This window comes from uncultured Alsobacter sp. (genome assembly GCF_945952055.1).
GTDB lineage: Bacteria > Pseudomonadota > Alphaproteobacteria > Rhizobiales > Beijerinckiaceae > Alsobacter.
This window is the reverse complement of sequence record NZ_CAMFHB010000010.1, coordinates 1-57,671: the sequence shown is the minus strand read 5'-3', so window position 1 is coordinate 57,671 and position 57,671 is coordinate 1. Positions and strand designations below refer to the sequence as shown.

The window sequence follows — 57,671 nt, the reverse complement described above, 5'->3', positions numbered from 1 at the left end:
GGCGGCGAGGATGCGATCCTCGCGCAGCGCCCAGTCCTGGATCTGCAGCAGGTCGATCCGCCCGGCGCCGAGCCGGTCGAGCACCTGCCTGCACCCGTCCTCGACGTCGCAGGGAAGGGTGAGCCGCCCATGCACGCGCGGCGGCGGCAGCCCGGCCTCGCGCCGTGCCGCGATGGCGAGGCGCAGCGCGTCGTCGACGTGCCTGTAGGTGTCCGAGGTCTCGAAGGTCGAAACGCCGGCCGCCATGAAGGCCAGGATGCGGCGGGCCTCGGCCGCTGGATCGGCCGACGTGCCGGCATGGACCTGCCACCCGCCCCGGACGATGCGGGAGAGTGCTGGCCCGTCCATGCGCGGCAAGCCCCGGCGGCCTATTTGGCGAGCTTCATGCCGCGGAACACCAGGTAGCCGTCGCCCGTCACGTCCACGTCCGTGACCTTGGCACTCAGCGCGAAGAGCGGGCGCTGGTGGTAGAGATAGATCACGCCCCGGTCCTTGCCGATGGCGGTGGCGAGGTCATGGTAGGCCTTGCGGCGCAGGTCGGGATCCGTCTGCGTGCGCGTCAGGGTGGCGAGCCTGTCCACCTCGGGATTGGCGTATTTGCCGACGTTGCGGTTGCCGGTCGAGTGCAGCGACATGAAGGTGACCGCGTCGGGATCGTTGGCATTCTGCGGCCCGATGGGACCCCAGGCCTGGAAGTCGCCGGCCTCCGTCATGCTGAGGGTCGTGGCGAACTCGACGACCTTCAGCTTCATGTCGATGCCGGCCTCCTGGACCATGGCCTGGATCATCTCGGCCACGCGCACGGCCAGCGTCCGGTTGGGCACGAGCATCTCGAAGGGCACGGGCTGCTTGTAGCCGGCATCGGCCAGGATCTTCTTGGCCTTCGCCACGTCGCGTGGCGGCAGGGGCACGGCAGAATTGTAGTAGGGCGAACCCGGCGCCACGGGCTGGTTGCCGGCCAGGTACAGGCCGGCGAAGACGACGTCGTTGATCGCCTGCCGGTCGAGGGCCGTCTCGAAGGCTTCCCGCACCCGCGGATCGCGCCCCATCGGGTTGTCCGCCTTGCCGGTGTTGCCGAGGTTCACGACGATGCTCTGGTAGTTCAGCGTGTCGGCGGCGACGACCTTGAACTGGGGCAACGCCTTGACGGTGGCCGCGTCGGTCGGCGGCAGCTTCTCGATGATGTCGAGGTCGCCCGAGCGCAGGTTGGCCAGCCGCACCGTGTCGTCCGGAATCACCCGGAAGGTGATCCGGTCGAAGAAATAGGCTCCCGCATCCCAGTGCTGCGGGTTGCGCTCCAGCACGACGCGGTCCTGCGCGACGCGCTCGACGAACTTGTAGGGACCGGAGCACACGGGGCTGCGCTGGAAATTCGCCCCGGCCGCCTCCGCGGCCTTGGGGGAGACGATGGCTCCGATGCGCTCGGCGAACTTGGCCAGCAGGGAGGCGTTGGCCTCCTTCATGGTCACCTTCACCGTGTCGCCTTCCACCTCGACCTTGTCGAGGCCGGCGAGGTCAGCCCGCCGCGCGCTGCCGGTGAGGGTCAGGGCGCGGTCGAGATTGTACTTCACGGCCTGCGCGTCCACCGGCGTGCCGTCGTGGAACACGGCGCCCTTGCGGATGGTGAAGGCCAGCGTCTTGCCCTCGTTCGACCACGCCCAGGCCGTCGCCAGCCCCGGGCGGAACTGCATGCTCTTGTCGAGGTAGATCAGCCGGTCGCACAGGGCGTTGATGACCGTCTCGGTCGCCGAGGTGCGGTTGAGATGCGGATCCAGCGCGTCCGGATCGTCGGACAGGCCGAACCGCAGATGCGCGCCCTGGGCGAGCGCCGCAGAGGTGAAGAGCAGCCCCATGGCCGCCGAGAGCAGAAGTCGTTTCATGGTCGTCCCCCAAGTCGGGGGGAGTTCACCAGATGGATGGGCGCAGGTCCATCCTTTCGAGGCCCTCGGCCTGCCTACCGTTCCTTCCCGCCGCGTCAGACACTCACCGGCAATCCCGGTGCGCCTCCCCGAGGCGGGGGAAGGGCGCTCTCCCTCCCCTGCAGGGGAGGGTGGCAGCCGCGAAGAGGCTGACGGGTGGGGGCAGCGGCGAAGAACGAGCCCGCAAACCCGGGGCCGGCGCTGGCGTCGGACCAAGTCCTGCGACATCGCCCCCACCCGTCTCGCGCTTCGCGCGATCCACCCTCCCCTTCAGGGGAGGGAGAACGCGCTCAACCATCGAGGATCATGTGTGTGCATGCCGAAGTGCCTGGCCCGAGCTGAACGCGGCCGTCGGGGTCGCCGAAGCAGTCCAGGCGCTATCAGCGCTCCCGCATGGCCCGGTTCACGTGGTCCAGGACGGGCTTCACCATGTAGGACAGGGCCGTGCGCTCCTGGGTGGAGACGTAGACCTCCACGGGCATGCCGGGGATCAGGGGCTGGTTGCCGAGCGGCCCGCGATCGCCGATCTCGACCTCGCCGGCATAGTAGGGCTGGCCCGTGGCGGGGTCCTTCATGGTGGCGGCCGAGATCTTGGCCAGCCGGCCGCGCAGTTCCGGCGTCATGTTCTGCTGGAAGGACGTGAACCGCAGGCGAGCCGACTGGCCGACGGCGAGCTGGTTGATGTCGTTGGGCGCGATGCGGATCTCGACCCGCAGGTCGCTGCCTTCCGGCACGATGGTCATCAGCCGCGCCGCCGGCGTGACCACGCCCCCGACCGTGTGCACGGTGACCTCGTTGATGGTCCCGTCGATGGGGGCACGGATCTCCATGCGCGACAGGCGATCGCCGATCGCCACGTTCCGCTCCGCGAGTTCGGCGATGCGGGCCTCCACCGTACGCAGTTCCTTCTGCGCCTCGACCCGCGCGTTCTGCTCGATGGCGAGGATCTGCAGGCGCGCCTCGTTGATGCGGGTCCTGGCGCGGGCGATGCCCGACTCGATCTCGCCGCTCGTGCCCTGCAGGCGGACGATCTCGCGGTTGACGGCATAGACGCGGTCATGGGCGATCAGCGCCCGCTGGTACAGGTCGAGCACCTTCACGCGCTCGGTGGTGACCAGCTCGATCTCCTCCTTCACCGCGGCACGGCGCGCCTCGCTGCCGGCGATCTCCTGCAGGATCTGGTCGATGCCGAGGTTGAGCTGCTGGATCTGGCTCGAGCGGGTGAGGCGATTGCCGTCGAACACCCGCTTCTCGCTCGCCATGAGGGCGTCGTGGCCTGACGAGAGGTCCGCCAGGTCCGTCGGGAAGGCGATCACCTCGGCATTGTCGCGCTCGGCCATGAGCCGGGCCTGCCGGACCAGCGCCTCGGCGAGCTGCGACCGCACGATCTGGTGTTCGGCGCGGGTCTGCACCTCATCGAGGCTCATCAGGACCTGACCCTGGCGAACCGTGTCGCCGGTCTTCACCCCGATCGCCCGCACGATGCCGCCGTCGCGGTGCTGGACCTCCTTGAGGTTCTGCTCGACCTTCACCGTGCCCGGCGCGATCACGGCGCCCTCGAGCCGCGCCACGGCGGCCCAGCCGCCCAGCCCGCCGAGCAGGCCGGCGCCCAGAACGATGCCACCCACGACCTGGGGCATGATCCGGAAGGTCCGGTCACGCGGGTCCCGCACGAAGGGGGAGTAGCTGTCCTTGCTCATGGATCGATCTCCGGACGCCTCGCCGCGCGGCGGCGTCATTGTTGTGCGTAGCTGTAGACGAGCGAGTGGAGGCCGCTCAGCGCGATCGCGTAGTTGGGATCGTCGACCCCATCCACGGTCACGTCGAGGACGGTCCGCTCCTCCCCGTCCCGTTCCTCGATGCGCAGGCGGAAGGGCTGCTGCAGGTCGAGCGTCTCGCCCGGCCCCAGCGGCTTGAGCTCGAAGCTGGCGCGGGCCTGGCCGTCGCGCGCGCGCCCGGAGATCTCCCCGTCGTCGCGCTCGATGGTCCATCCGCCGACCCGGATCCGGTCGCCCACGGTGAAGTCGAGGATCTCGTGGATGGCCATGCCGGCCTGGCCAGCGGCAGCCGCGGCTTGCGACGAGGACGGCGCCTGGAACTCGAAGACGTCGTTCCCCTCGCCGCCGAACAGCGACACCGGCGCCTCGCCGACCACGACCCGGTCGTCGCCCGCGCCCGCCCGAATGCTCTCGAAGCCGGAGATGCTGTCCTCGCCTGTCTCGGCGCCGTAGACGCGCCCCGCGGCAAGGTCGATCAGCAGCGCCGTCGTCGCCTCGCCATAGTCGAGGACATCATGCCCCTCTCCGCCCTGCAGCACGTCGGCGGCGGCGTCGATCTGCCCCAGGACGACGTCGTCTCCGGCGCCGCCGTCCACCGTGTCGGCCCCGGCCCCGCCGGACAGGACGTCGTGACCGGCACCGCCCGACAGGCTGTCGTCGCCCTCGTCGCCCAGCAGCATGTCGTTGCCGGCATCGCCCGCGAGGGTGTCGGCTCCCGTGCCGCCGGCCAGGAGATCCTCCCCCTCGCCGCCGGACATGAGGTCGTTGCCCTCCTGGCCGAACAGCACGTCGCGCCCGGCATCTCCCGACAGGCTGTCGGCACCCTGGCCGCCATAGGCCACGTCGGCCCCCTCGCCGCCCGCGAGACTGTCGTTTCCGTCCTCGCCGTAGAGCACGTCGTTGCCGGCCTGGCCGAAGACCGTGTCGTCGCCCTCCCCGGCCCAGACGATGTCGTTGCCCGTCCCGGCCCGGATGACGTCGTGGCCCAGGCCACCGAACAGGGTGTCGTTGCCGTCGCCGCCCTCGATGACGTCGTCACCGTCGCCGCCGGCGACGATGTCGTGGCCCGCCAGGGCGACCACCGTGTCGTCTCCGCCGAGGGCGTCGATACGGTCGTCGAAGGGCGTGCCGACGAGGCTGTCGTTTCCGTCCGTCCCAACGATCGGCGTGCGGTCGACGATCTCGCTGGTGGCGACCTGGCGCACCGTGAACTCGCCGTCGGTGACCCGGAAGGAGAAGCGCACGGGCCCGACCGCCTCGGAGGGGGCGGTGTAGAGGATGCCGTCGTCCGAAACCTGGAAGGAGCCCGCCGAAACCTCCAGACCGGTGACGCGCAGGGCGTCGCGGTCGGGGTCCACGGCGCCGGCCAGAAGGGCCGCGAAGGCGATCCAGACCGTCTCGCCCGCCGGCACGGAGCGCAGGGTGACCGGTCCGAACACGATGGGCGCGCGGTTGCGCGGCGACCCGTTGGCTTCGTTCTGATGCTGCGGCGCGAGCCGCGTTTCGCCGCCCCCGCCACCGCCACCTCCTCCTCCCCCGCCGCCACCGCCACCCGCGGAGGCCGACCGGACGTCCGGAACGCTCCAGTCCCGCTGGGGGGCCTGGCGACCGTCGGGAGCGGCCCCATCGTCGCGGGGCGCGGCGTGCGGCGAACGCTGGGTCGCTCTGAACTGGCCGAGCAGGTCGACCGGCTGTTCCATCTCGATCGGCGGCAGGCCGGAGGAGCCCTTCGCCTTGCCCACGGCGCGGGGCGTGAAGGGCATCACCTCGGCTCCGGCGTCCTCGTCGCGGGCCGCCGCCTGCTCGGCGGTGATCGTGTCCGCCGAAGTGGGCGCCTGGGCCGCCTCGTCCTGGCCGGGATCGCGCCGCTCGGGCTCCTCGGTCGCCTGGCCGCGCCCGAAGGCGGGGGCCACGAGCCCCTTCATGTAGAGCGCCATGGACACCAGCGCGATGCCGATGCCCGCCAGCCCCACCGGGGTCTTCTCGAGCCCCGCCTCGACGAAGGCCTGACGCGACGGGCCGGTTTCGACCTGCCGCTGCTGTGCCGCCTTGACCCGGATCATGACACCTTCCTCCTGGAAAGCTTGTCGGGGAGCGGATGCACCGAGGACCCGCTCCCGTGGGACAGGATTTCGTCACGCGGCCCCATGGCCGCGAGCCGTCCGTTCTGGATGACTGCGATGTGGTCGACGGCCGCCAGGGCGCTCGGGCGGTGCGCCACCACGATGGCGATGCCGCCCCGCGCCTTGACGGCGAGGATGGCGTCCTTGAGCGCGGCCTCGCCGGTGGTGTCGAGGTTGGAATTCGGCTCGTCCATGACGACCAGGAAGGGATCGCCGTAGAGCGCCCGGGCGAGGCCGACGCGCTGGCGCTGCCCGGCGGAGAGCACCGACCCCTGCGGCCCGATCGGGGTGCGGTAGCCCTGCGGCAGCTTCAGGATCAGCTCATGAATGCCGGCCGCGGTCGCCGCCGCGATCACCTTGTCGGGATCGGGGCTGGGATCGAGGCGCGCGATGTTCTCCTCGACGGTGGCGTCGAGCAGCGCCACGTCCTGGGGCAGGTAGCCGATGTTGCGGCCCAGCGCGTCTTCGTTCCAGTGCCCGAGTTCCGCCCCGTCGAGACGGATCGATCCCCGCAGGGTCGGCCACACGTTGACGAGCGCGCGCACGAGCGTCGACTTGCCGCCACCGCTCGGTCCGATGATGCCGAGAGCCTCCCCGGCCCGCAGCTCGAGCGTCATGTCGGTCAGGATCACCTGGCCGCTGGCCGGTGCCGCGACCGTCACGTTGGACACGGACAGGAAACGGCGCGCGCGCGGCAGGTCCATCGGCTGGACCGCGGTGGCCAGGGCCCCGATCGTCTCGCGCAGCCGGGCAAACGATGCCCGCGCGGCGACGAAGCTCTTCCAGTTGGCGATGGCCTGGTCGACGGGTGCCAGCGCGCGTCCGGACGCGACCGTCGCAGCCATGATGGCGCCGGCGGTGAGTTCGCCCTTGATGACGAGGAAGGCGCCGAGGCCGAGCACGCCCGACTGCAGCAGCATCCGCAGCACGCGCGACAGTGCCGAGAGCGTGCCGGCGATGTCGCTGGTGCGCGTCTGCAGGGTGAGGTGCTCGTCGTTGGCGGCCTTGAAGCGCGCCACCGCGTGGCCGGAGAAGCCCATGGCCCGGATGACGTCGGCGTTGCGGGCGTTGCTGTCGGCGATGGCATTGCGGGCGATGGCGGCGGCCCGGGTGCCCGCCGCGTGCCGGCGCGTCAGGAACTCGCTGGCGATGGTCAGCACGGCGAGAACGAAGGCGCCCGTCAGCGTCAGCACGCCCAGCCAGGGATGCAGGATGTAGACGAAGGCCAGGAAGACCGGGATCCACGGCAGGTCGAACAGCGCCGCCGGCCCCTGCCCGGCCAGGAAGCCGCGCACCGTGTCGACGTCGCGGCCGCGCTCCAGGCTTTCGGTGGTCGAGAAGCCGAAGCGCGGCATCTCGATCGCCACCTTGTGCGCGATCGGCCCGAGCTTGCGGTCGAGGCGGGCGCCGATGCGCACCAGCACCTGGCTGCGGATCGCGTCGAAGGCGCCCTGGAACAGGTAGAGCCCCAGCGCCAGGGCCGACAGGGCGGCGAGCGTGGGCACGCTGCCGCTCGTCAGGGCGCGATCGTAGACCTGCATCATGTACAGCGCGCCGGTGAGCGCGAGCAGGCTGATGAGGCCCGACATGATGAAGAGGAAAACGACGGTTCCGGAAATCCCGCGCGTCAGCTCGGCTGCGGCGCGTCGCCTTGCGGCACTGACGTCTCGTTCGTTCGCCACTGGAGTTCACCGCATCATGGGAGGCGCGACCGGCGCCGGAGGTTGACGGGTCGGGACGGGCCGCGGGGCCCGTCCCGTCATGGTCGTCAGAGGGTCACGGTGCCCGCGCCGAGGTCGTGGCGGCCGCCGATGCGCAGCGTGAAGTCGGCATCGGTGTCGCCGTCCACGTTGCCCTGCACCACGGTGACCTCGTCACCCTTCGTGTCGGTCTCGTAGGTCACCAGCAGCTGGCCTGCCGCGGTGAAGGCCGACCCGCTGAGGATCGTGAAGGCCTGGTCGCCGGAGGCACCCTGGTTGGCATCGATGGCCGACAGGTCGATCCGGTCGCCGGGCTCCAGGCTGGCGATGAAGTCGCCGTCCGCCGCGGAGGCCGACAGGAACCGGAACACGTCGTTGCCGGCGCCGCCGTCGAGCACGTTGGCCGCGTTCGAGGCCGTCAGCGTGTCGTTGCCGAAACCGGTGACGACGTTCTCGAACCCGTAGAGGATGTCGAGACCCGTGTCGGCCGCCACCGCGCTGCCGCGACCCTGGAAGCCCGTCCCCAGGTCCACCGTCATGTCCCGGGTCGAGGCCGAGGCGTCGTAGGTGTCGACGCCGCTCTCGCCCCAGTACACGTCGTTGCCGTCGCCGGCCTCGGCCATGACCCAGTCGTCGCCCGAACCGGCGAAGACCGTGTCGTTGCCGGCGCCGCCGGAGATGACGTCCGCGCCCTCGTCGCCGAAGAGGCGATCGGCCCCTGCGTCGCCGAAGATCGTGTCCGCCCCACGGCCACCGAAGGCCTGGTCGTCGCCGGCACCGGCGAAGACCGTGTCGTCGTCGTCACCGGCATGGACGAGGTCGGAGCCCTCGCCACCCGACACGTTGTCGGTGCCGCCGTTGCCGACGACCACGTCGTCCCCGCCCAGCGCCGTGATCGCCTCGCCGGTCGCCGTGCCGAGGATGGCATCGGTGGCCGCCGTGCCGGCAATCGCCGCCAGCGGAAGCGAGGGGGTGGGCGTTCCGGTCCCGTTGCCAGTGCCGTTGCCGGTGCCGTTACCGGTACCCGACCCGTTGCCGGATCCAGAGCCGTTGCCGGAACCCGTGCCGTTGCCGGAACCCGTGCCGTTGCCTGACCCGGAGCCGGAGCCGTTTCCGGAGCCGCTGCCGGCACCGTCGCCGTCATCGTCACCGTCATCAGTGCCGCCGCCCGTGCCGGCGCCGTCATCGTCTCCGTTGCCGGTATCGTCACCATTGCCGGTGCCGTCACCGTTGCCCGTGCCGTCACCGTTGCCCGTGCCGTCGCCATTCTGATCCGGCACGAGGAACGCATCGCCGGGCAGGGTCATGCCGGTGTTGCGGGCGATGATGTCCGCAAAGCGCACGTCCTCGATCTGCTGGTAGAAGTCGAAGTTCTCGAAGCGGTCGAGGTAGTAGAACCGATCGGCCTCCTGCAGCCGGTCGAACTGCTCGTGCAGCACGACCCAGAAGGTCTGTCCGACCATGCCACCGTTAATGTGCTTTTCGGCAAGGCCGCCGACCCACAGATCGACCCGGTCGATGCCCTTCACCGTGTTGCCGTTGACGAGCGCGATGTCGGGGTTGGCCGCGGTGAAGGCAGCAAGCTTCTCCGGCGTGTCGAGCACCAGGTCCGGATAGGCCTGGCGGAACTGGGCGATGACCGCGTCGGACAGGCCGTTGCGCTGCTGGAAGTCCTCCCAGGAGCTGTAGGGTGACAGGTTGCCGGCGTAGGACACCGCTTCGCGGACATAGCCGTTGGCGGAGGCCGCGAGGTCCGCGCGGACCTGGTTCAGGGTGCCGAGGCCCACGTCACGGCCACGGGCGACGTTGAAGGAGAACAGGTCGGCGTTGATGCGCACCAGGTCGTTGCGAACCGCGTCGACGATGTTGAAGTCCACCTCCTCCGCCGGCTGCTGCAGGATGCCGCCGAGGATGGAGTTGGCGCCGAGCTGCTCGTAGCCGGGCTTCGGCACGTATCCGTACTGGGCCAGCGTCGACAGCGGCGCGGTGAAGACGTCGGCGTCGTTGCTCGGGTTGAGGAAGGCGTCGAACAGCGGCACCTGCTGGGGCTGCCCGTCGGCGCCGATGACCGTGATGGTCTGTCCGATCAGCGAGTGGCCGACCCGGTACACGGCTGCGGCGAACTCATGAGAGATGCCCGCGTCCGCATCTGGGTTGTAGCCGTTCCAGCCATGGTCTCCGTCACCACGGATGCCGCCGATTAGGGCGTCGGCAAACTCGGTGAAGACGACCCGCTGGTACTCCGCCTCGTTCAGCGCCTTGGCGGCCTCGAACACCTCCTCCGCCGTGCCCTGGAAGCCCTGGGCGAGCAGGTTTTCGACGTGGAAGTTGTGGTTGCGGGCCCACACGGTGTGCATGGTCGTGAGCGTGATGTTTTCGTTCACGCGCCCGTCGCCGGCCACCACGTGGTCAAGCAGGTTGATGTAGGGGTTGGTGTCGAGCAGGAGGGCGTGGCCGGTGCCCATGAAGTTCCCGGCCATGGCCTTGACGACGTCGGTGTTGAACGAACCATCGCCGTTGAACAGACCGGCATAGTAGGTGCGGAAGGTCGTCTGGCCGCCCGCGAACTGTGGACCGCTGAAGACCGTGTCGTTGGCCCAGTGCTCGGCAATCAACTGACGCAGGGTCGGCAGCAGGTCGTGGTCCGGGTTGGACGGATCCACGCCGCCGAAGGCCAGCTTGGATCCGACCCCGCCGTTGCCGTCGGCCTGGCGCAGGAAGGTGCCGACCACCTCGTTGGAGCCATAGGCCTGATTCTGGTCGACATAGGCCGTGACTTTGTTGAGGTGCTGCGGCGTGCCCTCGCCGTCGACGAAGGCAACGCTGCCGCGGGTGAGGTCGGCGGGGTTGTTCGTCGTCGGGGTTCGGCCGGCGCCCGGCTGGTCGATGACGATCGTGCCGTTGCCGCCCTTGGGCAGGAAGTCGAGGCCGTGGTCGAAGTACTGGCCGAACGCCATGAACAGGATGTTGGCGTTGTTGGCCTGCTTGCCGAGGTCGGCTTCCTGAGCGCCGAGGATGTTGCTCAGCATCCGCGCATCGAGCCCGTCGAAGATCGGGTTGACGTCGCGGTTGCCGTCAGCCGTGCCCGCCCCGTAGCGCGCCTCGGTGAGGCGGATGAAGGTCGTGTCGGCCGCACCCTGGTCACCGTTGGCGACGTTGTTGCCCGTGCCAGAGAGGTCGCTGACACCGGGGACCACGTCGTCGTTGCCGGGGATGGCCTGACCCCGCACGACGGAGCCGAGGCCGGCGATGTCGGCTGCGGTGAGGACGAAGTTGCCGGGGGAGGCCACGTCGTCGTTGCCGGGAGTGCCCCCGGTGGTGCCGGGCGCAACAACCGTCGGCGTTCCCGCCGAGGTGAACGTCACCGAGTGGGTGCCGTTGGACAGCGTCCGGGTGCCGTTCGCGTTCACCGTCTCGGTGTAGTCGCCCGGCGTGCCCGCGGGCAGCTCGATCACGTCCTGCGGACGCAGCGTGCCGACGATGACATCGTTTCCGCCGTTGGACTTCAGGACGATGCGGTGGGCCGACGTCAGGGCCGTGATGTCGACCGTGTCGTTGCCCGCCGTGCCGTTGATGGTGATCGTGTTGGGGTTGAGAACGCCGGTGAAGTTGCCGAACACCTGGACCGTGTCGCCGCCGGCGGTTCCGTTGGCCGGCAGCGAGCCGGCCGTCTGCGGGACCGTGTTGACGACGAGTTCTTCGATCCCGCGCAGCTCGGCGACCACGTTGGCGGGCGCCGACCCGTTGCGGGTGATGACGATCTGCGTGGTGGTCAGAATTGCGGTGTTGGCCAGGCCCGGATTGGCCGCGAAGAACGCGGCCCGGGTGTAGATGCCGAAGGTCTCGGCCGACGCGTCGCCGGTGATGGCGAAGGTGTCGCCGGCCCCGGTGTTGGTGCCGCCGTCGATCGTGTCGCGGCCGTCGCCCACGAGCCAGTTGATCACGTCGTCGCCGGTGCCGGCCACGACCGAGTCGTTGCCCGCCCCTGTGAAGACCGTGTCGTTGCCGCCGTTGGCCGTGATCGTCGAGGCCGCACCGTCGGCGATGAAGATCTCGGCGTCATTCGCATTGCCGGTGAGCGAGTTGATGACGCTCACCGTGCCGGTGCCAGTGCCACCGGCGCCGTCCGACAGCGTGTAGGTGAAGTTGCGCGTCGCACCGGCGGGCAGCGCCTGCGTGGTCACGGTCGTGAGGCCGGCGCCGCGTGCGACGCTCAGGTTGTTCACGTTCTCGGCGACGCCGGTGATCGTGAGCGTGGTGTTGTCCGGGTCGGTGTCGTTCGCCAGCAGGAGCCCATCGGCCACGGAGAAGGACCCGGTGGCGATGTTGGTGCGGATCGTGTCGGCGGTGGCCGTCGGCGCGTCATTCTGGGGAACGATATTGATGCGGTGGATCGCGGGATCGCTGTCGAAGACACCGTCGTTCACGGTGACCTGGACCACCCGCTGGACCGCCGATGGATTGTTGGAGGTGTTGTTGAAGGTGACCGCCTGGATGGCGCTCTGGTAGGCCGCCAGGGACGCCGTGCCGGTGAGGTTCACCGTGATGACGCCGGGGGTGGCCGTGTTCACCGAACCGGTGATGCCGGGCGGCAGCGCGCCGGAAATCGCCATGACGTCGCCGGCCGACGCATTGGTCAGCACCACCCGGGCGGACACGAGCTGGGTGCTGTCCTCATCGGTGATCAGCGGCTCCGACCCGATCAGGATCGGCGTCGTCTGGTCCTCGTTGAAGGTGGACAGCAGGTTCTGGCCCGGCGGCACGACCGGCACCGTGTTGTTGGCCGTGATCACCAGGTTATCGACGCTGAACCGCTCGGGGAAGAAGATCAGGTCGGTATCCAGCGTGCCCACGAGGCGGAACTGGATCGCGGCGTTGGCCGTGAACCCCGTCCCCAGGGGAAGGGCGATCGACTGCGACACAGGGGTGTCGCCGTTGAAGGTGGCCAGCGTCGTGAAGTTGACGCCGTCCGCGGCGTAGCGGAACTCGAGCACCTCGTTGTCGCCGCCGAGCAGCCCGGCCGCAGCCGAGATGTTCTGGTCGGTGATGTCGAACGTGACGACGGCCGCGTTCGCACCGGAGAGATTGAGCGCACGGGTCATCGTGACGCCGCCGGCTCCACTGTTGAAGCGCAGTTCGTTCGAATTGCCCTGGTCAATCTGGACACTGCCGGCCGTAACCGAGTTGGCCCCGTCGCCTGCCTCCACCCACGGCCCATTGAAGGTGGCGGTGCCGCCGTTGTTCGAAGCTGACGCCGTGTTGAAATTGTCGGCGAGCGAGCGCACCAACGTCGTGTTGAACCCGTCGAGCGCGATGGACGGCGGTTCGGCCGGGTTTCCGCCTTCGTCGGCGTTCGAATAGACGGTCTCGATGACCCCGTCGGCGTCCTTGAACTGGGCGACGACGCGGATGGCGAGGCCTGCTTCGGCGCCGGTTACCGTGAAGGTCTGACCGCGCACAGGGACCAGTTCGTCGCCCACGGTGATGAGGATGTCGGTGAAGACACCCGACCCCGCGACCGTCTCGACCTGCCACGTGTACGAGACCTGCTGGGTGATCGCCCCGGTCGGATTGTCGACGCCGCGGTTGTCGCGGTCGATGACCCCGGCGAGGTTGGCCGTCAGCACGTCGCCGGCGGCGACGATCGGCTGACCGTCTGCCGCGCGGACGCCGTCCACCAGCACGTTGGCGCGCCCTTCCGCGATCTTGTTCTCGTGACGGGTGAGCTTGACGCTGCCGTCGGCGAAGAGCGCGCGCTCCATGTTCTTCAGGCGATCGACGCCATCGGTGCCGCCGACCCGATTGTCGGTGACGGTGATCCAGCCGTCGCCGTTGGCGTCGGTGGCGATGCCGCGCAGGGCGTCGTAGCCCTCGATCGTGTACTCGCTCAGGTTGCCCGAGAACTCCGCGATGTCGACGTTGTCGAGATCGTTCTGGTTCGTGGAGCCGGCGATCGCCTTGAAGTTCGCGTCCTGCTTGTCGTCGATGATCTCGCGAACGATGCGCAACTGCGCAACGGCGATGTCGCCCTTGAACATGCGTTGCTGGAGCGCGCCCATGCCGTCCACGGTCTCCAGGACCGTGTCGGTCTGGCGGCCCTGGCTGTCGAGCTGCACCACCTCGATGCGCACGTTCAGCCAGTTGTTGCCGTCGATCAGGTCATCGCCGCCCCGGCCTTCGATGATGTCGCTGCCCGAGCCACCGAGGAGGATGTTGCCCGTCGAGAAGCGGTTCTCGCCAGCCTCGTTGAGCTGGGCGCCGAGCCAGGCGTCGAGCCCGCGGATGAGCTTGACGTTGACGTCCTTCAGGGCGTGGTCGAGCACCGCCGCCGTGTTGGCCGCCGGGGCACCGCCACCGCCGAAGTCGGCGATGTCGTCGCCGCGCAGCATGTCCGACTTGCTGGAGCCCGACAGCGCCTCGGTCTGCGCGTACCGGTCGAGAATGGCACCGGGCGACGCCGGGAGCGTCGGCGGGGCGAACAGGCGGTTGTTCATGTCCGCCTCGATCCCGACCGGATCATTGCGGTAGGTCGCCCAGTCGAAGCCGAACTGGCCGAAGAAGCGGTCGGTGCCCAGGCCGCCGACCATGATGTCGTCGCCCTGCTCGGCATCGAAGTCGGCGTTGCCGCCGGTGGCGACCATCACGTCATGGCCCACGACAGGGCTGTCGACGCTGCGCTTGATCGGCAGGCCCTGCACGATGTCGCCGTTGTCGCCGAGCATGAGGCCGTTCTCGGTGCCCGACTCCATCCAGTCGTTGCCCTCCCCGCCCATGATCATGTCTTGGCCGGCGCCGCCCTCTCCGAAGTCGTCGCCTTGTCCGAGCAATATTTCTTCGTCGTCGACGCCACCCCACACGAAGTCGCGGCCGGTGTCGGTGATGATCAGGTTGATGCCCTGGCCGCCTGTGACCACGTCGTCGCCGGCGCCGGAGCGGATCTCGTCGTCACCGAACTGGTCGGTGATGATGTCGTTGCCTTCGCCACCGAAAATGAAATCGTTGCCGATGCCGCCTTCGAGCGTGTCGTTGCCGCCGTCGCCCCACAGGGCGTCATCGCCCTCGTCGCCGATGAGGCGGTCGTTGCCCTCGGTGCCGCCGAGCACGACGTGCTCCGGCCCGACGAACTGCAGCGTCTCGAAGAACCCGTCATTGTCCGCGTCGACGCGGATGACCTTCTGGCCGCCGTTGACGGCGCTGAGGAAGGGATCGAGACCGGCCGAGAGGCCCGTCGGGTCGGCATTGCCCAGGCCGGCATTGTACTGCTTCGATTGGTCGACCTCGAGCTGGAAGTCCATCGCCTTGAAGACGTTGCCCGGCAGATGGGTCGCGTCCGTGTTGCGGTGGATCATCTCGGCGAACTTGTTGTTCTCGAGCTGGGCCGTCAGGTTCAGGTTGGCCAGGCGCGACAGGTAGTAGAACCGGTCGCCGTTCTGCAGGTGCTCGAGCTGGACCTCGAAGACGAAGTTGAACGTCGTCCCCAGCATGCCTCCGAAGGCCATCTGCTTCTCGGCGAGGCCGCCGATCCAGAAGTCCACGTTGTTCAGGCCGCCGAGCGATGCGTCCGAGGCGTAGACGCCGCGGTGATGCAGGAAGTCGAGGCGGTCCGTCTCGGTGGCGGTGAAGACCCGCTGCTGCGCCGTGCCGCCGTTGATGGTGGCGGAGCCTCCGAGCACCAGCGCCGTAGCGACGGCGCGGCGTTCGTCGAGGGTGTTCACGTCCGGCGCCGTCAGCGCGGAATGGTTGCCGTAGGCGGCGATGAAGTTGATGACGGAGGCGGGGTTCTTGAGGTTGGCCGTGAAGTCGGCCCAGTTCAGGTAAGGCCTGACCTGGCTGTCGCCGGAGCCGGCGAAGAAGTCGGCGCGCGCGGCGTTCAGCGTGGGCACGCCGGTCTCGCGGCCGCGGGCGATGTTGAGCGCGGCGAGGTCGAGCGGCAGGCCCACGAGGTTGTTGCGCAGGGCCTCGGTGACGAACTCGTCGATCTCGTTGCCGACCTGACGCGTCATGCCGCGGACGATGGCGCCGGCCGACTCTTCGGCTGTCAGGCCACCGGCATTGAACTCGACGGGGTTGAGGAAGGCCTCGATGAGGCCGATCTGGTCGGCCGCACCGACGACGCCGCCGGAGCCGATCACCTCGTTCTCGGGGGTGAGGCGGTCGACGGTCTCGTTCAGCATCGAGTGGCCGAAGCGATAGACCGTGTGCGCGAACTCCGCGAGGATCGCCGGGTCGAGATCACCCTGGTAGTCGTTGAAGACGTTCACGAACGGCTGGACCGTCCGGGCGAACTCCTCGAACACGAGGTGCTGGTACTGCATCTCGGTGGGCAGCTTGGCGGCCTGGAAGATGCGCTCGCCGTTCCAGTCCACGGTGGCGACCGTCGCCGTCGCGAGCTGCGCGGCCGTGAGCGGCGCGTCCAGCCACTCGTTGAGGAAGTTCAGCTTGTCGAGAGCGTCGGCCTCCAGAAGCGCGCGCTCGGCCGGATCGGTGACGCCGACGAGTGCGGCCTGCGCCGCCTTCGCCTCGCTGACCAGCAGGTTCTGGATCAGGTCGACCTGACGGTTGTGCTCGGAATGGAAGACGTGATGGACGGCGGTGAGGCCGATGTTCTCGTTGCCGCGGCCGTCACCGGTGATGAAGTGACGATCGAGGAGTTCGTTGTCGTAGGTGCCGGCGGCCTGCCGCATCGCCGCGGTGCTGACGTCGCCGGGGCCCTGCTCGGTCGCGCCGGAGTCGGCCACCTCGCCCGCGTCGGGATTGGCGTTGTGGGCGATGTCGTCGAGGAAGGCGTGGCCGGTGGACACCATGCCGTCGGCCGTCCTGACGGGAGCCGCCGGCGTGCCGGAAACCGCCGTCACCGCGCCGTTGGGCCCGATCGAGCGAACCAGCTGCGGGAAGCCGTTCGCACCGGGCGTGAAGTTGCCATAGGGATCCACGACGATCTCGGGAATGTCGTGGATGTTCATGTCGTTGAGTTCGATGCCCAGCACGTTGCGGGCCTGCGCCTTGATGTCCGCCCAGGTGGCGAGTCCGCCATCGGCGCCGTTCAGCAGGCGACCGGTCGCCTCGGGCTGGCCCGCGGCGTTGAGCCGGTACTCACGATGGAACACCTGGGCCGACGGATTGGACGTGTAGGTCTGGTTCTGGTCGACGAACGGCGTGACCTTGTTGACCGCGTTGCCGTTGGCGTCGAGCGTCGAGCGCGTCAGCGCCATGAAGTTCGAATTGCCGCCAGGAACGTAGAGCGGGTCGTCGGGCTGCAGCGGCACGTAGACCGTGCCGAAGCCGCCCTTGCCGACGAGGTCGAGCCCGTGGTCGAAGAACTGGCCGAACAGGGTCATCCAGCTGTTGAACGGCGCCGAAAGTCCGGCGTCGGGCGCGACGTTCTCGATGACCAGCGTCGCCTTCGTGATGTCCCCGGAGACATGCTCCTCGAGCGTCAGGCCGAACCCCTCGACGAGCAGGCGCAGGGCGTCCTTCGCCTCCGTGACGGCCTGCGGCGTCGTCGCCGCCTTGACCGCCGCGACCGCATCGCGCACGTCGAGCATGCCCTGGAAGGGGTCCGCGACCCCTGCCATCTGAAGCGCCTTGTAGACCGCGGCCGGGTTGTTGGCGGTCTGGTCGACGATCAGGTTGGAGATGATGCGCGGATCCGCGTCGACCACGTCGCCGGGCTGAATGGCGCGGGCCGGCAGCGACGGATCATTCGCCGTGTCGATGCTGGTGCCCGGGTCTCGGAACACCGCGTAGTTGGTGTTCACGAGGTAGTTGGGCTGGATCGGCCCCGGAATGAAGGTGCCGTTCGGGCTGTTGAAGCCGCCGGGAACGGCGGTGACGCCCTGGCCACCGAACTTGGCATAGTCCGGGATGTAGCCGAAAGGCAGCGGCGGGTTATTCGGGCCCGCGGGCAGGCCCGGGAACTTCAGGAACCCGAAGTCGACCGGACCGCCGGCCCCCATGATCGGCGGGCCGAAGGCCATGCCGTCGTCGCCCTCGTTGATGAAGACCGGGTCGACCGCGTTTGGGAACGGCTGGTCGGCGGCGCCGTAGCCGCTCTGTCCGGGCGTCAGGTTGTTGTTGGATCCATCCACCCGCCGCAGCCCCCAGGGCAGCTCGCTGTTGGGAATGTATGTCCCCAGGAGCGGTTCGCCCCTCGCGTCGGCTTCGGCGATCTTGATCTGGGCGAGAATGAAGTCCAGATCGCTACGGATCATCGTGACCATGGCAAGCACTCCAAGCGGGGTTTTTCAGGGCGCGAGGACCGGGGCTGGCAGGACGCGCTGCCGGCACGGGACGCAGGACAAAGAGGGGCCAGGAACGCGCTAGAGGCGCAGCCCTGCCGCGGGCCCTTCGGGGCATCGGCAACCGGAGATCCGTGGGGGGCTGACGGGCACAAGCGCGGCGTTCCCTCTGGCGGTTTCAGGACGAGGGAGGCCGTTCGCGAACGTCGCCTGGCCGGCGCCATCCGCGTCGAACTCCCCAGAAAACGGGCATGGATTCTGCGCGTTTTGGTTGTGTCAGGTTCTCAACTCAACCTGACACAATCCTGACATCCGACAGGAAAGTTTAAGCGCTCGTTAACCGTTTTATTGAGCTAAATCTGCCAGCGCGGCGGCCTTGACGCGGCGGAACGCGAGGACCGCTCGGCCCCCTCCACGCGGAGAGCGCTCGAAGCGCAAGGCTGCCGAATGCCGCTCAGCGATTCTGCGCACCAGCGCCAGGCCCAGGCCCGAGCCTTCGGTGCCGTTTCCGCCGCGCCAGAAGGGCCGGCACAGAACGTCGGGATCCAGGGTCGGAAACCCCGGCCCGTCGTCGTCGACTGTCACCGTTCCATCCGCCTGGCCGCCGATGAAAACGTGCCCCCCCTCGGGACCGTGGCGGACGGCATTTTCCACCAGATTGCGAAGAGCCTCTTCCACGGAGAACGGGTCGCCGACGACCCTGGCTCCGGGCTCGCAGGTCACGGCCAGGCTGGTGCCGCGCCGGTCGGCCAGCGGCTTCAGCCCCGCCACAACCCTCGCCGCCACGGGGCCGATCTCCACGAGGGCGACGTGCCGGTCGGCATCCGCGTCGAGCCTGGCCCAGGCCAGCATGTTGGCGATCTTGGCGGACAGGTCGTGGACGTCGGCTTCCATGGCCCTGGCCCGATCGTCGTCGATCCCGGCGAGGTCGAGGGCCATCAGCGTCAGGGGCGTGCGCAGCTCGTGGGCCGAACGCGCGACGAACTCCTGCTGGGCCTGGACGATGGCCGACTGGCGGGCGAAGGCCCCCCGCAGGTCGTCCAGGAAGCCGTCGACCTCCTCCACGGAGGCTTCCGGGTCCCGTCTCGTGCCTGGAATCGCGGGGGCCCGGGGCCCGTCTTCGCGCAACGCCCTGCGCGCCTCTACGAGGGGGGCGAGCCCGGTCCGAATCATGAGGTAGACCAGGAAGATCGCGGACGCGATCGACAGCACCCAGACGGCGGGAACGTCGAGGGCGAGTTCGCCCAGCAGCGCATCGCGCATGAGCCCCGGGGTGCCGCGCTCGATGGCGACCTCCACGAGCATGTCGCGATCTCCGACGTCCTGCCGGAGCATCCCCCAGATGACGGGCTTGCCGTCGAGCTCGACCTCCGAGACTTCGGAGATGGTGCGCATCGGATCGTAGCGCACGAATTCGGCGACCCGGGCCAGCGTGTCGACCCGGCCGCCTTGCGCGACGATGCGTCCCGCGACCGGCTCGATGACCCGGTAGGCATTCAGGGGAGCCTCGGACCTCGCGTAAATGTCGAGGCTCTCGCTCGCGCCCGCAAGGGGAACAGGACCGGGGCCGATGCCGGTCTCGAGCGTATTGGCCACGGCGCGGGTGGCGCGATGCACGATCCCGATGTCGAGCGCGTGCCGCTCGTCGACGTTGCGCTTCGCCTGGTAGGCCAGGTGGAGGGAGAACAGGAGCAACAGTACCGCGCCGACGCGGACGGCAATACGCCCGGCGAAGCTGCTGGGCACGGTCTCAGGCCCCCACCGTCTCGTCCAGGGAGTAGCCGAGCCCCTTCATGGTCCGGATGGCGATGGGGCTCCCCAGCGCCTCCAGGGCCCGGCGCAACCGGGACATGGTCTTGTCGACGGCGTAGTCCGACGTGCCGTCCGAGCCGCCCAGCCGGATCTGCAGGGTTTCGCGGCGCACCGGGCGCCCGCCAGCCTTGATCAGGAGTTCGAGCACGCGGGCCTCGGTCCGGGTCAGGCGCGCCTTGCGGCCGGCATAGCGGGCCTCGTTGCCCGCCTCGTCGAGTTCGAGGCCCGCGAAGAGGAGTTGCGGCGGGGCCGCGCGCGCCGACCGGCGCAGCAGCGCCGCGACGCGCGACACCAGCTCGCGGGGATGGAAGGGCTTGGTGAGGTAGTCGTCGGCACCGACCTAGAGGCAGGTTACCTTCGCGTCCACATTGCACTCGGCCGACAGGACCAGCGCGGGGGTCTCGTCACCGGCGGTCCGAACCCGGTCGATGATCTCCGACCCGTCCTCCTCGCCCAGCCTGAGATCGACCAGATAGAGCGAGTGGCGGCGGGCGGACCAGGCGTCGAAGAACTCGGCGGGGCTCTTGCTGGAGGTGACCGCATAGCCGGCCGTGCGCAGGATCTGCTCGATGTGGACGCAGATCCGCGGGTTGTCTTCGACGAGCAAGATGGAATGCGTGGACAAGGCGTTCCCCAGCGTCTCGTTGGCACGGCATGTTCCCGCCACGGTTAAGCTCGCGCTCCCGGGTCTTTAAGAACTTCCCCTATAATCTGATTGAATTAATTGGACCGATGAATCAAGCCTCCTTTGGAGGTGTGCTTAACATTGACGAAGACTTGATCGGACTTATCCCACGCCCCTCAAACAACATCGTCGTGATGTTAAATAACGGAGTGGCTCCGGCAGCCTGCCGTTGCCCAGACGCAAGCCCGGCACGCACCCGACCCGCGCTCCTTGCGCAGCACGGGTTCTGCCGATTTGCTAGAAGACGAGCTGCGGCATCCGTGCCGCGCCGAGGGGTGAGGAGCGGGTAGAACGCTCCCCGGGGGAAATGCCGATGCCAACGATGCACGCGACGGCGGGCAAAGGGCGCACGCCCGCGATGGGCCGGCTGCGGCCGTCGCTCCCCTTCCTTCGCGCTGTCACCACTCCTTCCGGCACCGTTGGCTCCACCCGCGCCGGCATCGGCCCGCGCGGCGCGGCCTGACGGCGCCCTCCCCGCCCTTTCCTCTCGCGACGCAGGAGCCCATAGCCATGGCGACGAACGACAGCATCCCGCTCCAGGCGGTGCCCCCAGCCTGGGAGCCCTCCGGCGGGCTGCCGCCGGTGCGCATCACCAACGTCAAGGTGATCTGCACCGCCCCCGACAACATCCGCCTGGTGATCGTGAAGGTGGAGACGAGCGAGCCCGGCCTCTACGGGCTCGGCTGCGCGACCTTCACCCAGCGCCCCCTCGCGGTGGTGACGGCGATCGAGCAGTACATGAAGCCCTTCGTGCTCGGCCGCGACGTCGACGACATCGAGGACATCTGGCAGGCGGCCTTCGTCAGCTCCTACTGGCGCAGCGGTCCCGTGCTCAACAACGCCATGTCGGGCATCGACCAGGCGCTGTGGGACATCAAGGGCAAGCGCGCCAACATGCCGCTCTACCAGCTCTTCGGCGGGCGCAGCCGGCGGTCGGCAGACGTCTATGTCCATGCCACGGGCACCGACTTCGACGAGCTGGAGGACCGCGTCCGCTTCTACCGGGAGCAGGGCCACCGCCACATCCGCTGCCAGGTCGCCGTCCCCGGCTACTCGACCTACGGCACCGGCGCCTCCTCCTCGACGACCGGACAGCCCGCCCAGTCCTACCGGCTGGCGACGGCGCATTCCGCCTGGGAGCCCCGCCCCTACTGCCACCGCGTGCTCGACATGTTCGAGCGCGTGCGCGGCACGTTCGGCCGCGAGATCGAACTCCTGCACGACGTGCACGAGCGCATCCCGCCGATCATGGCCATCCAGCTGGCCAAGGACCTCGAGCGCTACGGCCTGTTCTTCCTCGAGGACGTGTTCGCCCCTGAGGACCAGGGCTACTTCGCGATGCTGCGGGCGCAGACGGCGACGCCGATCGCCATGGGCGAGCTCTACGTCAACCAGCATGAATACGTGCCGGTGATCCGCGACCGGCTGATCGACTTCATCCGGTGCCACATCTCCGACATCGGCGGCCTCACACCGGCCAAGAAGCTCGCCGCCTTCTCGGAGTTCTTCGGCGTGCGCACCGCCTGGCACGGCCCGGGAGACACCTCCCCGGTGGGGCACGCGGCCAACCTGCATCTCGACCTGCACACGCCGAACTTCGGCATCCAGGAGGCCACGCTGTTCGGCGAGCGCACCAAGGAGGTCTTCCCCGGCTGCCCGGAGATCCACGACGGCGCCATGTGGTCCAACGACAAGCCCGGCCTCGGCATCGACGTCGACGAGGCGCTGGCCGCCAAGTACCCGTTCCCCGAGCACCCGATCAACGGCGCCTGGCCGGAGATCCGCCGTGCGGACGGCACGGTGATCAAGCCGTAAGCGGCCTGACCTCCCTCTCTCCGTCATCCCCGGGCTTCGGCCCGGGGATCCACGACTTTGCAACGTCCGAAGCGAAGTCGTGGATGCCCGGGCCAAGCCCTTCTGGATTCACACATCTCGCTCAAGCCGGAAGGTAGGGCGCTTTCCCTCCCCTGCAGGGGAGGGTGGCAGCCGCGCAGCGGCTGACGGGTGGGGACCGCAGCGAAGAACGAGGCTTGCAGGCCGGGGCCGGCCCGATCGTCGTGCCGAATTCTGCCTCACCGCCCCCACCCGTCTCGCGCTTCGCGCGATCCACCCTCCCCTGCAGGGGAGGGAGAACGCGCTCAGCCATCGAGAATCATTTGTGTGCATGCCGAAGGGCCAAGCCCGGGCATGACGCGGAGAGAGTGAGACTGCTGGAAAGGATCGCGTCGCAGCGCGTTGTCGTAGGTCATACGAGGACCTCTCATGCAAACCTACACCGGCGGATGCCTCTGCGGCGCGGTGCGGCTGACGGCGACGGGGACGCCCTACCGCGTGGGACTGTGCCACTGCATGGACTGCCGCAAGCACCATGGCGCCCTGTTCCAGGCGACCGCGATCTTCCCGGAGACGAGCGTTTCCGTTCAGGGCGAGACGCGCGACTACGAGGGCCGGCACTTCTGCCCCCGGTGCGGATCGTCGGTCTTCGGGGTCAGCGGCGACGAGGTCGAGGTGAGCCTCGGCGCGCTCGACGCACCGGACCAGCTGGCGCCCACCTACGAGAACTGGACGGTGAGGCGCGAGACATGGCTCCCCCCCTTCAGCCTCGCCAGGCACTACGCCCACAACCGCGAACGCACCGGCCGCACCGAGGACTGACCGCGGCATCAGCCGTCCCCGTCCTTGCCCTCATCGGAAAGGTGTTCCGCGAGGCGGTCGACCAGCACCGCCATCCGGACGGCGCTCGCCACGAAGTGGGCCTCGTTCATGATCCGGCGCACCACCGCGATCCGGTATTCGTCGGCGTCCTCCATCAAGGCATGGAAGCCGATGACGTTCGTACTGAGGAGGCGCAGTTCGCGGGTCGTTTCGGCAAGGTCCTCGGGCGTCATGGCCTCACGTCCATTCGAGGCGTTCGCTGGCGCTCCAGGCCCTGAAGACGCGATCGAGCCGGTCGGCGGCGTGGCTCGTGGCATAGCCGTCGGCGCGCCGCACCGTCCACCGCACGACGTGGAACGGCAACGGGCGGCCGAGGTCCAGGAGTTCGCACCAATGCGCGGTCAGGAACCGCGCGGAGCTGTCCATCGCCTCATGCCACGCCGCGTCGCGGGTCTCGCGGTACGTGATCCAGAAGCGGGCCTCGTCGGGATCCAGTCCGCCCGCCGGGGACAGGAGAACCTTCAAGCGGAACCAGTCGCGCACGCCCAGCATCCTGGGGGCGGCGTACTCGACGGCGGGCGCAAGGAACAGGTATGGCGGCCAGGAGCTGGCTGTCATCGGGATGGGCTCGGAGGTGGCGATGCGCCGAGTCTGGCAGAGGCCGAGCTCCGTGTGAATCCCATTTCGAAACAAAAAATCGCCCCCCCCCCCCTTTCGAGGGAGCCGAACCGGACGCCGGACGGGGCAGCCCCCTCAGCGGGAGACGGTCACCTCGTGCCGGTAGAGGTCGAGCGCCATGTCGTGCATGCCGAGTTCGACGGCCCGACCGGCGGGGAGGACGGCTTTCAAGGCCTCCGTCACCTGCGCGGGATCGCCCCACCCTTCGCAGAGCAGCACGTAGGGCGGAACCGCATTGGCGGCCCCGCGCGCCCGCTGCTCGGCGTTGACGTAGCCGCTGGCGGCCTTGTCGGCCACGAGCCAGCGCACGGCGGCAATGCCGGCGCGCGTCGCGAGGTCCGGCACGAGGGTGCGCGCCATGGCGGCCGCATGCGCTTCCTCGCCGCCTTCGCGCACCTCGTAGCGCAGCGTCGCGACGGTGCCGCCCTGGGCCTCGCCCGCCACCGCTCCGACCGAGCACAGCGAGCGCGCGACGTTGCGGAAGTGCTTGACCGCCGACATCGTCCGAGGCGTCGGGCTGTCGAGCCGGGCCTTGTAGTCCGGGCCGGCCACCACGTCGGGCGAGGCCGTCTCGTAGAGGTTGAAGAACTCCAGCGAGGCCTCGATGGCGCGGAAGCGCCGGCCCCGCAGGAAGCCGGGAATGCCGACGCGCTCCGGCATGTGTTCCTCGCCGTGCCAGGCGTAGAACTCGGCGAGCCCCTCGGGGACGATGTCGTGCCAGATGGCGACGGCGCCCTGGCCGGATGCGGATGGCATGGCTGACCTCAATACTGGATGACGCCGTTCTTCATGAAGAGCTCGGTAATCTCGTCGCAAGTGGCCGTGAACCGGGCGCTCGAGATCACCGCCTTGTTGCGCGGGCGCGGCAGGTCGATCGGGATGATCCGGTCGATGCGCCCGGGCCGCGGGGTCATGACGACCACCCGGTCCGCCAGCGCCACGGCCTCCGAGATGCCGTGCGTGATGAACAGCGTGGTCTGGCGGCGCGACAGCCACAGCTTCTCCAGGTCGATGCGCATCTGCTCGCGCGTCAGCGCATCCAGCGCCCCGAACGGCTCGTCCATCATCAGGAGCGGCGGGTCGTGGATGAGGCCGCGCACGATCGCGGTCCGCTGCCTCATGCCGCCGGAGAGCTCGCGCGGCATGCGGTCGGCGAACCCCTCGAGCCCGACGCTGCGCAGCAGCGCGTGGGCCCTGTCGCGGTAGGCCGCCGGGTCGATCCCGCGCAGTTCGAGCTGCACGAGCACGTTGTCGAGCACGTTGCGCCAATCGAGGAGCACCGGGCTCTGGAAGACCACGCCGAGCTTCGTCCAGGGCCCGCGCACGACCGTGCCGCCGATCGACACCTGCCCCTCGCTCGGCGCGATGAGGCCGGCCGCGATCTTCATCAGCGTGCTCTTGCCGCAGCCCGACGGGCCGAGGATGGCGACGAACTCGCCGGCCTCGACCTCCAGGTCCACACGCTCGAGCGCCCGCGTCACACGGCCGCCCGTGCGGAAGGTCTGCCCCACGCCGTCGAAGAGGACGGGAACGCCGGCGATGGCGTCCCCGGCCGGGCCGGTGCCGGGTCCGGCGCCCTCCGGCCGGCGCTGCGCGCTCAGGAACGAGCTCACTTCGGCACGAACTCGTTGGTGTGGAACGCCGTCCACTCCGAAGTCGTCTCCAGGCCGCGGTATTTCTTCAGGAGGTCGACCGTCTGCTTCCAGTCGCGCTCGTCGCCGAAGCCGGTCTTGCCCTTCACGTTGGGCGAGTCCATCAGTTCGAAGTCGACGATCATCTGGTCCTTGGTGGACTGCCGGTTGAGGTCCGCCTTGGCCTTCATGGCCGCATCGACCGCCGCGTCGGGGTTCTTCTTCGCCTCGTCCCACGCCTTGACCGAGGCCCTGACGAAGCGCGCCACGAGATCGGGCTTGGTCTTGATGGTGGCGTTCGAGGCGACGATGGTCATGCCGACGATGTTGGCGCCATGGTCGGCGAAGCGCAGCGCGGCCGGCTCCTGATCCTTGTATTTGATCAGGAAGAACTGGTCGTCGGCGCCGCCCAGCAGCGCGTCGGCGCGCTTCTCCAGCACCGTCACCACCTTGGCGGCCGGATCCACCTGCACGAAGTTGACCTTCGAGACGTCGACCTTGTTGGCGGCGGCCAGCGCCTCGAAGAGCTGGCGCAGGGGGTCGCCCGGCGACACGGCCAGCGACTTGCCCTCGAGGTCCTTCGGCGTCTTGATGCCGGCGGACTTCAGCGACACCACGGCAAAGCCCGTGGAGGACAGCAGCGTCATCACCGACTTGATCTCGCCGCCCTTGGCGATGAGCGAGATCACGCTGGACGAATCCGCCATGCCGAAGGTGTCGGAGCCGGCGGCGACGACCTGCACGGTGTTGGCCGAGCCGCGGCCCTCGTTGATGGTGAGGTCGATCCCCTCGGCCTTGAAGAAGCCTTTCTCGACGCCGTAGTAGTAGGGCACGTGCAGCCCGCCGAGATACCAGTTGAGGCGAAGCGACACGGCATCCTGGGCGCGCGCGGCGCCAGAGGCCATCAGCGGCAGCACGGCCGCGAGGGCCAGCATCATGCGTCTGGTGTTCATCGTTTCCTCCGGTTTTGTCGTTGATCTCGCCGGTTGGCCCGGCGCAGTCTTTTCAGATGCCCGTCACGTCGTTCGGTCGTTGCGAGACGTGCCAGGGAATGACGAGCCGTTCGAGCCACTCGACGGCGTAGTAGACGACGAGGCCCATGATGCTGAGCAGCACGATGGTGGCGAACACCATCGGCGTCTCGAGCTGGCCGTTGTACTGCTGCAGCAGGTAGCCGAGGCCCCGGTCCGAGGCGACGAACTCGGCCACCACGGCGGCGGTGGCGGCGAGTGCGGCGCCGACCTTGAGCCCTGTGAAGATGCCGGGTAGCGCCTGCGGCAGGCGGATCTTCAGGAACAGGCGCAGCCCCCCTGCCCCGGTCGTGCGCGCGAAATCCATCACGTCGGGATCGAGCGACTTGAAGCCCGCCACGCTCGACACGACGATCGGGAAGAAACACAGCAGGAAGACGATCAGCAGCTTCGGCCCGAACCCGAAGCCGAACCAGATGATGAAGAGCGGCGCGATGGCGATCTTGGGGATGATCTGCAGGAAGACGATGACGGGATAGAGCGACTCCTCCACGAACCGCCAGCGCACCACGGCGAGTGCCAGCGGAATGCTCACCACGACCGCCAGGAGATACCCCCCGACGATCTCCTGCCCCGTGATCCAGGCTCCGGCCATCACCGTCGGCCAGCGCTTCAGGAACTCCGTCCAGATGCGGGTGGGGGGCGGCAGCAGGTACTCCTTGATGCCGAAGATCTTGACCGCGTACTCCCACAGCAGGAACAGCGCCACGAAGACCAGGATCAGCCCGATCCGACGGCGCAGCCACGCGGCGAAACGGCCGCTGCCGGACGCCGCGTCGCCTTTCGCCGTGGGCATGGCGGGAGCGCTCACCGGCCGGCCGTCCCGTGCGGCAGGTCGAAGGTCCCGAACGCGGCGGGCAAGTTGATCTCGATGAGCTCGAGATCGTCGGACCGGCCGACGACGTTGTGGGGAACGCCGGCCGGCTGCGACAGGCAGCCCCCGGCCTTCACGGTCACGGTGTCGGGCACGCCCTCGTAGCGAAAGCTGATCCAGCCGCGCATCACGTAGACGATGTGGCCCGTCATGTCGTGCCAGTGCCAGCCCGTCTCCTGCGGGAACGGCATGATGGCGCGGATGTGCTTGGCGCCGATGCGACCGCCGGTCGCCCGGGCGAGGCCGAGGTCGCGGTATTCGACGTCGGCGCGCGGCCCGTCGCGGGTGAAGCCGTCCTCGGCAAACTGGACCAGCGACAGCGCGGACAGGGCCTCTGCGAGGGCCTTCGGGCCGTCATACTGCGGTGCGGCGCTGCTCACGGGCGATCTCCGTCGTTGTCGGGGTGGACCGGGAACTGGATGCGGACGTGCGGTCGCCCGCCAGGCGCAGCGGCCAGACCCCGCCGAGTTCGCGCGCGGCGGCGGCGAGGCGCGCGGCGAGGAGTTCCCGCCGTTCGGGACCGAAGCGGACGAGCGGTCCGGCGAGGCTCAGCGTGCCGACGGCCCGCCCTCGCGCGAGGCCGCGAACGCCCTCGTCGTAGACGGCCACCGCGACGGCGGCGGTGCCCGCCTCGCCCTCCTCGATGGCCTCGCCGAAGCCCTTGCGGCGGGTTTCGTCGAGCTTGGCGCGGAACGCCTCGATGGTGCGGACCGCGTTTGGCCCGAAGCGCTCGGGCGTGTGCAGGTCCGTCGCCGCGACGATCCGCAGCGCCTCGTCCTCCGGCATGGAGGCAAGCCAGACCTTGCCGGTCGAGGTGGCATGCAAAACCACGTCATGGCCAGTGTCGTGATCCACGCCCGGGTCGTAACGCAGGCCGGTGCGGGCCCCCTGCGCCTTGGCGACCCAGACGAGCCGGTCGCCATCGGCGACGGCGAGGCGCGCCAGCTCACCGGTGTCGGCGGCGAGGCGGTCGAGGATCGGCTGGACGAGGTCGTCGATGCCGGTGCTGACGTAGTGGCGCAGGCCCAGCATGGTCAGCTTGAGGGTGAGCCCGTAGCGGCCCTTGCTCTCCTCCTGCTGGACGAAACCCGTCTCCTGCAGCAGTGCGAGCAGCCGGTGCACGATGCTCTTGGGCAGGTCCAGGCTGTCGCAAAGTTCCGTCAGCGACACGCCGTCGGGATGACCCGCCAGGTGCTCGAGGAGAAGCAGCGCTCGCTTCGCGGCCGACTGGTTCAAGGCGCCAGGTCCCTAACCGGAACAGAGTTCCGATAATGAAGACTGGCGCGGGCGTGTCAATGCGAGCGTGTCTCCATTGTTCACCTCTCCGCCGTCCTGGCCGGGCTTGGCCCGGCCATCCACGACTTTGCCTGAAACAGCCGGAAGTCGTGGGTGCCCGGGCCAAGCCCGGGCATGACGTGCGGAGGGAGGGAGGCAGCACAATCCGGCAACCGCCGTATGTCAGCCGTCCCGGTGCAACAGGAAGTCCACGATGGCCTCCTGCGAGGCCTCGAACATGTCGACCCCGGTAGAGACCGTGCAGCCTAGCCGGCGCGCGGCGGCGACGAGGGGTGTCTCGGCGGGCTCCGTGACGACGCAGCCGACCGTCATCGACGGCGCGAGACGCTCGATCCGGACGGGCAGCGGATCGCCGGGCTTCATGCCGGCCGGCGAGGCGTTGGCGACGATGTCGAAGCCGGCGGGGTCGTCGGATCCCACCCGGACCCGCCCCGGCGCCACGCCGGACAGCAGCGCTACGAGGTCGTCCCGACGCCTAGCGTCCGCGTCGTGGATCGCGAGGTCGGACACCCCCGCATCGAGGAAGGCGAGACCGATGGCGCGGCCCGCGCCGCCGGCCCCGACGAGCAGCGTCCGAGCGCCGGCGGGGCGTCCCCCCTTGCGCACGAGCGCGGCCAGAAAGCCGGCGCCGTCGCCCATGTCGCCGTGCCATGCACCATCCGAGCGGCGGCGCATGATGTTGCAGGTCTCGAGGACGGCCGCGCGCGGCGTGGTGCTGGCGCAGTGGGAGAAGGCCGCGAACTTGTGCGGGACGGTGGCCAGGATCCCGTCGAGGTTCTTGACGGTGTCGAGGGCCTGGAACAGCGCGCCGACATCGGAGGGTGCCACCTGCACAGGAACGACGACGGCATCCACGCCGCGCCGAACGAACCCACGGGTGATCCCGCCGGGCGATTTCACCTGGGCGATCGGATCGCCGACGATCACGAAGAGGCGGGTTGCACCGCTGAGCGGCAGGGTGAGCGGTTCGCCCGCGGTCATGCGCGGTCCGGGCCCCGGCGCAGGGTGCTCTGGCGCGCCATCACCTCGACGCCGAGATCGACGACGCGCGGCCCTTCGTAGCTGCCCTGGAGCATCTGGCGGACGGCGGTCACCGCCGCATAGCCGTTGCGGTAGCGGTGCGTGCGGACCGACGAGAGCGAGGGATAGCAGGCGTCCATGAAGTCGAGGTCATTGAAGCCCGCGATGCCGATGTCCTCCGGCACGCGGATGCCCTGGGCATGGCACTCGAAGAGCACGCCGAGGGCGAGGCTGTCGTTGTTGCAGAACACGGCGTCGAGGCCAGGCGCCAGTTCCTTGGCACGGCGGAACATCTCGCGCCCCAGGCTCGGCCGGGAGAACTCCAGGAAGGGTGGCACCCCGGAATCGGCGCGCGAGGCGAGCGCGGTGAGTTCGTCCTTGGACAGCGAGTGCACCTTGCAGGGCTCGCTGAGCCCTGCCGCGGCAAGTGCCTCCTGGTAGCCGTAGAGCCGCTCCAGCGAGCGGCCGCTCATCCAGCCGCTGATGAACGCTATGCTGCGGTAGCCCTGCTGGATCAGGTGCTCGGTCATGCGCCGCCCGGCCTCGCGGTGCCGAAAGCCGATCACGACCTGGATGGGATCGTCGGTCACGTCCATGATCTGGACGACCGGGCAGCCGGCCTCCTCCAGCATGCGGCGCGAGGCCGGCGTCTGGTCCACGCCCGAAACGATGATGGCCGACGGCTTCTGGCGGACGAAGCCCGCGAGCAGGCGTTCCTCCTCCTGCGGGTCGAAGCGCGTGTTGCCGAGCTGGACGTGCAGCTTGGTGCCATCGACCCCGTCGTAGATCCCGCGCAGGACGTCGGTGAACACGGTGTGGGAGAGCGAGGGCACCAGGACGGCGAGCACGTCCGTGCGTGTCGAGGCCAGCGCCCGGGCATGCAGGTCGGGCACATAGTTGAGCTCGCGCACGGCCTCGTCGATCAGCGCCCGCAGGGTCGCGGAGACCTGAGCCGGATTGCGCAGGGCGCGCGACACCGTGATGGCGCCCACCCCCGCGCGGGCCGCCACGTCCGCGATGGTCGGACGTCCATCACCGCGGCTCTTGCGCGGGCGGCGCACAGCCTCGACCTCACCTGCCCCGATGTCGCGACGCTTGCGAATGACCTCGTCCTCCCTGGCCCGGATCCCACCCGGAGCCCGACAGAAATCACATGGCTTGCATGCGGCGCAAGAGCGCCGATGGCTGCTTGACAGGCGCGATGGTAGCGCTACCGTGAATGAAACGCACGCGTGATCTGAGACGTGCAGACAACGCCCGCCGATGACGGCGCAGGCTCTCGGGACGGACATCAAGGAGGACGTCATGGTGCTCACCAGGCGCAGCTTCATGGCCACGACCGCGTCGGCAGTCGCCGCGGCGGGCTACGCTTCGCAGGCCGGCGCACAGCAGGCCCCCAGCGACACGATCCGCATCGCCTTCGCAGCGCGCGGCAACCGGACTCTCGATCCGGCGGCCTCCATCCAGGGCGCGGACAACTGGTCGATCACCCACATCCACGACGTGCTCGTGACCTCGCCTCCCGGCACCTTCGCCACGAAGCCCGAGGAGTTCGTGCCACAGCTCGCCAAGAGCTGGACGATGTCGCCCGACGCCAAGACCTGGACCTTCCAGCTGCGCGAGGGCGTGCAGTTCCACAAGGGCTACGGCGAGATGACGTCGGAGGACGTCGTCTTCAGCCTGCAGCGTGCCGGTGATCCCAAGGCGGGCGGTGGCAACCGGGCCCTGTTCGACAACATCGCCGAGGTGAAGGCGAACGGGAAATACTCCGTCGTCGTCAGCCTCAAGACCCCCGACCCGCTCTTCATCGGCGGCACGATCCAGGATTATTCCTGCGTGATCCTGTCGAAGAAGGCCGTGACGGAAAAAGGCGAGAACATCGGCCGCGATCCCATCGGCACGGGGCCTTACGAGTTCGTGAGCCTCGATCCCGATCCCTCCAAGGGGATCATGATGACCGCCAACGCCACCTGGTGGGGCGGTAAGGCCGCGACCAAGAACCTGCACGTCATGTACATCCTCGACACGACGGCGCGCACGCTGGCGCTGCTGTCGGGCACGGTGCACATGATCGAGGGCGTGCGCGCGCCGGGCTGGACGCAATCCATTCAGCAGAAGAACCCGAGCCTGCAGTTCGACGTCGCGGCGCCGGGCAGCCTGTTCACGATGCATTTCAACATGTCGAGGAAGCCCCTCGACGACATCCGCGTGCGCCGCGCTTTCGCCCATGCCATCGACCGCGATGCCATCGCCAAGGCCATGGCGCCGATCAGCAGGCGCACCTGGGGCCTGAATGCTCCGGGCTTCCCCGGCGGCCTGACCACCGAGCAGGTGCCGGCCGAACTGCGCTACGCCTTCGACCCGGCCAAGGCCAAGGCGCTGCTCGCCGAAGCCGGCTTCCCGAACGGCTTCGCCATGGAGGCCTATACGAGCCAGCGCGAGGACTACAAGTCCGTGATGCTCATCGTGCAGGAGCTCATGCGCAAGGTGGGCGTGACCATCAACATGCAGGTCATCGACCACACCACCTTTCATGCCAACAACCGGAAGGACATGAACACCCTTCCGCAGAACTCGTCCGCCTATCCGCCCGTCCCGGCCCTGCCGCTGGGGGACAACCTGGCGAAATCCTCCGAGGTGAAGGCGGACGGCAGCGGCGGCACCAACTACTCGCACTATGGCGTGCTGATCCCCGGCATCGACCAAATCCTCGACGAGGCCGGCAACGAGCCCGACTTCAACAAGCGCCTCGCCATCATCCAGCGGGCCGAGAAGAAGGTGATGGAAGACCTGCCGCTGATCCCGATCAGCACGAACGGCTACCTCATCGTGCGCGATCCCAAGGTGAAGCTCGGCTACGAGGTGAAGGGCGGGTACGCGTTCTGGCCGCTCTACAAGGCCACCATCGCCTGAACGCCGCTCCGGCAAGGCAGTCCCATGGGCATGACCATCGCACGGCGTCTCATCGACGCCGTCCCCACGCTTCTGCTGGTGCTGACGCTGGTCTTCATCGCCATGCGCATCCTGCCGGGCGATCCGGCCCTGGCGGTACTGGGCGAGCACGCGACGCAGGAGCAGCTCGCCGAGTTCCGCCGCAAGATCGGCCTCGACCTGCCGATCTGGCAGCAATACGTCTCGTTCCTGATCAACTCGGCGACGTTCAACTTCGGCAACTCGTTCGCCAACAACTTCTCGGTCGCGCAGCTCGTCAAGCTGAACCTGCCCTACACGGTCGAGCTCACCATCGCGGCGACGATGATCGGCACGGTGATCGCGATTCCCGTCGGCGTCGCCTCGGCGGTGAACCGCGGCAAGGCCATCGACTCGGGCTCGCGCATCTTCTCGCTGGTCGGCTACGCCGTGCCGGACTTCTTCCTCGGCGCCGTGCTCCTCATCGTCTTCGCGCTCGACCTCGGCTGGTTCCCCATCAACGGCGGCGGTGACGGCTTCACGAGCCGCATGTGGCACCTGTTCCTGCCTGCCCTCGCGCTGGGTCTCATCAAGGCGGCCTTCGTCAGCCGCCTCACCCGGTCGTCGCTGCTGGAGGTCGCGCGGAAGGACTATGTCCGCACCGCGCGCGCCAAGGGCGCCAGCGAGCGCCGCGTCGTGTACCGCCACGCCCTGCGCAACGCGCTGCTGCCGGTCATCACGGGGCTCGGGCTCAGCATCCTGTCGACGCTGTCGGGATCGGTCGCCATCGAGCTCATCTTCGGCCGGCCGGGGCTCGGCAGCATGCTGGTCGGCGCCATCGAGACCCGCGACTATCCCGTGATCCAGGCCGGCATCGTCGTCTTCTCCCTCTTCGTCGTCCTCGTGAACCTCGCGATGGACATCATCTACACCCTGGTCGACCCGCGCGTGGGAGAGGTGTCGTGACCGCCGCCACCGACGCCCCCGCCCCCATCGCACGCCGCGCGCCGCCCGAGGGCGTGCTCGGCCAGCTCTGGCGCAACATCGTCCATGAGCCTCTGACGCTGTTCTTCTTCGTCGTCCTCGTCGCCATCGTGGTGATCGCGGTCTTCGCACCCGTCATCGCGCCCTACGACCCGGTGGAGCAGAGCCTGCTGTCGGTGAACGAACAGCCGTCCGCCGACCATTGGCTCGGCACCGACCAGTTCGGCCGCGACGTGCTCTCGCGCATCATCTTCGGCGCCCGCACCTCGCTGGTCCTGGGGCTGCTGTCGCCGGCGCTGGCCGCCCTCATCGGCACGACGCTGGGCCTCATCGGCGGCTATTTCGGCGGCTGGCCGGACCGCCTCCTCGGCCGCGTGGTGGACCTGCTGCTCGCCTTCCCGGCCCTGCTGCTCGGCATCCTCGTGGCGGCGGCGCTGAGCTCGGGCTTCTGGTCCATGGTGGCGGTGCTGACCATCGCGTTCGCCCCGCGCTTCGCCCGCATCGCGCGCGCCTCCACACTGTCGCTGCGCCACGAGCCCTTCGTCGAGGCCGCGGTCGCGGGCGGCGTGAGCCACTTCCGCATCATCCTGCGCCACATCCTGCCCAACATCGCCGGCCCGGTGGTGGTGGTGCTGACGCTGTGGATCGCCACCGCCATCCGGCTCGAGGCGACCTTGAGCTTCCTCGGCATGGGCACGCAGCCGCCGCAGGCGAGCTGGGGCAACATCATCCGCGACGGGCTCTCCAACATGTACGGCTCGGCCTGGCCGATCGTCAGCGCGGGCGTGGCCATCACCATCACCGTGCTCGCCTTCAACATGATCGGCGACGCGGTGCGCGACGTGCTCGATCCCGAGACCCGCGCATGAGCAAGCCCGTCCTCAGCGTCAGCGACCTCACCATCGCCTTCGGCCCGGGAGACGCGCCGCTGAAGGTCGTCGACGGCATCGGCTTCGACCTCGCCGCCGGCGAGTGCATCGGCATCGTCGGCGAGTCGGGGTCGGGCAAGAGCATGACCTCGCTCGCCATGATGCGGCTCGTCCCCGAGCCCGGACGCATCCTGTCGGGGCGCGTGGAGCTCGAAGGCCGCAATCTCCTCGACCTGCCGCTCGACGCCATGCGCACGATCCGCGGCAAGGATCTCGCCATGGTGTTCCAGGAGCCGATGAGCTCGCTGAACCCGGTGATGACCATCGGCGACCAGATCGCCGAGACGCTGCTCCTGCACGAGCCCATGGACGCGGCACGCCGCCGCGAGCGGGTCATCGAGATGCTCAGCCTCGTCGGCATCCCGCGGCCGGAGGAGCGGCTCGGCTCCTATCCGCACGAATTCTCCGGCGGCATGCGCCAGCGCGTGATGATAGCCATGGCGCTCGCCTGCAACCCGAAGGTGCTGATCGCCGACGAGCCGACGACGGCGCTCGACGTCACCATCCAGGCGCAGGTGCTGGACCTGATGCGACGCCTGCGCGAGCAGTTCAACACGGCGATCGTGCTCATCTCGCACGACCTCGGCGTCATCTCCGACATCGCCGACCGCGTCATCGTCATGTATTGCGGCCGCGTGGTGGAGAGCGCCGACGTCGCCACCATCTTCGAGCGGCCGGCGCACCCCTACACCGAAGGCCTGCTGCGCTCGATCCCGACCAGCGGCAACGACGGCCGGCGCCTCTACCAGATTCCGGGCTCGGTCCCCTCCCCGCAGGACCGCGGGCCCGGCTGCGACTTCTACGACCGTTGCCCGCGCCGCATGCCCGTCTGCCTCACCGCCAAACCGCCCCTCTTCGACATTGCGGCCGGCCAGAGAGCCGCCTGCTATGCCGCCGCCGGGGAGGACGCCGCATGAACGGTCCTCTGCTCCAGGTCGAGGGCCTGACCAAGGTCTTCACGTCGCGCAAGCGCAGCGGGCTCTTCGGCAAGGCGAAGGGCGGCGTGCGGGCCGTCGACGAGGTGAGCTTCTCGGTGGCGCCCGGCGAGACGCTGGCGCTGGTGGGTGAATCCGGCTGCGGCAAGTCGACGACGGGCCGGCTGCTGCTGCGGCTGATCGAGCCCACCGCCGGCCGGGTGCTCTTCCAGGGACGCGACATCGCCTCGGCCGACGCGGGCGAGATGCACCGCATCCGCAAGCACCTGCAGATCATCTTCCAGGATCCCTACGGATCGCTGAGCCCGCGCCGCAAGGTCGTCGACATCATCGCCGAGCCGCTGGAGGCCCAGGGGCTCCTCGCCGGCACGGCCCAGAAGCGCGACCGCATCGCCGAACTGCTGACCCGCGTGGGCCTGCCTCCGGACGTGATGGACCGCTACCCGCGCGAGTTCTCGGGCGGCCAGCGCCAGCGCATCGGCATCGCGCGGGCCATCGGGCTCGACCCGGCCTTCATCGTCGCCGACGAGCCCGTCTCGGCGCTCGACGTCTCCGTGCAGGCGCAGATCGTCAACCTGCTGCAGGACCTGCAGGAAGCCCAGGGGCTCTCCTACCTCTTCATCTCCCACGACCTGCGCGTCGTGCGCCACATCGCCCACCGCGTGGCGGTGATGTATCTCGGGCGCATCGTCGAGGAGGGTCCGAAGGAGCGGATCTTCTCGACCCCGCACCACCCCTACTCCCAGGCCCTCCTCTCGGCTGCCCCGGAACCCGGTGCCGGCAAACGCAACCGCCGCATCATCCTGCAGGGCGACGTGCCGAGCCCGTCCGCCATTCCGACCGGCTGCAGCTTCCGCACCCGCTGCCCGCTGGCCCAGCCCGTCTGCGCCGCCGAGCGCCCGCCGCTGCGCGAGGTGGCGCCCGGCCAGAACGCCGCCTGCCACTTCGCCGCCCCCAATCCCCTGCGCCCGGCCGAGGCCGCGGCCGTCCCTGCGAGCTGAGGCCATGGGGACGGTGGGACAGTTCCGCTCGCGGTTGGATGGTAGCGCTACCTGTCTGCCAGCATTCGTCTGTTCCGTTCGCTCCCTCCCTCCGCACGTCATGCCCGGGCTTGGCCCGGGCACCCACGACTTTGCCGGGGCCATACCGAAGTCGTGGATGGCCGGGCCAAGCCCGGCCAGGACGGCGGAGAGTTGGAGCCCCAACGCCACGGTTTCAGGCGCGCCGCAGGCGCCACCCCCCTCCCCGCACCCCGACCGACCGGCCGCCTCGCATTCCGGAGTCCAGCCATGACCCTGCCCGCCTCCATGTCCGTGAACATCCCAGCCGCCAGCTTCCCGGCGGGCTCGCCGGTCGCCTGGGCCGCCGAGGAGCTGCGGCGCGCCCTCAAGCGCATCGGCGTAGGATCGGGCGCCGATGGCCCGGGCGTCTCCGTTGCCGTCGCCGACGATGCCGCCGCGGCCGGCGCCGCGCAGTCGGCGGGCGTCACGCTCCCCGACGCCGCGGAATCCCTCGCGCTCTTGCCGAATGCCGGCGGCATCCTGGCCTGGGGGCGCGACGAGCGCGGGCTCGTCTACGCGCTCACCGAACTCGCCGACCGCGTGGCGCACCACGAGCCCGGCGCGCCGCTCTTCGGCCCCGACCTGCCGCTCGTCGAAAAGCCTTCGGCAAGGGTGCGCTGCATCGCGCGCCTGTTCTGCTCGGAGCAGGAGGACAAGAGCTGGTTCCACGACCGGCAGTTCTGGCACGAGTATCTCTCGATGCTCGCGACGCAGCGCTACAACCGGTTCAACCTGACGCTCGGCATGGGGTACAATTATCCCTATCACAACAACTACATCTCCGACGTCTACTTCTACTTCCCCTACCCGTTCCTGTTCGACCTGCCCGGCTACCAGGTCTCCGTGAAGGACCTCACCCCGGAGGAGCGCGACGGAAACCTGGAGACGCTGAAGTTCATCGCCCGCGAGACGGCCCGGCGCGGCATCGACTTCCACCTGGCGCTGTGGACGCAGCGCTACGACTTCGCCGACGTGCCCAAGGCCTGGCATCACCTCGACGGCATCAGCGACGCCAACCTCGCGCCCTATTGCCGCGACGCGCTCACGCATCTGCTGAAGCAGGTGCCGGAGATCAAGGGCCTCACCTTCCGCGTCCATGTCGAGGGCGGCATCCCGGAGGGCGACTATCCCTTCTGGAAGGAGGCCTTCGCCGGCGTCGCCGCGGCGGGTCGGCCGGTCGAGATCGACATGCACGGCAAGGGGCTCGACCACGAGGTCATCGGCATCGCGCGCGACAGCGGCATGCCGATCGCGACGACGCCCAAATACATGGGCGAGCACTGGGGACTGCCGTACCACCAGTCGGCGATCCGCGAGAAGGAGTACCCGCCGCCGGTGGCCAGGAGCCAGCGCGAGCAGCTCAGCGAAGGCTCCCGCAAGTTCCTGCGCTACAGCTACGGCGACCTGCTGCCCAAGCAGAAGGACTGGAAGGTCGTCTTCCGCATCTGGCAGGGGACGCAGCGCGTGCTGATGTGGGGCGACCCGGCCCTTTCGGCCGGCTATGGCCGCCTGTCGATCTTCTGCGGCGCCGAGGGCGTCGAACTGCTGGAGCCGAACTCCTGGAAGGGGCGCATGGGGACGGGCATTCCCGGCCAGCGCTTCCACTACCAGAAGCAGGGTCTCGCCACGAAATGGGACTGGCAGAAGTTCGCCTACCAGTACCGCGTCTGGGGCCGCGGCCTCTACAACCCCGAAGCCCCGCGCGACGGCTGGATGCGGCATCTGCGCGCCACCTGCGGCGACGCCGCGGACGCCTGCGAGACGGCGCTGGCGCTGGCGAGCCGCGTGCTGCCGCTGGTGAGCCTGACCCACGCGCCGTCGGCGTCCAACAACCACTACTGGCCCGAGATCTACGCCAACCTGCCGATCTCGCCGGTCGGCACGCGGCGACCCTACGGCCAGGACATGGAAGGGCCGGTGCGCTTCGGCAACGCGCCGACCTTCGACATGCAGCTTTTCTCGAGCCCGCGCGAATATGCCGAGGCCCTGCACGCCGGTCGCATCGACCCGCGCTACACGCCCCTCGACGTCGCCGACTGGCTGCAGGCCATGGCCGATGGCTGCGACCGGGCGCTTCTCGACGTCCGCCGCAGCAAGGCCTTCGACAAGGGCGAGGTGCAGCGCATCGCCATCGACGTCGGCATCCTGTCGGGGATCGCCCGCTTCTTCGCCGGCAAGTTCCGCGCGTCGGTGTGGATCGAGCTGTGGCTTCTGTCGAAGGTGTCGATCCTGGTGGATCGCGCCGAGAACGAGCTGAAGCGCGCGCATCTCGCCTGGGCCTCGGCGGCCGACATCGCGCGGGACGTCTACCACGACGATCTCACCTTCGGGAACCAGACCTGGCTGCGCGGCTCCTGGCAGAAGCGCACGCAGGAGATGGAGATCGAGCTTCTCGACATCCAGGCGCTGCGCTGCGACGCCCCGCACGAGACGGTGCACCCGGACGAGGCCGTCGCGAAGGCCATCGCTGCCATCGACGGGCGCCGGCCGGTGGCGAGCGGCGCGCTCGCGATCGACGCGCCGGCGACCTTCGAGGCGGGCTCGCCCCTGAAGGTGACGGCCCGCGGTGCGGCGACCGGCGAGGTCGTCCTGCACTACCGCCACGTCAACCAGGCCGAGCGCTGGACGAAGGTGGCCATGCAGCCGGCCGCCGGCGGCTTCGCGGCCGAGATCCCGGCCGACTACACCCGCTCGCCCTGGCACCTGCAGTTCTACGTCACGGTGGCCTCGCCCGACGGCTGCTCGGTCTCGCCGGGGCTCGCCGACGATCTCTCGAACCAGCCCTATTGCGTGGCCCATCAGGCCTGATCCCGCCAACCGACAGAGACCCGACATGACCACCGGACAGCCCTGGTACCGCACCACCCTTCGCTGGGCGCAGACCAACCTCGTCGAGATCGATCCCAAGCGCTACGACGATGCCTGGTGGCGCATGCACTGGCGGCGCACCCGCGTGCAGGGTGCGATCATCAATGCCGGCGGCATCGTGGCCTATTATCCCTCGAAGTTCCCGCTGCACCACCGCGCCATCGCGCTGGGCGAGCGGGACCTCTACGGCGAGGTCGTGAACGCGGCGCGCGAGGAGGGGCTGAAGGTCGTCGCCCGCATGGACTCCAACCGCGTGGCCGAGGATTTCTACCGCGCCCATCCGGATTGGATCTGCGTGGACCCGGACGGCAAGCCCTACAAGCAGGCCGAGAAGTTCGTCACCTGCATCAACTCGGACTACTATTCCGACTATCTGCCGCGCGTGATGGAAGAAATCATCGAGCGGTCGAAGCCCGACGGTTTCTCCGACAACAGCTGGCCCGGGATGCCGCGCGAGCGGATCTGCCATTGCCGCAACTGCCGGGAGCGCTTCTTCGACTACGCCAGGCTCGACCTGCCGAAGACGCACGACTGGGCGAGCGAGGGCTACCGCCTGTGGATCCGCTGGAACTACCAGCGCCGCACGGAGCTGTGGGACTTCAACAACGAGATCACCCGTCGCGCGGGCGGCCCGGACTGCGTCTGGAGCGGCATGATCAGCGGCGACGTGATGAACAACAACCACCGCTTCATCGACACCCACGCGATCCTGAAGCGCGCCGCGATCATCATGCTGGACCACCAGCGCCGCAACACGGTCGACGGCTTCACCGACAACACCGAGACCGGCAAGCGCCTGCATGAGCAGGCCGGTTGGGACGTGCTGATCCCCGAGAGCACGCCGCAATACCAGCTCGGCGCTCCGACCTTCCGGCAGGCGAGCATGCCGCCGGCCGAGGTGCGCCTGTGGTCGTCGTCCGGCTTTGCCGGCGGCATCCAGCCGTGGTGGCACCATATCGGCGCGATGCACGAGGACCGGCGCCAGTACCAGACGGCCGAGCCCATCTTCCGCTGGCACGAGGCCAACGAGCGCTATCTCGTGAACCGGCAGCCGCTGGCGGACGTCGGCATCGTCTGGTCGCAGCGCAACCACGACTTCCACGGCCAGGGCAAGGCGAACGAGCGCACGCTAGGACCCTACAGGGGCATCGTGAAGGCCCTCGACAAGGCCGGCCTCACCTACATCCCCGTCCACGCCGACGACCTGGCGGCGGCCAAAGGGCGCTTCAAGGTTCTCGTGCTGCCCAACATCGGCGCGCTCTCGACGACGGCGGCCGACGCCGTCCGCGCCTTCGCCGCCGCCGGCGGCTCGGTGATCGCCACCGGCGAGACGGGCACGAGCGGCGAGTTCGGCGAGCCGCATGCGGACTACGCGCTGGCCGACCTGTTCGGCGTGCACCGCGGCAAGGGCAGCCATGGCGGGATCGAGGCGGCCGACACCAACATCGAAGTCTCGAGCCGGCACACCTATCTGCGGCTCTCACCGGAGATCCGCGCCGGCGTGGACGGGCCCCACGACACGACCGCGCCGACCACCAAGGGCAGCCGCCACCCGGTGCTGGCCGGGCTCGACGATGCCGACACGATCCCGTTCGGCGGCTATCTGCCTGTGACCACGGTCGACGACGGCGTGCGGGTGCTCGCCACCTACATCCCCGACTACCCGATCTATCCGCCGGAGACGTCGTTCATGCGCGTCTTCTCGACCACGATCCCGGCGATCGCGGCGCGCGAGCACGCCTCGGGCGCGCGGCTCGTCTGGCTCGCCGGCGACCTCGACCGCTGCTTTAACCGGGACGAGAACCCGGAGCACGGGCTGATCATTGCCAACGCCGTGCGCTGGGGCCTCGGCGGCGACCCGCTCGTCACCCTCGACGGCGGGCTCGGCTTCATCACCCCGACCGCCTACGACCAGGACGGCACGACGATCCTCCACCTCAACAACCGCCTGCTGACCTCGCGGCTGTCGGGCCGGCAGGACAGGCTCGTTCCGATCGGGCCGGTGACGGTGGCGGTGAAGGCGCCGGCGAAGGCGTCCGTCAAGCTGCTCGTCAGCGGGGCGAGCGTGGACGCCAGGGTCGCGGAAGGCCGGCTGTGCTTCACGGTTCCGGCCATCCTCGATCACGAGGTCGTCGTGATCTCGCCGGCGTGACGTCGCTCGCCATGAGCGCGTCAGGTGCGGGAGATCAGCCTTTCGGGCCGCGCGCGGTGAGTGCGCGGCCTGGCCTGGCGGGTTGCTTGGCCGGGCCGCCGGATCCCAGGTCCCCGAGCTTGTCGATGCGGATCGGAGCGCGGGACGGCAGACGGACGATCAGTTCCAGCTCTCCACCCAGCGCTTCGACGTAGCCGCGCAGGGTGGACAGATACATGTCGGCCTGCCGTTCGATCTTGGACACGGACGGCTGCTTGATCTTGAGCGCGGCCGCGATGTCGGCCTGAGCTTTTCCGGAAGCTCGGCGCAGTTCGGCCAGGCTTTCCACCTCCAGCGCGAGTTGCTCGAAGCGGCGTTCAATCGCTTCGAGGCGATCGCCGGGCCATGTGGCGAGGATCTCTTCGAGTGTACGGCCCATCAGTGCTCCTCCAATCCGAGCGTTGCCAGCCGGTCCAGATGCCTCCGGTAACGGCGGTCGGCGATAGCGACCAGGTTCCGGTAGAACCGTCTTTGAGCCGATCCGGCCTTGTTGCCGGCAACCAGCAGGATGGCCTTGCGCTGCGGGTCGAACGCGAACGCAAGCCGCCAGGCGCCTCCGGCCGTCGTGACGCGAAGCTCCTTCATGTTCGAGAACGCCGAACCGAAGAGCACGTCCGCATGAGGGCGACCCAGAGCTGGACCGAACCGGTGCAGAAGAAGAATCGATGCGAGCAAGGCGTCCTGCACCTGCTCTTCCAACTTGGCGAACTCATGGTCGAAGTCGTCGAAGAACGCGACCTGCCACACCAATATAGCCTCGAAGCTATGTCGTCAACGCAATGATGCCGAGTCTAAAGGCCGCGCCGGGCCGCGAACACGCATCGCAGGATGCGCGCCGTCGAAAACTGCCGGAATGCCACCCTGGCGCGCAAAACCGCGCTGCAACACACCATCCGGCCGCGCACCGCACTGCGCACACTGCAGGTCTCCACGTCCAGGATCAGCTTGCGCGCCTTCTCGGTACCGCTACCATGCCTGAAAATCCTGGGGAGAGCCGCCCGTGAAGATCACCAAAGTCGACGCCTTCCAGCTCGAATGGAGCGAAACGGCGAAAGGGGGCCGGTCGGCCTTCGTCAGGATCGAGACCGACGAGGGCGTCACCGGGATGGGCGAGGCCTCGCCCATGGAAGGCGGCATTGCCTCGCTCGTCATCATCGCCAAGCACATGGCGGGCTTCCTGGTGGGCAAGGACCCGCTGGACCATGCGGTCCTGCTCGACACGCTGATCCACAAGTGCATCAAGATCGGGCCCGAGGGTGCCGTCACCGGGGCACTGGCCGCCCTCGACATCGCCCTGTGGGACATCAAGGGCAAGGTCGCGAACCTCCCCGTCTACAAGCTGCTGGGTGGCGCCTGGCGCACCTCGCTCACCTGCTACGCCTCCGTGGGCGGCAACGCCTGGCGCACGGTCGACGAGGTGGTGAAGGTGGTCGAGCGGCGCGTCGCCAAGGAGAAGCCCGCGGCGGTGAAGATCCGCTGGGACGGCGACCGCACGAAGGTCGACGTCGACATTCCCGGCGACATCGCCAAGGCCAAGGCGGTGCGCAAGGCGCTGGGCGACGACTTCGTCCTCGGCTTCGACGCCAACAACGGCTACTCGGTGGGCGGCGCCATGCGGGTCGGCCGCGCGCTGGAGGACCTCGGCTTCACCTGGTTCGAGGAACCGGTGCAGCACTACCACGTCTCGGCCATGGGCGAGGTCGCCCAGCGTCTCGACATCACCGTGTCGGCGGGGGAGCAGACCTACACCCTGCAGGGCCTCAAGGACCTGATCAACGCCGGCGTGCGCATGGTCCAGCCGGACATCGTCAAGATGGGCGGCATCACCGGGCTGATGCAGTGCGCGGCGCTGGCCTACGCCCACGGCGTGGAACTGGTGCCCCACCAGACCCAGCCGACGATCGGGCACCTCGCCAACATCCACGTGCTGTCGACGATCATGCACCTGGCCAAGCCCGTGGAACTCGCCGACAACTGGGAGCGCGCCAGCGCGGTCTTCCCGAAGAACCCGTCCGAGCCGCAGGAGGGCCTCTTCCACCTGCCGACCGCGCCTGGGCTCGGCATCGCCTACGACGAGGCGGCCTTCGACGCGCGGGTCCGTCCCCTCGCGCTCTAGGCCCCTCGCCTTCCGAGCCGAACGAAGCCAACGCGGAGGGCTCCCGGCAGAGGGGCCCCCTTTCCTGGAGGATCGCATGTCCATCGACCGTCGTCGTCTTCTCGTCACCGGATCCGCGCTCAGCGCCACCGCCGCCATCGGGCGCTGGAGCGTCCCCGCGCAGGCCCAGGAGACCCCGATCTCCATCGCGCTCGCCGCGCGTGCCGTCACCGGCATCAACCCGCAGCAGAACGGCCTCACCGGCGGCGACAACTGGGCGATCCGCCAGATCTTCGACAACCTCGTGAAGCCCGACGACGGCACCTTCGCGGTGCGGCCGGAGGATTTCCGGCCTGCGCTCGCCACGAGCTGGGACAGCTCGCCCGACGCCAAGACCTGGACGTTCAAGCTGCGCGAGGGCGTGCAGTTTCATCGGGGCTACGGCGAGATGACGTCTGAGGACGTGCTCTTCACCTTCGCCCGCCACCTCGATCCCAAGATCCCGACCAGCCAGAAGGCGCTCTACTCGATCATCGAGCGCATCGAGGCGCCGGACAAATACACCTTCCGCGTCGTCCTCAAGCGGCCGGATCCGATCTTCAACGGCAGCGTGACCACGGCGCTCTCGGCGGCGATCCTCTGCAAGAAGGCCTTCGAGGAGCGCGGGCAGAAGTTCAACCTCGAGCCCATCGGCACCGGCCCCTACCAGGTCGAGAGCACCAGCCCCACCGAGGGCATCCTGCTCACGGCCTTCCCGCAGCACTACGCCGGGCCGGCCGCGACCAAGACCCTGCGCGTCGCCTTCATCGCCGACACCACGGCCCGCACGCTGGCCTTCGCCTCGGGCCAGGTCGACATGATCGAGGGCGTGCGGCAGCCGGGCTGGATCCCGACGATCAAGCAGCGCTCGCCCAACACCATCATCGACGGCACGGCGCCGGGCAGCTTCAACAGCCTGCACCTCAACCTGACGCGCCCGCCGCTCAACGACGTGCGCGTGCGCCAGGCGATCCGCTACGGCATCAACAATGCCGAGATCGCCGCCGCCTTCGCGGGCATGGCCGTGCCCATGGTCGGCGTCATCGCGCCCCAGTTCGAGGGCGCGGTGAAGAAGGAGGCTCTGCCGCCGGAACTGCGCTACGAGCCCGACCCCAAGAAGGCCAAGGCGCTGCTGGCGGAGGCGGGCTTCGCCAATGGCGTGACCATTCCCTGCTACACCAGCCAGCGCGAGGACTACGCGGCGATCATGCTCATCATCCAGGAGCAGCTGCGCGCGTCGGGCATCAACCTCGACCTGAAGATCATCGACCACGCCACGATGCACGCGGAGAACCGCAAGGACCGCAACAGCATCGCGCTCTATTCGTCGAGCTATCCGCCGGTGCCGACGCAGCCGATCCTGCAGCAGCTCTCCACCAGCGCCGAAGTGAAGGCCGACAGCTCCGGCGGCGACAACTACAGCCACTACGGCACGGCCATCCCCGGCGTCGACGCGCTCATCGAGAAGGCCCAGGACGAGCCGGACTTCGCCAAGCGCACCGCCCTCATCCAGGACATCGAGAAGCAGACGCTCAAGGACCTGCCGCTGCTGGGCATCATCACGCTGTCCTACGTCATCGCGCGCAACCCGCGCGTCGACCTCGGCTATCCGGTGAAGTCCGGCTACGCCTACTGGCCGCTGAACCGCGCCAAGCGGGTCTGACGGCATGCTGCGCGTCGTGGGGGCACGGCTGCTCGATGCCGTGCCCACCGTCCTCCTGGTCCTGACGCTCGTTTTCGTCGCGCTGCGGCTCCTGCCGGGCGACCCGGCGCTCGTGGTGCTCGGCGAGTACGCGACGCAGGACCAGCTCGCCCTGTTCCGGCGCCAGATGGGCCTCGACCTGCCGCTCTGGCAGCAATACCTGGCCTTCCTGAAGGGCATGCTCACCTTCGACTTCGGCACCTCGATGGTGAGCCAGATGCCGGTGTCGCAGCTCATCCGCGAGAACCTGCCCTACACGATCGAGCTGACCCTGGTGGCGACCGGCCTGGGCGTGGTCGTGGGCATCCCCATGGGCGTCGTCGCCGCGGTCAACCGCGGGCGCTGGCCGGACATGGGCGCCCGCATCTACTCCCTCGTCGGCTACGCCATCCCCGACTTCTACCTCGGCGCCCTGCTGCTCATCGGCTTCGCGCTCAACCTGGGCTGGTTTCCGATCAATGGCGGCGGCAGCGGCTTCCTCGACCGCATGTACCACGTGATCCTGCCGGCGATCACGCTGGCCACCCTGAAGTCGGCGTTCCTGGGGCGCCTCACCCGCACCTCCATGCTCGAGGTGCTCGGCCGCGACTACGTGCGCACCGCGCGGGCCAAGGGCGCGCGCGAGCCACGCGTCATCTTCCGCCACGGCCTGCGCAACGCCCTCCTGCCCGTGGCGACCGGACTGGGGCTCAGCCTGCTGGCGACGCTGTCGGGCTCGGTGGCCATCGAGCTCGTGTTCAACCGGCCGGGGATCGGCGAGGTGCTGATCAGCGCCATCGCCAAGCGCGACTATCCGGTCATCCAGGCAGGCGTCGTCATCTTCGCGTTTTTCGTGGTGGTGGTGAACCTGGGCGTCGACCTCGTCTACGCCCTCGTCGACCCCCGCATCCGGGTGAAGGCATGACCACCGTCGACGAGCCCCTGCTGGCCTCGGACGAGCCCTCCTTCGGCGTGCTGCGGCGCATGTTCTCGCTGGAGCGGCCGGGGACGATCGTCGCCGCGCTGGTGGTGCTGGCCTTCGTGGTGGTCGCCGTCCTCGCCCCCACCATCGCGCCCTACGACCCGCTCAAGCAGAGCTACCTCAAGATCAACACCTATCCGTCGGCGGACCACTGGCTCGGCACGGACCAGTTCGGCCGCGACGTGCTCTCGCGCCTGCTCTTTGGGGCCCGCAACTCGCTGATCTTCGGCCTGCTCGCGCCGGGCATCGCCGCCATCGTCGGCACGGTGCTCGGGGTCTGCGCCGGCTATTTCGGCGGCGTCGTCGACCGCATCGTCAGCCGAATCATCGACCTGCTGCTGTCCTTCCCCGAACTGCTGCTCGCCATCATGATCTCGGCGGCGCTGGACGGCGGGTTCTGGAACGTCCTGCTGGTGCTCTCCATCGCCTTCGTTCCGGGCTTCGCCCGCGTCGCACGCGCCACGACCCTGGCCGTGCGCCAGGAGCCCTACATCGAGGCGAGCATCTCGGTGGGCCTGCGCACGCGCACGGTCATCCTGCGCCACGTCGTGCCCAACATGGCCTCGCCGGTCGTCGTGCTGGCCACGCTGTGGGTCGCTTCCGCCATCCGCCTCGAGGCCTCGCTGAGCTTCCTGGGGCTCGGTACGCGGCCGCCGGCGCCGAGCTGGGGCAACATCATCCGCGACGCGCTGGGCAACGTCTTCGGCTCGCCCTGGCCCATCATCGGCGCGGGCCTCGCCATCACCATCGTCGTGCTGTCGATCAACGTGCTGGGGGACGCCCTGCGCGATGCCCTCGACCCGGACATGCCATGAGCGGCGCGGCCTTGCATGCCACTAGCGGAGCGCCCTTGCTGCAGGTCGAGGGGCTCACCGTCGCCTTCGGGCGCGGGGACGCCGCCGTCACCGCCATCGAGGACGTTTCCTTCGCCGTGGGGACCGGCGAGGCGGTCGGGCTCGTGGGCGAATCCGGCTCTGGCAAGTCGGTCACGTCGCTGTCCATCCTGCGCCTGCTCGCCCCGTCCGCCACCATCCGCGGCGGCCGGATCCTGTTCGCCGGGCGGGACCTCGTCACCGTGCCGCGGTCCGAGATGCCGGACCTGCGCGGACGCGACGTCGCCATGATCTTCCAGGAGCCGATGAGCTCGCTCAACCCGCTGATGACGGTGGGCGACCAGATCGGCGAGGCCATCGCGCTGCACGAGCAGGTGTCGCCGCAGGCCCGCGAAGCGCGGGTGCTGGAGCTGCTGGGCGGGGTCGGCATCCCCGACGCGGCGCAGCGGCGGCGCGCCTATCCGCACCAGTTCTCCGGCGGCATGCGCCAGCGCGTCATGATCGCCATGGCGCTCGCCTGCCGCCCACGCCTGCTCATCGCCGACGAGCCGACCACCGCGCTGGACGTGACCATCCAGGCGCAGGTGCTGGAGCTCATGCGCGACATCCGCGAGCGCACGGGCACGGCCATCCTGCTCATCTCCCACGACCTCGGCGTGATCGCCGAGATGTGCGAGACGGTGGTGGTGATGTATTCCGGCCGCGTGGTCGAGACGGGCCGCGTCGCCGACGTGTTCCGCGATGCGCTGCACCCCTACACGCGCGGCCTCCTCGCCTCGATCCCGCGGCTCGACGGCGAGAGCCGGCGCCTGCACCAGATCCCCGGCAACGTCCCTGCCCCGGGCGCGCGGCCGCGGGGCTGCGCCTTCGCGCCGCGCTGCCCCGTGAAGGTGGCCCGCTGCGAGGCGGAGCGCCCGGCCCTCACGCCGCTCGCGCCGGGGCGCGGTGCGGCCTGCTTCGTCGCCGGAAGCGAGGCCGCATGAGCCCCTCCGCGCCTTTCCTGCTGCGCGCCGAGGGCATCGGCAAGGTCTTCGGCGGCTCGCGCGGCCTGCCGTTCGTGGCCGCGAGCGCCAGGGTGCGGGCCGTCGACGGCGTGAGCTTCGCCATGCAGCCGGGCGAGACGCTCGCGGTGGTGGGGGAATCGGGTTGCGGCAAGTCCACCCTGGCCCGCCTTCTCCTGCGGCTGATCGAGCCCAGCGAGGGCCGCGTGCATTTCGACGGACAGGACCTCGAGGCCCTGTCGCAAGAGGCGCTGCGCCAGTTCCGCCGCCACGCCCAGATGGTGTTCCAGGATCCGTTCGGCTCCCTCAGCCCGCGGCGTACGGTGTTTCAGACGCTGGCGGAGCCGCTGCAGACCTTCGGTCTCGCACAACCCGGCAAGGCCCTGCGCGAGCAGGTCGCCGACCTCATGCGCCAGGTCGGCCTGCCGGCCTCCGTCATGGACCGCTACCCGCGGCAGTTCTCCGGCGGCCAGCGGCAGCGCATCGGCATCGCCCGGGCCATCGCGACGGGCCCGCGCCTCATCGTGGCCGACGAGCCCGTCTCGGCGCTCGACGTGTCGATCCAGGCGCAGATCGTGAACCTGCTGCAGGACCTGCAGGAGCGAAACGGCTTCTCCTGCCTGTTCATCGCCCACGACCTCGCGGTGGTGCGCCACATCGCCGACCGCGTCATGGTGATGTATCTCGGCCGTGTGGTGGAGATCGGCCCTCGCCGCGCCGTCTACGAGGCCCCGCACCACCCCTACACCCAGGCCCTTCTTTCGGCGGTCCCCCGGCCGGATCCGGGCGCCGCGCGGCGCCGGATCGTGCTGGGCGGGGACGTGCCGAGCCCCTCGCGCATCCCACCCGGCTGCGCCTTCCACACCCGCTGCCCACTGGCCCGGGACATCTGCCGGCAGGAGCGCCCGGCGCTGCGCGAGATGCCCGGCGGGCAACAGGCCGCGTGCCATTTCGCCGGGCCGAACCCGATCCCCGTCTAGACGCCCCCCTCCAACCTTGCGAAGCGGGGCCTGCGCTGCCACACAGGGGCAGGACCCAGGAACCCGCGATGGGCACACAGGCTCTGCCGGCGGCGCCCGGCGACACCGAGCGGACGGTGACGACGAGGCTCTACGTCGCCCGGTCCCTGCGCGACTTCGGCGACGGCTTCGTGGCGGTGCTCCTTCCCGTCTATCTCTCCGCCCTCGGCCTCGGCGCGCTGGAGACCGGCATCGTCGCGACGGTGGCGCTGCTCGGGTCGGCGGTCATGACCTTCGGCATCGGCTGGCTCGGGGGGCGCAGCGACCACCGCACCCTGCTGATCGCGGCCTCCCTGCTGATGGCCGCGACCGGTCTCGCCTTCGCCGGATCGAACGCCTTTCCGGTCCTGGCGATGGTGGCCTTCGCCGGCACCGCCAATCCCTCCTCGGGCAGCGTCAGCATCTTCGTGCCGCTCGAGCACGCCGTCCTGGCCCATGCCGTCGCCGACCAGCGGCGCACGGCCTCCTTTGCGACGTACAGCCTCGTCGGGGCCCTGGCCGGGGCGGCCGGGGGCTTCGCGGCGGCGAGCCCGGACCTGCTGGTGCGCCTCGGCCTGTCCACGCTGGCGTCCCTGAAGGCGATGTTCGTGCTTTACGCGGCGCTGGGCCTTTGCGCCGGCGCGATCTATCGCGGCCTCGCGCCGGTGCCGGAGGGCGACCACCGCAGGGGCGCGCCACTGGGGCCCTCACGCGGCATCGTCGTCCGGCTCGCCGCGCTGTTCAGCATCGATTCCTTCGCCGGCGGCTTCGCCGTGCAGTCGCTGCTGGCGCTGTGGCTGTTCGAGCGATTCGACCTGTCGCTCGCGCAGGCCGGGACGTTCTTCCTGGTCTCGGGCGTGCTCTCGGCCTTCTCCTACCCGGTCGCCACCTGGCTCGCCGCCCGCATCGGGCTCGTGAACACGATGGTCTACACCCACATCCCGGCGAACCTGTTCCTCATCGGCGCGGCGCTGGCACCGGACCTGCGCCTGGCCCTCGCGCTGCTGCTGCTGCGCTCGGCGCTGTCGCAGATGGACGTCCCCACCCGCTCCTCCTACGTCATGGCCGTGGTGACGCCCGCCGAACGGGCTGCCGCGGCGAGCTTCACCTCGGTGCCGCGCAGCCTCGCCGCGGCCGCCAGCCCCGCGCTGGCCGGCATGCTCTACGCGGCGGGGCATGCAGCCTGGCCGTTCATCGCCTGCGGGGCGCTGAAGATCGTCTACGACCTGCTGCTCCTGTGGACGTTCCGCCACGTCAGGCCGCCCGAGGAGCAGGGCTAGGCATGGTGCCGACAGCGCCGCTCCACGCTCCGCGCACTGCTCAGAACGCGCCCACCGTGCTACCTCTGCGGAAAAGATCCTCCTCCAGCGACGCGGCTTCGCCCGCGCCCGAAGGACCCGCCGCACCATGACCGCGTCCCGCTGGGCCTCCGTCTTCTCCCCTTTCGCGGTGCGCAGCTTCCGGTTCCAGTGGTCGGCCGACCTGGTGACCTCCTGGGCCTTCGAAATGGAGAACGTGCTGCTCGGCTGGTACATCGTCGTCAAGACGCAGTCGGTGCTGATGGTCACGCTCTACGGAACGATGCAGTTCCTGGGCACGCTGATCGCGCCCTTCTTCGGGCTGGCGGGGGACCGGCTCGGCCAGCGCACCGTGATCTGCGCGATCCGGGCCTGCTTCGTGGCGCTGTCGTCCGTCGGCACGCTCCTGACGCTCACCGACAACCTGTCCCCGGTCCTGGTGCTGGTGATCGCCGGGGTCGGCGGCCTCGTCCGCCCGTCGGACACGGGGATCCGCAACCTCCTGATCGCCGAGACCATCCCGCCGGGGATCCTGATGCGGGCCATCAGCCTGTCGCGCATCACGCAGGACTCGGCGCGCGCGGCCGGCGCGCTGGCCAGCGGTGCCATCGTTCTGGTGCTGGGCATGTCGGTGGCCTACCCGGTCGCCGTGGCGTTCTACGCTCTGGGTGCGCTGCTCTCGTTCGGCGCCGGTGTGCCCCGCCCGGTGCGGACCCATCCGCTGCCGAAGCTGTCGCCTTTCGGCGACCTGCGGGATGCGGCGCGGGCGGTCTGGCAGCACCCCCAGCAACTGGCGGCCATGATCATGGCTTTCGCGCTGAACATGACGGCCTTTCCGTTCACGCTCGGCCTCCTGCCCTACGTCGCGCGCGACGTCTACGGCACGACCCAGGCCGGGCTCGGCTACATGGTGGCCGCGGTCGCCTGCGGCAGCATCGTCGCCTCCGTGATCACGACCGCCCGCGCCGGGTCGCTCAGCCCGGCCCGGACGATGCTGGTGTGCAGCCTCGTCTGGCACGCGTTGCTCGTGGTCTTCGGCCAGGTCCATGGGCTGGCGGGAGGCCTCGTGCTCCTGGGCCTGATCGGGCTCGCCCAGATGATGTGCATGCTGCCCCTGTCGCTGCTGCTGCTGCGCAGCGCGCCGGTCGCCCTCCGGGGCCGGATCATGGGCATGCGCACGCTCGCGGTGTACGGGCTGCCGATCGGCCTTCTCGGCACCGGTCCCCTGATCGACACCCTCGGCTTCCCGGCCACGGCCACGCTCTACGGGCTCGCCGGAACACTCGCTACGCTGGCGGTGCTGGTGCGCTGGCGGGAGCACCTGTGGGCGCGCGATGCCGAGGCGAACTCCGGTTGATCGGCCGCCTTCGCGGCCGCTTCGCGCGCGTTACAAGCGCCGAGTGCGTCAAATTGGAACTCGGGCGCGGCCGGCGCGTTCCAGATTACCCCTGACGTTCAACTCCGTGGCCCGCGCCCGTCCAGCCCGACGCGCGGGCTTTTCTTTGTGGGCCGCCCCGTCGCGCCCCCGCCCGGCGCCGGACGCGTCAGATAGCGCGGTCGAGACGGCGAAAGCCGTCGAGGTGGGCCGGGCTTTGCGGGACGGCCTGGTCGCGCTGCGTGAGCAGGGGCTCGACCTGGCCCCGCCAGGCGAGCCCCATGATCTGCATCGTCTCGTAGATGCCCGTGTTCCAGCCGGCGTCGCGCATCGCCGCGAGACCGGCCGCGACATGCGGCGAGGTGAGGTCATGGAACATCACCACGGCCGTCTCGGCGCAGAAGGGCTGCACCGCCACCGCGTCCTGGCGCGGCGCGTCGCCCTCGTGGTTGCCGTCGATGAACACGAACGAGAAGGGCCGGCGGTCCGTCGCGGCCACGGTGCCGAGAATGTCCGGCGAAAAGCCCGGCCACAACCGCGGTATCGGCGTCCCCGGCGCCGCGGCGCGGGCGAGCGAGGCCTCGACCCAGGCCCGGCGCGCTTCATCGGCGAGGGCGGGGTCCACCACGTCGAGATCGAGGCCCGCCGCGACGAGATGGGCGGTCGACCAGCCGAAGTGGCAGCCGATCTCCAGCGCGCGCGCTCCGGCGAACCCGCGCGCGACGTTGTGCAGGATCAAGGCCTCCTCGGTCGAGATCAGGCCCGTCTGGAAGGGCGAGCGATGGCGCGCGTCGGTGCGCCAGACGTGGGGAACGGCGAGGCGCAGGAACGGCCACGACGCGGTGGCGACGTCGCCCGGTCCGGCATCCGGAAACTGCGGCAGGAGACCGGGGTCGGCGAGACCGGCCGGGCGAAAATCATATCGGCCATCGTGGGGCCGATGCGCGTCGGGCATGCGGGGGAACTCCGGAGAAGGCGGGACCGGCGGGTCCCTGCGTCCGGTATACGGATGAACCGCCGCGCGGACCACCCGGGCAGCGTCCCGGCGGCCGGCCGCTCAGGCGTTCCCCGCCACCGCCGGCCTTGCCGATCCGATCCTCCAGGCGGCAGAAATGGCGGACGCCGCGTCCCGCGCGATCCGCTCGGCCCAGCGCTCGTCGACGTCTCTGCGCTTGGGCGTGATCCGATAGACTTGAACCTGTCCATCGGCCTGGGTGAATGCCACGCAGGCCTCGTCGGAATCGGCGACGCCGTCTCCGAACGAGACGCGCCAGGCTGGTTGGTCCGTCACCATGGCGATCCGTCCATCCCTCTCGAGCAGGCCACCCAGTGTCCTTCGGCGCGGCCCCTCACGCAACGGCACGAGAACGCGGAGCGTTCCCGGCGCGCCGTCACGGCCGTCATCGGCACGTCACGAACCGCCGCCTCGTCCCTGATGGCGCGGCACTTTCGGCCGCCGGCCTTGCGGCGGGTGGGCTGTGGATAACCGGCCCGGCAAGCGCCAGCTCTGCGGCGGGATTCAGGCCGCCAGCGTCGCGAGGAACGCCTGCGTGCGCGGATGGGTCGGGCGGGCCAGCACGGTCTCGACGGGTCCCTGCTCGACGATCCGGCCCGCCTCCATGACCACCAGGCGGTCCGCCACGGCGCGGGCAAAGCCCAGTTCGTGGGTCACCACGACCATGGTCATGCCGTCGGTGGCGAGCGCCCGCATGGCGCGCAGGACCTCGCCCACGATCTCGGGATCGAGGGCCGACGTCGGTTCGTCGAACAGCATGACCTCGGGGTTCATGGCCAGCGCACGGGCGATCGCCACCCGCTGGCGCTGCCCGCCGGAGAGCATGGCCGGATAGGATTGCGCCTTGTCGGCGAGGTCGAGCCGGGCGAGCTGCGCGAGGCCCCGCGCATCGGCGGCCCCCGGTGCAAGCCCACCGACGCGGCGCAGCGCCAGCGTGACGTTGCCGAGCGCGGTCAGGTGCGGGAAGAGGTGGAACTGCTGGAACACCATGCCGATGCGGCTGCGTTGCCGGTCGAGCTCCCGCTCCGACAGAGCGACACGGGCGCCGCCAGCGGCGCGCCTGAAGCCGATGGTCTCGCCGGCCAGCGTCACCTCGCCCTCGTCGGGCACCTCCAGGTGGTTCAGGCAGCGCAGCAGGGTCGACTTGCCGGAGCCCGACGGCCCCACCACGACGACCACCTCGCCGCGATGCACGGTCAGGTCGACGCCGTCGAGCGCGCGGGCCGCCCCGAGCGTCTTGTGGAGGCCCTTCGCCGCGACCAGCACCTCGCCGGAGGGGCGATGATCGGCCACGGGCGCCAGCGCCGCCACCGGCGGCGCGGGGGCCACGGCCGCCCTGGCCGGGCGGGCCTCCCCGCCCCCTGCCCTCGACCAGGCGCTGCGCCCGCGGATCCAGATCTCCAGGAGGCTGACCACGGAGATGATGGCGAGGTACCACAGCGCCGCGACCGAGTAGATCTCGAGCGGTCGCGACGTCGACTGGGCCAATTGCTGGGACGTGCGCAGGAGCTCGGCGAAGGAGATCACCGAGAGCAGCGACGTGGCCTTGATCATGTAGCTGTAGTTGTTGACCAGCGGCGGCAGGATCACCCGCATGGCCTGCGGCAGCACCACCAGCCGGAACACCTGGAACCGCGTGAGGCCCAGTGAGAACCCCGCCTCGCGCTGGGTCGCCGGCACGGCGATGAGGCCGGACCGCACGATCTCGGCCATGCGGGCGCCCTCGTTGATGCCGAGCGCCAGCAGGCCCGTGGCGAGGACGCCGAGCCGCACGCCCAACAACGGCAGCACGGCGTAGAAGAACAGGATCTGGGCGAGCAGCGGCGTGCCGCGGAAGATCCACAGATAGAGCCAGGCGAGCACGCGCGGCGCCCGCCAGGCCGACAGCATCATCGGCGCCACGCCGAAGCCGATGGCCGTGCCGATGGCCTGGGCCACGGTCGCGACCCAGACGGTCGTGAACGCCGCCTGCGCGACCAGGGGCGAGGTCAGGACCTGCAGGAAGAGGTGCTGATCCCACGCGCCCATGGGCGGTTCAGGCCTGCACTTTCACGAGCTTCACGAGGCCCGGCACCGGCGGCGAGGCCCGGTCCACCGCGTAGGAGAACCCGCCGCGGCGCGTGCCGGCGACCGACAGGTCCACGATGTTGACGAGGCCGGGCTCGGCCCCGATGACGTCGTGGGTGGCGTTGACGATGGTGTTGGCCGCCCCGAACAGCGACAGGGCGGCCGGCACGACGCTGGCGCGCACGTGGTGCAGGCCCTCGATGTCGATCTCGTCCGCGACCCGCAGGCCGTGCAGCTCCGGCTGGTAGAACATGACGAGGCGCACCGAGATGATTGTCTCGGCGCCGCGCATGCCGCGCCCTTCCTGGGCGATCCCGATGACGCGGCCGGGCTCGATCATGCCGAGGGAGGGAGTCCCGGAATCCACCGGGAAGGTGGCGGTCGACGTCTCCCACCCTTCCTCGACGCGGTCGATGTCGAGGTTCAGCCGCTCGGCGATGCAAGCGATGGACTCGGGCGCTCCCATGTGGCCGACGATGCGGCCCGCCTTGATCTTCTCCTGGAACTCGTCCGGCCACAGCGCGTAGCCCACGTGGTCGATGTCACCAGGCCCGGTGCCGGTGACGTCGATGGTGCGCGTGATCGTGACGCGCTTCACGCCGCAGGTGGTGCGGGCCAGCATCAGCGGCAGGCTGTCGAAGCTGAAGCCCGGGTTGATGCCCACGCCCGTGATGCTGACGCCCTTGCGCTTCGCGGCGGCATCGAGCCGGTCCGCAACGTCCGAAAAGCGCAGGGCCGGATGGAACATGGCCTCCGACGCCGAGATCACGTTGATTCCGGCGTCGAGAAGCTGCGTCATCTGCTCCTCGACGTGGGACAGCACCGACTCGGTCATGTGGTAGGCGAGGTCGGCCGGCTCCTTCAGGCTCGCGAGGCAGGCCTCGACGGTCGCGGCGACCGCCACGTCCGCGCCGTCCGTGATGCCGGGATAGAGATCGCCCATCCGCCGTCCCACCTTGGCGGGATCGTGGTCGATGGCGCCGACGATGCGGATCATGGGATAGCCGCTGCGCAGCGCGTCCATGAGCAGCGAACCGAGGGCCCCGAGGCCGAAGAGAATGACCCGGGCGGGACGGGAGGAAGCAGTCATGAGGCGGAGATCCCCGGCGTGGTGGTTGCGATGGTGGTCCGGCCGGCTTCCCGCCGCCCGGTGTCGAGACGCCGCTCGAGCCGGTGCTGGACCAGCATCCACAGCGTCGTCATGGCGAGGTAGTAGAGCGCGGCCACCGCATAGAGCTCGAGCGGCCGGAAGGTCTGGTTGATCGCCTGGTTGGTGACCCGCAGGAGCTCCTCGAACGAGATCACCGAGAGCAGCGAGGTCGTGCGCATCATGCTGGCGAACTCGTTGCCGAAGGGCGGCAGGAGGATGCGCAGCGCCTGCGGCATCAGCACGTCCCGCAGCGTGTCGAACCGGGAGAGCCCGAGGCTGCGCGAAGCCTCGACCTGTCCCTTGTCGATCGAATCGAGCGCCGTGCGCACGAAGATCGTCATGTAGGCCCCGCTGTAGAGCGACAGGCAGGCCAGGCTCGCCTGCAGCACGCTGAGGCGCAGGCCGAGCTGGGCGAGGCCGAAGTAGAACAGCAGGAGCTGGACGAGGGGCGGCGTGCCGCGGAAGAGCCAGATGTAGCCGTGCACGGCGCCGCGCAGGGCCGCGACCGACGAGCGCAAGGCCAGCGCGCCGCCGACGCCGATGACCGTGGCGACGACCTGCGCCACCGTCGCGACCGCGAGCGTGGTGCCCGCCGCCGCGACGATCCGCGGATCGGTGAGATAGGCGAAGAAGAACGACCAGTCCCAGATCACGTCTGTGCGCCCGAGGATAGGCCTGCGCCCGAAGATCCCGTCCCGGGCCGCAGCGTCCGGGTCACTTCTGGTAGTCGAACGACGGCACCGCCGCCACGCCCCACTTGGCCAGGATCTTCTCGTAGCTGCCGTCGGCCTTCATCTCGGAGAGGCCCTTGACCATGGCATCGGCGAGCGCGGTGTTGGCCTTCAGCGTGGCGAGCGCCAACTGGTTGGAGGCAAAGCCGGTGAAGGCGAGCTTCCAGCCCTTGTTGCGGTTGATGAAGAAGGCCGCCTGCGGGTCGTTGAGGTAGGCCGCGTCCGCCTGGCCCGAGACGACCGCCTGGATGGTGTCGGCATTGGCGTCGAAGGCGCGCACCGTGATCGGCTTCTTGCCGGCGGCGACCATGCGCTCGCTCTGGGCGACGAGGTTCTTGTTGGTGGTGCCGCCCGCCGCGACCGAGACGGTCTTGCCGGCGAGGTCGTCGAAGCAGCCGTTGTAGCTCGCCGCATCGCCGCTCTTGAAGCCGCAGCTTCCGCCGAAGGTGGCGTCGGCCTTCACCATCAGCCCCTCGCCCCACTGCACGTACGGCACCATGTTCATGATCTTGAGCCGGTCCGGGTTGATGAAGATCGCCGTGCACAGCCCGTCGAAGCGCTGGGCCTGCAGGCCGGGGACGAGGCCCGGGAAGGCCAGGTTCGTCCACTCGAGCTTCATGCCCATCTTGGCCGCCAGCGCGCCGCACAGGTCGACGTTGAGGCCGTCCTTCGTCCCGTCGGGATTGAGGAACTGGTTGGGCGCGGCCGCGAAATCGGCCGCCAGAGCCAGGGTGCCCTTCTCGAGCGTGAGGTTCTGCGCCCGGGCCGGAGCCCCGGCGAACGCGACAGCGAGCGCGGCGAAAGACAGAGACAGGAACCGGAACAGACGCGTCATCGGAAGATCCCCCACCCGATCGGATATTCCGTATGAAATATCAGGCACGGCGATCCGTCGAGACAAATCGGTGTGCAGTCGGTGCCCTGCTGAGGGCAGCAGAGAGATCCTGCAATCTCTCCAACGTCATGGCCGGGCTTGGCCCGGCCACCCACGACTTCAGGATGGCCCAGGCAAAGTCGTGGATGCCCGGGCCGTGTGTAAATACCGGAGACATCCCTGACACATGTTCGGGGACATCCCTGACAGTCTT

The 57,671-nt window shown here is 69.4% G+C and carries 44 protein-coding genes (1 of these 44 running past the window's edge); 17 read left to right on the top strand and 27 right to left on the bottom strand.

Translation table 11 applies throughout. From position 1 onward, the window contains the following. From Q0Q47_RS09990 to Q0Q47_RS09950, 9 genes are all read right to left on the bottom strand, one after another. Positions 1-348 carry the start of an aldo/keto reductase gene (locus tag Q0Q47_RS09990; RefSeq protein ID WP_293858256.1) on the bottom strand. The gene continues 654 nt to the left of window position 1, outside the view, so only the first 348 of its 1,002 coding nucleotides appear in the window; it begins with the start codon at positions 346-348; its stop codon lies beyond the left edge, outside the window. A 20-nt stretch (positions 349-368) separates the two neighbouring features. Beyond that, complete coding sequence (locus tag Q0Q47_RS09985) at positions 369-1,880, bottom strand: ABC transporter substrate-binding protein (protein ID WP_293858252.1); 1,512 nt, start codon at positions 1,878-1,880, stop codon at positions 369-371. 419 nt (positions 1,881-2,299) lie between these two features. Further along, positions 2,300-3,619 carry an HlyD family type I secretion periplasmic adaptor subunit gene (locus tag Q0Q47_RS09980; RefSeq protein WP_293858250.1) on the bottom strand — a complete coding sequence of 440 codons (1,320 nt, stop codon included), beginning with the start codon at positions 3,617-3,619 and terminating at the stop codon, positions 2,300-2,302. A 35-nt stretch (positions 3,620-3,654) separates the two neighbouring features. Then, a complete protein-coding gene (locus tag Q0Q47_RS09975) occupies positions 3,655-5,760 on the bottom strand; it encodes a cadherin-like domain-containing protein (protein WP_293858248.1) in 2,106 nt (701 codons plus the stop codon). Next, the gene (locus tag Q0Q47_RS09970; protein ID WP_293858245.1) at positions 5,757-7,502 is read right to left on the bottom strand and encodes a type I secretion system permease/ATPase; all 1,746 of its coding nucleotides are present in this window, start codon (positions 7,500-7,502) and stop codon (positions 5,757-5,759) included. The genes Q0Q47_RS09975 and Q0Q47_RS09970 overlap by 4 nt, the downstream gene beginning before the upstream one ends. Positions 7,503-7,588: 86 nt before the next feature. Next, a complete protein-coding gene (locus Q0Q47_RS09965) occupies positions 7,589-17,740 on the bottom strand; it encodes a peroxidase family protein (RefSeq protein ID WP_293858242.1) in 10,152 nt (3,383 codons plus the stop codon). 363 nt (positions 17,741-18,103) lie between these two features. Then, entirely contained in the window at positions 18,104-19,504 is a 1,401-nt protein-coding gene (locus Q0Q47_RS09960; protein ID WP_293858239.1) for a HAMP domain-containing sensor histidine kinase, read from the bottom strand. Between the two features lie 4 nt (positions 19,505-19,508). After that, positions 19,509-19,862 (bottom strand): winged helix-turn-helix domain-containing protein, encoded by a 354-nt coding sequence (locus Q0Q47_RS09955; RefSeq protein WP_293858236.1) that lies wholly within the window; start codon positions 19,860-19,862, stop codon positions 19,509-19,511. 48 nt (positions 19,863-19,910) lie between these two features. Further along, the gene (locus Q0Q47_RS09950) at positions 19,911-20,195 is read right to left on the bottom strand and encodes a response regulator (protein WP_293858233.1); all 285 of its coding nucleotides are present in this window, start codon (positions 20,193-20,195) and stop codon (positions 19,911-19,913) included. 570 nt (positions 20,196-20,765) lie between these two features. Here Q0Q47_RS09950 and Q0Q47_RS09945 point away from each other — a divergent pair. Together Q0Q47_RS09945 and Q0Q47_RS09940 are read left to right on the top strand one after the other, a co-directional pair. Next, positions 20,766-22,070: an enolase C-terminal domain-like protein gene (locus Q0Q47_RS09945; RefSeq protein WP_293858230.1), complete on the top strand. Its 1,305-nt coding sequence runs from the start codon at positions 20,766-20,768 to the stop codon at positions 22,068-22,070. Positions 22,071-22,517: 447 nt separating this feature from the next. Further along, positions 22,518-22,910 (top strand): GFA family protein, encoded by a 393-nt coding sequence (locus Q0Q47_RS09940; protein WP_293858227.1) that lies wholly within the window; start codon positions 22,518-22,520, stop codon positions 22,908-22,910. A gap of 8 nt (positions 22,911-22,918) precedes the next feature. Here Q0Q47_RS09940 and Q0Q47_RS09935 read toward each other — a convergent pair whose 3' ends face one another. From Q0Q47_RS09935 to Q0Q47_RS09890, 10 genes are all read right to left on the bottom strand, one after another. Continuing rightward, positions 22,919-23,143 carry a hypothetical protein gene (locus Q0Q47_RS09935; RefSeq protein ID WP_293858224.1) on the bottom strand — a complete coding sequence of 75 codons (225 nt, stop codon included), beginning with the start codon at positions 23,141-23,143 and terminating at the stop codon, positions 22,919-22,921. A gap of 4 nt (positions 23,144-23,147) precedes the next feature. After that, entirely contained in the window at positions 23,148-23,528 is a 381-nt protein-coding gene (locus Q0Q47_RS09930; RefSeq protein WP_293858221.1) for a hypothetical protein, read from the bottom strand. A gap of 135 nt (positions 23,529-23,663) precedes the next feature. Continuing rightward, entirely contained in the window at positions 23,664-24,344 is a 681-nt protein-coding gene (locus Q0Q47_RS09925) for a hypothetical protein (RefSeq protein ID WP_293858218.1), read from the bottom strand. An 8-nt stretch (positions 24,345-24,352) separates the two neighbouring features. Beyond that, complete coding sequence (locus tag Q0Q47_RS09920) at positions 24,353-25,201, bottom strand: ABC transporter ATP-binding protein (protein ID WP_293858215.1); 849 nt, start codon at positions 25,199-25,201, stop codon at positions 24,353-24,355. Further along, positions 25,198-26,172 (bottom strand): ABC transporter substrate-binding protein, encoded by a 975-nt coding sequence (locus Q0Q47_RS09915; RefSeq protein WP_293858212.1) that lies wholly within the window; start codon positions 26,170-26,172, stop codon positions 25,198-25,200. The genes Q0Q47_RS09920 and Q0Q47_RS09915 overlap by 4 nt, the downstream gene beginning before the upstream one ends. 52 nt (positions 26,173-26,224) lie before the next feature. Next, a complete protein-coding gene (locus tag Q0Q47_RS09910) occupies positions 26,225-27,061 on the bottom strand; it encodes an ABC transporter permease (RefSeq protein ID WP_293858209.1) in 837 nt (278 codons plus the stop codon). Then, the gene (locus tag Q0Q47_RS09905) at positions 27,058-27,504 is read right to left on the bottom strand and encodes a cupin domain-containing protein (protein WP_293858206.1); all 447 of its coding nucleotides are present in this window, start codon (positions 27,502-27,504) and stop codon (positions 27,058-27,060) included. Before Q0Q47_RS09905 ends, Q0Q47_RS09910 begins: the two co-directional genes overlap by 4 nt. After that, positions 27,479-28,360 (bottom strand): IclR family transcriptional regulator, encoded by an 882-nt coding sequence (locus Q0Q47_RS09900; RefSeq protein ID WP_293858203.1) that lies wholly within the window; start codon positions 28,358-28,360, stop codon positions 27,479-27,481. Before Q0Q47_RS09900 ends, Q0Q47_RS09905 begins: the two co-directional genes overlap by 26 nt. A gap of 222 nt (positions 28,361-28,582) precedes the next feature. Beyond that, positions 28,583-29,401, bottom strand: a complete 819-nt coding sequence (locus tag Q0Q47_RS09895) for a shikimate dehydrogenase (RefSeq protein WP_293858200.1) — start codon at positions 29,399-29,401, stop codon at positions 28,583-28,585. After that, positions 29,398-30,450, bottom strand: coding sequence for a LacI family DNA-binding transcriptional regulator (locus tag Q0Q47_RS09890; protein ID WP_293858197.1), 1,053 nt, complete (start codon positions 30,448-30,450; stop codon positions 29,398-29,400). Before Q0Q47_RS09890 ends, Q0Q47_RS09895 begins: the two co-directional genes overlap by 4 nt. Before the next feature lie 253 nt (positions 30,451-30,703). On the opposite strand from Q0Q47_RS09890, the gene Q0Q47_RS09885 reads away from it, so the two are divergent. From Q0Q47_RS09885 to Q0Q47_RS09855, 7 genes are all read left to right on the top strand, one after another. Beyond that, positions 30,704-32,353, top strand: a complete 1,650-nt coding sequence (locus tag Q0Q47_RS09885) for an ABC transporter substrate-binding protein (protein ID WP_293858194.1) — start codon at positions 30,704-30,706, stop codon at positions 32,351-32,353. A 24-nt stretch (positions 32,354-32,377) separates the two neighbouring features. Beyond that, positions 32,378-33,316, top strand: coding sequence for an ABC transporter permease (locus tag Q0Q47_RS09880; protein ID WP_293858191.1), 939 nt, complete (start codon positions 32,378-32,380; stop codon positions 33,314-33,316). After that, positions 33,313-34,203, top strand: coding sequence for an ABC transporter permease (locus tag Q0Q47_RS09875; protein WP_293858188.1), 891 nt, complete (start codon positions 33,313-33,315; stop codon positions 34,201-34,203). Before Q0Q47_RS09880 ends, Q0Q47_RS09875 begins: the two co-directional genes overlap by 4 nt. Next, positions 34,200-35,180 carry an ABC transporter ATP-binding protein gene (locus tag Q0Q47_RS09870; protein ID WP_293858185.1) on the top strand — a complete coding sequence of 327 codons (981 nt, stop codon included), beginning with the start codon at positions 34,200-34,202 and terminating at the stop codon, positions 35,178-35,180. The genes Q0Q47_RS09875 and Q0Q47_RS09870 overlap by 4 nt, the downstream gene beginning before the upstream one ends. Beyond that, positions 35,177-36,199 carry an ABC transporter ATP-binding protein gene (locus Q0Q47_RS09865; RefSeq protein WP_293858182.1) on the top strand — a complete coding sequence of 341 codons (1,023 nt, stop codon included), beginning with the start codon at positions 35,177-35,179 and terminating at the stop codon, positions 36,197-36,199. The genes Q0Q47_RS09870 and Q0Q47_RS09865 overlap by 4 nt, the downstream gene beginning before the upstream one ends. Positions 36,200-36,487: 288 nt before the next feature. After that, the gene (locus tag Q0Q47_RS09860) at positions 36,488-39,067 is read left to right on the top strand and encodes a hypothetical protein (RefSeq protein WP_293858179.1); all 2,580 of its coding nucleotides are present in this window, start codon (positions 36,488-36,490) and stop codon (positions 39,065-39,067) included. Between the two features lie 25 nt (positions 39,068-39,092). After that, complete coding sequence (locus tag Q0Q47_RS09855) at positions 39,093-41,279, top strand: alpha-amylase family protein (protein WP_293858176.1); 2,187 nt, start codon at positions 39,093-39,095, stop codon at positions 41,277-41,279. Positions 41,280-41,313: 34 nt separating this feature from the next. Here the strand turns inward: Q0Q47_RS09855 and Q0Q47_RS09850 are convergent, their stop codons facing one another. Then, positions 41,314-41,697: an XRE family transcriptional regulator gene (locus Q0Q47_RS09850; protein ID WP_293858173.1), complete on the bottom strand. Its 384-nt coding sequence runs from the start codon at positions 41,695-41,697 to the stop codon at positions 41,314-41,316. Further along, positions 41,697-42,065: a type II toxin-antitoxin system RelE/ParE family toxin gene (locus tag Q0Q47_RS09845; protein WP_367278229.1), complete on the bottom strand. Its 369-nt coding sequence runs from the start codon at positions 42,063-42,065 to the stop codon at positions 41,697-41,699. Before Q0Q47_RS09845 ends, Q0Q47_RS09850 begins: the two co-directional genes overlap by 1 nt. Positions 42,066-42,318: 253 nt before the next feature. Here Q0Q47_RS09845 and Q0Q47_RS09840 point away from each other — a divergent pair, with 253 nt between their 5' ends. The 8 genes from Q0Q47_RS09840 to Q0Q47_RS09805 all read left to right on the top strand — a co-directional run bounded on the left by Q0Q47_RS09840 (position 42,319) and on the right by Q0Q47_RS09805 (position 51,602). Beyond that, a complete protein-coding gene (locus Q0Q47_RS09840; protein WP_293858167.1) occupies positions 42,319-43,434 on the top strand; it encodes a mandelate racemase/muconate lactonizing enzyme family protein in 1,116 nt (371 codons plus the stop codon). Positions 43,435-43,510: 76 nt separating this feature from the next. Beyond that, positions 43,511-45,115: an ABC transporter substrate-binding protein gene (locus tag Q0Q47_RS09835; RefSeq protein WP_293858164.1), complete on the top strand. Its 1,605-nt coding sequence runs from the start codon at positions 43,511-43,513 to the stop codon at positions 45,113-45,115. Between the two features lie 4 nt (positions 45,116-45,119). Further along, positions 45,120-46,058, top strand: a complete 939-nt coding sequence (locus Q0Q47_RS09830; protein WP_293858161.1) for an ABC transporter permease — start codon at positions 45,120-45,122, stop codon at positions 46,056-46,058. Then, entirely contained in the window at positions 46,055-46,930 is an 876-nt protein-coding gene (locus tag Q0Q47_RS09825) for an ABC transporter permease (protein ID WP_293858158.1), read from the top strand. Before Q0Q47_RS09830 ends, Q0Q47_RS09825 begins: the two co-directional genes overlap by 4 nt. A gap of 35 nt (positions 46,931-46,965) precedes the next feature. Beyond that, positions 46,966-47,931: an ABC transporter ATP-binding protein gene (locus Q0Q47_RS09820; protein ID WP_293858155.1), complete on the top strand. Its 966-nt coding sequence runs from the start codon at positions 46,966-46,968 to the stop codon at positions 47,929-47,931. Beyond that, a complete protein-coding gene (locus Q0Q47_RS09815; RefSeq protein WP_293858152.1) occupies positions 47,928-48,929 on the top strand; it encodes an ABC transporter ATP-binding protein in 1,002 nt (333 codons plus the stop codon). Before Q0Q47_RS09820 ends, Q0Q47_RS09815 begins: the two co-directional genes overlap by 4 nt. A gap of 68 nt (positions 48,930-48,997) precedes the next feature. After that, entirely contained in the window at positions 48,998-50,227 is a 1,230-nt protein-coding gene (locus Q0Q47_RS09810) for an MFS transporter (RefSeq protein WP_293858149.1), read from the top strand. A 127-nt stretch (positions 50,228-50,354) separates the two neighbouring features. After that, entirely contained in the window at positions 50,355-51,602 is a 1,248-nt protein-coding gene (locus Q0Q47_RS09805; RefSeq protein ID WP_293858146.1) for an MFS transporter, read from the top strand. 187 nt (positions 51,603-51,789) lie between these two features. Here the strand turns inward: Q0Q47_RS09805 and Q0Q47_RS09800 are convergent, their stop codons facing one another. From Q0Q47_RS09800 to Q0Q47_RS09775, 6 genes are all read right to left on the bottom strand, one after another. Beyond that, on the bottom strand, positions 51,790-52,575 hold the full coding sequence (locus tag Q0Q47_RS09800; RefSeq protein WP_293858143.1) for a class I SAM-dependent methyltransferase: 786 nt from the start codon (positions 52,573-52,575) through the stop codon (positions 51,790-51,792). 102 nt (positions 52,576-52,677) lie between these two features. After that, positions 52,678-52,914, bottom strand: a complete 237-nt coding sequence (locus tag Q0Q47_RS09795) for a hypothetical protein (protein WP_293858140.1) — start codon at positions 52,912-52,914, stop codon at positions 52,678-52,680. Between the two features lie 225 nt (positions 52,915-53,139). Beyond that, complete coding sequence (locus Q0Q47_RS09790; RefSeq protein ID WP_293858137.1) at positions 53,140-54,663, bottom strand: amino acid ABC transporter permease/ATP-binding protein; 1,524 nt, start codon at positions 54,661-54,663, stop codon at positions 53,140-53,142. Between the two features lie 7 nt (positions 54,664-54,670). Further along, positions 54,671-55,792, bottom strand: a complete 1,122-nt coding sequence (locus Q0Q47_RS09785) for a hypothetical protein (RefSeq protein ID WP_293858134.1) — start codon at positions 55,790-55,792, stop codon at positions 54,671-54,673. Continuing rightward, positions 55,789-56,505 (bottom strand): amino acid ABC transporter permease, encoded by a 717-nt coding sequence (locus Q0Q47_RS09780; RefSeq protein WP_293858131.1) that lies wholly within the window; start codon positions 56,503-56,505, stop codon positions 55,789-55,791. The genes Q0Q47_RS09785 and Q0Q47_RS09780 overlap by 4 nt, the downstream gene beginning before the upstream one ends. A gap of 61 nt (positions 56,506-56,566) precedes the next feature. Next, entirely contained in the window at positions 56,567-57,418 is an 852-nt protein-coding gene (locus Q0Q47_RS09775) for an ABC transporter substrate-binding protein (RefSeq protein ID WP_293858128.1), read from the bottom strand. Positions 57,419-57,671: the final 253 nt, after the last annotated feature.

Excerpts from the sequence above, each read along its gene's own strand:
- Q0Q47_RS09985 (WP_293858252.1), bottom strand. The coding sequence starts at position 1,880 with ATGAAACGACTTCTGCTCTCGGCGGCCATGGGGCTGCTCTTCACCTCT.
- Q0Q47_RS09980 (WP_293858250.1), bottom strand. The coding sequence starts at position 3,619 with ATGAGCAAGGACAGCTACTCCCCCTTCGTGCGGGACCCGCGTGACCGG.
- Q0Q47_RS09975 (WP_293858248.1), bottom strand. The coding sequence starts at position 5,760 with ATGATCCGGGTCAAGGCGGCACAGCAGCGGCAGGTCGAAACCGGCCCG.
- Q0Q47_RS09965 (WP_293858242.1), bottom strand. The coding sequence starts at position 17,740 with ATGGTCACGATGATCCGTAGCGATCTGGACTTCATTCTCGCCCAGATC.
- Q0Q47_RS09945 (WP_293858230.1), top strand. The coding sequence starts at position 20,766 with ATGGCGACGAACGACAGCATCCCGCTCCAGGCGGTGCCCCCAGCCTGG.
- Q0Q47_RS09940 (WP_293858227.1), top strand. The coding sequence starts at position 22,518 with ATGCAAACCTACACCGGCGGATGCCTCTGCGGCGCGGTGCGGCTGACG.
- Q0Q47_RS09935 (WP_293858224.1), bottom strand. The coding sequence starts at position 23,143 with ATGACGCCCGAGGACCTTGCCGAAACGACCCGCGAACTGCGCCTCCTC.
- Q0Q47_RS09930 (WP_293858221.1), bottom strand. The coding sequence starts at position 23,528 with ATGACAGCCAGCTCCTGGCCGCCATACCTGTTCCTTGCGCCCGCCGTC.
- Q0Q47_RS09925 (WP_293858218.1), bottom strand. The coding sequence starts at position 24,344 with ATGCCATCCGCATCCGGCCAGGGCGCCGTCGCCATCTGGCACGACATC.
- Q0Q47_RS09915 (WP_293858212.1), bottom strand. The coding sequence starts at position 26,172 with ATGAACACCAGACGCATGATGCTGGCCCTCGCGGCCGTGCTGCCGCTG.
- Q0Q47_RS09895 (WP_293858200.1), bottom strand. The coding sequence starts at position 29,401 with ATGACCGCGGGCGAACCGCTCACCCTGCCGCTCAGCGGTGCAACCCGC.
- Q0Q47_RS09885 (WP_293858194.1), top strand. The coding sequence starts at position 30,704 with ATGACGGCGCAGGCTCTCGGGACGGACATCAAGGAGGACGTCATGGTG.
- Q0Q47_RS09880 (WP_293858191.1), top strand. The coding sequence starts at position 32,378 with ATGGGCATGACCATCGCACGGCGTCTCATCGACGCCGTCCCCACGCTT.
- Q0Q47_RS09870 (WP_293858185.1), top strand. The coding sequence starts at position 34,200 with ATGAGCAAGCCCGTCCTCAGCGTCAGCGACCTCACCATCGCCTTCGGC.
- Q0Q47_RS09865 (WP_293858182.1), top strand. The coding sequence starts at position 35,177 with ATGAACGGTCCTCTGCTCCAGGTCGAGGGCCTGACCAAGGTCTTCACG.
- Q0Q47_RS09860 (WP_293858179.1), top strand. The coding sequence starts at position 36,488 with ATGACCCTGCCCGCCTCCATGTCCGTGAACATCCCAGCCGCCAGCTTC.
- Q0Q47_RS09855 (WP_293858176.1), top strand. The coding sequence starts at position 39,093 with ATGACCACCGGACAGCCCTGGTACCGCACCACCCTTCGCTGGGCGCAG.
- Q0Q47_RS09850 (WP_293858173.1), bottom strand. The coding sequence starts at position 41,697 with ATGGGCCGTACACTCGAAGAGATCCTCGCCACATGGCCCGGCGATCGC.
- Q0Q47_RS09835 (WP_293858164.1), top strand. The coding sequence starts at position 43,511 with ATGTCCATCGACCGTCGTCGTCTTCTCGTCACCGGATCCGCGCTCAGC.
- Q0Q47_RS09830 (WP_293858161.1), top strand. The coding sequence starts at position 45,120 with ATGCTGCGCGTCGTGGGGGCACGGCTGCTCGATGCCGTGCCCACCGTC.
- Q0Q47_RS09825 (WP_293858158.1), top strand. The coding sequence starts at position 46,055 with ATGACCACCGTCGACGAGCCCCTGCTGGCCTCGGACGAGCCCTCCTTC.
- Q0Q47_RS09815 (WP_293858152.1), top strand. The coding sequence starts at position 47,928 with ATGAGCCCCTCCGCGCCTTTCCTGCTGCGCGCCGAGGGCATCGGCAAG.
- Q0Q47_RS09810 (WP_293858149.1), top strand. The coding sequence starts at position 48,998 with ATGGGCACACAGGCTCTGCCGGCGGCGCCCGGCGACACCGAGCGGACG.
- Q0Q47_RS09805 (WP_293858146.1), top strand. The coding sequence starts at position 50,355 with ATGACCGCGTCCCGCTGGGCCTCCGTCTTCTCCCCTTTCGCGGTGCGC.
- Q0Q47_RS09800 (WP_293858143.1), bottom strand. The coding sequence starts at position 52,575 with ATGCCCGACGCGCATCGGCCCCACGATGGCCGATATGATTTTCGCCCG.
- Q0Q47_RS09795 (WP_293858140.1), bottom strand. The coding sequence starts at position 52,914 with ATGGTGACGGACCAACCAGCCTGGCGCGTCTCGTTCGGAGACGGCGTC.
- Q0Q47_RS09790 (WP_293858137.1), bottom strand. The coding sequence starts at position 54,663 with ATGGGCGCGTGGGATCAGCACCTCTTCCTGCAGGTCCTGACCTCGCCC.
- Q0Q47_RS09785 (WP_293858134.1), bottom strand. The coding sequence starts at position 55,792 with ATGACTGCTTCCTCCCGTCCCGCCCGGGTCATTCTCTTCGGCCTCGGG.
- Q0Q47_RS09775 (WP_293858128.1), bottom strand. The coding sequence starts at position 57,418 with ATGACGCGTCTGTTCCGGTTCCTGTCTCTGTCTTTCGCCGCGCTCGCT.